The sequence below is a fragment of the Pseudonocardia adelaidensis genome, assembly GCF_039543345.1.
Taxonomy (GTDB): Bacteria; Actinomycetota; Actinomycetes; order Mycobacteriales; family Pseudonocardiaceae; genus Pseudonocardia; species Pseudonocardia adelaidensis.
The window spans coordinates 57,672-114,684 of the sequence record NZ_BAABJO010000029.1 but is presented as its reverse complement, the minus strand read 5'-3'; the positions used below and the strand labels follow the sequence as shown (position 1 = coordinate 114,684).

Here is a 57,013-nt window from a genome sequence, read left to right as displayed (position 1 = left end):
CTTCGTGTGGCAGGACCTCGACCCGGTCGGGTTCCTCTGGGACTTCAAGGACCGGATCTACCACGTCGACTGCAAGGACGCGAAGCGCCAGGTCGGCAACGGCCGCAACGGCCGGATGGGCAGCCACCTCCCGTGGGCCGACCCGCGGCGGGGCTGGGACTTCGTCTCCACCGGCCACGGTGACGTGCCGTGGGAGGCGTGCTTCCGGATGCTCAACACCATCGGCTACGACGGCCCGATCTCGGTCGAGTGGGAGGACGCCGGCATGGACCGCCTCGTCGGCGCCCCGGACGCGCTGGCCTTCGTGAAGGGCACGGCCTTCGACCCGCCGTCGGCGGCCTTCGACGCGGCGTTCAGCAGCGGCTCGTAGGACCCGCGCCCCGGCCGCTCACACACCAACCTCCGCGCCGGCACACCAACTGCAGTTCGTGTGCGAGCGCCGGTGTTGGTGTGTGAGCGGGCCTACGGGGCTCGGGTGAGGGCGGCGATCGCCTCCAGGCGCCGCTCCAGCTCGACGATCCGGCGCTCGTCCGCCACCAGCATGGCGACGACGTCGCCGAAGGCCTCCACGACGCGGACCTCGGGCACGAGCAGGTCGCGGCGGCTCACGACGAACAGGACGCCGAGTGCGCCGCCGTCGCGGTGGAGGGCGGCCGCGACCCCCTGGCCGGTCGATCGCGGCTCCGGGAAGGCCGCGGCGGCGGGGTCGAACAGGCACGGGCGCCGGGTGCCGAGGGCCTGCGCCACCGGCGCGGGTGGGGGCGCGGCGGACAGGCGCTCGGCCAGCCATCGCGGCACCCCGAACGCCGCCGTGAAGCGCGGTTCCCCGGCGTGCAGGAGGTAGAGCCCCGCGCTGTCGGCCTCGAGCGCCTGCGCCAGCGGCCGGAGCGCGGCGCGGGCCGCGGCCGCGAGCGGGACGGCGTCCGCGGGCGCCTGCGGCGGCGCGGGTGCGGCCCCGTCGTCCCAGGACGGTGCCGCTCCGGCGCGCTCCGCGTACCGCCGCAGCTCGGCCGGGTCGTAGCGGCGATGCCCTCCGGGCGTGCGCAGCGCGGTCAGCAGGCCGGCCTCCTCTGCGGCCAGGAGCGTGGTGCGGCTGAGCCCGAGCACCCGGCTCGCCTCGCTCACGGTGAGTCGCCGCCCCATTGCCATACCACCCACCGATTCGTCCGAGTCGATCGCAGACGATTTGAGTCGTCACCCGATCGAGTGGTACTCCTCACATGGCGGGCGGTCAACGGCGGCGCCCGCCTCTTTTCTGTGCAGTTCCGGACAGTTCCGCCGGTTCGTCAGGGGGTGAGCGTGCTCGATCCGCGCAGCGCGACCGTCCCCGACCTCACCGGTCAGGTGGCACTGGTCACCGGCGCGGGCCGCGGGCAGGGCCGCTCCCACTGCCTGGCGCTGGCCGGGTGCGGGGCCGACGTGGCCGCCCTCGACGTCTGCGCCGACCTCGACGTCCCGGCGTACCCGCTCGCCACCCGCGCCGAGCTCGACGACGTGGTGGCCGCGGTCGAGGGCACGGGCCGCAGGGCGCTGCCGCTCGTGGCGGACGTGCGGGACGCGGCCGCCGTCCAGGCGTCCGTCGCGGCGGTCGAGGACGCGTTCGGCCGGCTCGACGTGCTGGTCAACAACGCCGCCGTGGTGACGAGCGCGCCGTTCTGGGAGCTGTCCGAAGAGCAGTGGACGGCGGTGGTGGACACCAACCTGTCGGGGGTCTGGCGCACCACCGCGGCGGCGGCCGGGCTCCTGCGGCGCTCCCCGCGCGGCCGGATCGTGAACATCGCCTCCACCGGTGGCGTCCGGGCGGTTCCGGAGTTCGCGCACTACGTGGCCGCGAAGCACGGCGTCGTCGGGCTCACCCGGGCGATGGCGATCGAGCTTGCCGACGCGCGCGTCACGGTCAACGCGATCCTGCCCGGCGCCGTCGACTCGCCCATGCTCGCCGGGCTGGCCGACGAGCTCGGGCTCACCCGCGAGGACGTGCACAAGCGCTGGTTGCACGACCAGCTGCTGATCGAGGTGATCACGCCCGACGAGATCACCGGGGCGCTGCTGTGGCTGCTCAGCGACGCGGCCCGGCACGTCACCGGCCACTGCCTCGCGGTCGACGGAGGCGCACTGGCCCGCTAGGTGGGAAATGCTCGAGGAGGAGCGATGGGTAGGTTCGACGGGAAGGTCGTGCTGATCACCGGGGGAGCCCGCGGGCAGGGTCGGTCGCACGCGGTGCGGTTCGCCCAGGAGGGCGCCGACGTCGCGTTCTGCGACATCGCCTCGCAGCTCGAGACGGTGCCCTACCCGATGTCGACGCCCGACGACCTCGCGGAGACCGTGCGCCTCGTCGAGGACCTCGACCGGCGCTGCGTCGCCGTGGAGGCCGACGTTCGCGACCGCGGACAGGTCGACGCGTTCGCCGAGCAGGCGCGCACCGAGCTCGGCCGCATCGACTTCCTGCTCGCCAACGCCGGGATCTTCACCTTCTCCACGGTGGCGGAGATGGACGACCGCACCTGGCAGCAGACGATCGACACCAACCTCACGGGCGTGTTCAACGCCGTGCGGGCCGTCCTGCCCGCGATGATCGAGCAGGGGTACGGCCGGATCGTCGCCACCTCGTCGATGGCCGGGAAGATGGGCTTCGCCAACGTCGGCCACTACTGCGCCGCGAAGTGGGGCGTGATCGGCCTGGTCAAGTCGGTCGCGCAGGAGGTGGCCGCGAACGGGATCACGGTGAACGCCGTCTGCCCGACCGGCGTGGCCACCACCATGATCCAGAACGACGCCGCGTACCGGCTGTTCGTGCCGGACAAGGAGAACCCGACGCGCGAGGACGCCGCGCCCGCGTTCCAGGGCCTCAACGCGATCCCCGTGCCATGGGTGGAGCCGGGCGACGTCTCGAACGCGATGGCCTTCCTGTGCTCCGACGAGGCCCGCTACATCACCGGCGAGACCATCGCGGTCGCCGCCGGCCAGAACGCCCAGAACGCTGGATAGGGCACGCCGGATAGGGAGGAGACACCATGGCAGGACGCCTGGAGGGCAAGGTCGCGCTCGTGTCGGGGGCGGCGCGCGGGCAGGGCCGCTCGCACGCGGTGCGGCTGGCCCAGGAGGGCGCGGACGTCATCGCGTTCGACGTGTGCCGGCAGGTCGGCACCGTGCCGTACCCGATGGCCACGCCCGAGGATCTCGCGGAGACGGTCAAGCTCGTCGAGGACCTCGACCGGCGGATCGTCGCCCGCGAGGCCGACGTGCGCGACACCGCGGCCGTGCAGGCGGTGGTCGACGAGGGTGTGCGGGAGTTCGGGCGGCTCGACGTCGTGTGCGCCAACGCCGGCATCGTCACGTTCGGGGAGAACGCGTGGTCGCTGACCGACGAGCAGTGGGACGACATGCTCGCGGTGAACCTGACCGGGGTGTGGAAGACGGCGCGCGCCGCGGTGCCGGCGATGATCGAGGCCGGCAACGGCGGCTGCATCGTGCTCACCAGCTCGACGGCCGGTGTGAAGGGCATGGCCGGGATCGGCCACTACGTGTCGGCGAAGCACGGGGTGGTGGGGTTGATGCGCACCCTCGCCGTGGAGCTCGCCGAGCACTCGATCCGGGTCAACACCGTGCACCCGACGGGCGTCAACACGCCGATGGTGGTCAACGACTTCACGGCGCAGTTCACGTCGACCGCCAGCGGCCAGTCCAACATGGAGAACCTGCTGCCGGTCGCGATGGTCGAGGCCGTCGACATCTCGAACGCCATCGTGTGGCTCGCCTCCGACGAGGCCCGCTACGTCACCGGGGTGTCGCTGCCGGTCGACGCGGGGATGCTCCAGAAATGACGGCGCAGAAGTGACCGCTGCCGCCCGCCGGGACGAGGTCGCCGCGGGGATCGTCGGCAGGCGCCGCGAGCTCGACCTCGTGCTGGCCGCCGTGTCGGCGGGCCGGGACATCCTCCTCGAGGGCCCGCCCGGCACGTCGAAGTCGACGATCCTGCGGGCGATCACGGCGAGCTGGGGTGTGCCGTTCGTGCTCGTGGAGGGCAACGCCGAGCTGACGCCTGCCCGGCTGGTCGGCCACCACAACCCGGCCCGGGTGCTGCGGGAGGACTACTCGGAGGACAACTTCGTGCCGGGCCCGCTGGTCTCGGCGATGCGCGAGGGCGGGTTCCTCTACATCGAGGAGCTCAACCGCGCACCGGAGGACACCCTGAACGTGCTGCTCGCCGCGATGGCCGAGCGGGAGGTGGCGGTGCCGCGGGTCGGCACGATCGCGGCGCTCCCGACGTTCCGGGTGCTGGGGTCGATGAACCCGTTCGACGACGTCGGCACGGCACGGATCTCCGACTCGGTGTACGACCGGTGGTGCCGGCTCGCCGTCGGCTACCAGGACGAGGCCGACGAGCGGGACATCGTCGTGGCCCGCACCGGCAGGGCCGACGAGACGCTCGTCGCCGACGCCGTGGCGATCACGCGGGCGACCCGCGGCCACCCGGAGCTGCGGCGTGGCTCCAGCGTTCGCGGTGCCATCGACCTCGTCGCGGTCGCGACCGAGCTCGCCGCGCTGGGGAGCTACGACGGGGACCGGCCGCGCCTGGTGCTCGACGCCGCGCTGCTCGCGCTCTCCGCGCGCATCGCCGTGGACGAGACCGGCGACGCCACCCCGGAGGAGGTGATCACCCGGATCTGGGAGGACCGTTTTTTCTCGCGCCCCGGCGTGCGGCGCCGGGTGTCCACCGGATAGAGGTCGAGAACGCGGTCCGCCTGCCGGGGGCCGGGTCCCAGCGGGCCGGGCCGCCGGGCCTCGCCCCGCTGCGCCGCAGGCCCAAGGAGCTCACGGCGGCGCCCGCGCTGTTCCACTCGGGGGCCGGAACGCCGCTGGTGCGGCACGCACCAGCCGAGCGCGGCGGCGCTGCCCCCGGTCCGGCCGGCGGGCAGGGCGTGCTCGTCACCGGCCAGCCCGCCGCACTGCGCGACATCGGGGAGCTGTTCGAGAACACCTCCCCCGATCGCGAGGTCGCGGCGATGGCGCAGCGGATCGCCCGGCGGCTCGCGTTGCGCCGCAGGCCCCCGGAGCGCCGCGGCGGGCGCGGTGCCGGGCGGCTGGCCTCCGTGCCGTACCGCTACCGGTCCGACGACATCGACCTCGATCGCACCATCGAGGTGCTCACCGAGCGGCCCGTGCCGGAGGAGACCGACGTCGTGGTGCGCGAGCGCATGCACGCCCGCCGCGACGTCGTGCTCGTCGTGGACGTGTCCGGGTCGATGAAGGGCGAGAAGGTGCGGGTGGCTGCGGCCACGGTGGCGGCGCTGTCGGAGGAGGTCGCCGCGCGCGGCGACCGGCTCGCGCTCGTCGCGTTCTGGTCCGACGCGGCGCTGCTCAAGCCCCTCGACGCGCACGTCCCGGCCGGGCGGCTGCTCGACCAGCTGCTGCGGATCCCAGCCCGCGGGCTGACGAACGTCGGTTTCGCGCTCGCCGTGGCCCACGCCGAGCTCGCGCGCTCGCCCGCCCGCCACCGCACCGCCGTGCTGCTCTCCGACGCCGTGCACAACGCCGGCCCCGATCCGAGGGCCGTCGCCCGCCGGTTCCCCCGGCTGCACGTCCTGCTCGAGACGGACGGCGAGCACGACGCCCTGCTCGCCGCGGACCTCGCCCGGCTCGGGCGCGGCCGCCTCGCGCCGGTGGCGACCCACCGGCACGTCGCGCCCGCGCTCAACCGGCTCCTGGGCCAGGTCTCCTGATCTCCCATATCGATTCCGTCCCGTCCTCGCCATCGCCTGGTCCCGGTGGCCGGGGTGACCTAACGTCATCCTGTTCGACGGAGGCGGCGATGGTTGCGGCGATGGATCCAGTGGACGCGGACGCCCCGCCAGAGGAGTCCCGTCGCCGGTGGCGCCGGGGTCGGGGCGGTGCGGAGTCGATGGCCACCCTCGCAGAGGCACGGCGGATCGCGGCCGGCGTCCGGGGCGGGCTCGGCGGCCCGGACGCGGTCGTGGCGGCGCGCGGGCTGCGGCGCCTGCTCGAGGCGGACGCGGTGGGGCTCGCCGGCCTGAACGGCGCGCTCGCGTGGGCGGGGCGGCCGCCCGAGGACGCCGCCGCCCTCGCCGACTCGGTGCTGCGCAACGACGCCCGCGCCGCGGCCCGCGGGATCGTCGCGCTCCCGGTGCACGCGCGGGACGAGTTCGCCGGGGTGCTGGTGGTGGCGGGATCCGTGGCGTCCTCCGCCGTGCGCGAGGCGGCGCTCTGGGTGGGGGAGGCGCTCGAGCGGGCCCGCCTGGAGGAGTCCGCGGCGGTGGCCGAGCAGGCCGAGCTGCGGGCGCTGCGCGCGGAGATCTCCCCGCACTTCGTCTACAACAGCCTCACCGCGATCGCGTCGTTCGTGAAATCCGACCCGGAACGCGCCCGCGACCTCATGCTCGACTTCGCCGAGTACACCCGCCACAGCCTGGCCCGCCACGGCGACTACACCACGGTGGCCGGGGAGTTCCGGGCGATCGAGGCGTACCTGGCCCTGGCCAGGGCGGTGCTCGGGGAGCGGCTGAAGGTGCAGGTGCGCATCGCGCCGGAGATCCTGCCCGTCGCGCTGCCCTACCTCGCGCTCCAGCCGCTGGTGGAGAACGCCGTCCGGCACGGCGTCGAGCTGCCGGGCGGCAGCGGCCTGGTGCAGGTCAGTGGCGAGGCCGACGGCACCGAGTGCGTGATCGCGGTGGAGGACGACGGGCCGGGCATGGACCCGGAGTACGCGGCCGCGGTGCTGGCCGGCGAGGGCTCGCCGGGAAGCATGGGCCTGGTGAACGTCGATCGGAGGCTGCGGACGGTGTTCGGACCGGGCTACGGTCTGGTGATCGAGACGGAGGAGGGCGCGGGCACCCGGGTGCTGCTGCGGCTGCCGCGCTTCCAACCGGGGGTGGTGGTGTGATGACCCGCCGGATGCGGGTGCTCGCGGTCGACGACGTCGCGCCTGCCCTGGCGGAGCTGGCCCGGATGCTGCGCGAGTCGCCGGACGTCGGGGAGGTGGCCGAGGCGGGCGACCCGATCACGGCGCTGCGGCTGCTCCAGGCCGGCCCGCTCGACGCCGTGTTCCTGGACATCTCGATGCCCGGCATGAGCGGGCTCGAGCTGGGGTCGTTGCTCGCCAGGATGACCGATCCGCCGGTGGTCGTCTTCGTCACCGCGTACGAGGAGCACGCCGCGTCGGCCTACGGGATCGGGGCCGTGGACTACCTGCTCAAGCCGGTGAGCGCGGAACGCCTCGCCGCGGCGCTCGCCCGGGTGCGGCGGTTCGGCGCGCCGGAGACCAGCCCGGCTCCGGTTCCGGTCGACGCGCTCGCCGCCGTTCCGGTCGAGCTCGCCGGGCGCACCCGCTTCGTGCGCCGCGACGACGTGCGCTTCGTCGAGGCGCACGGCGACTACGTGCGCCTGCACACGCCCTCCGGCGCGCACCTCGTGCGGATCCCGATCTCGCGGCTCGAGGAGCACTGGGAGCACGCGGGCTTCAGCCGCGTGCACCGCAGCTACCTGCTCGCCGTACCGGCCGTCCGCGAGCTGCGCAGCGACCTGTCCGGCGGGCTGCTCGCCCACACCGACGTCGGCGACGTGCCGGTGAGCCGCCGGCACGCCCGCGAGCTGCGCGAGCACCTCCTCGAGGCCGCCACGCGGGGCGCGTTCGAGTCCCCCGACCAGCGGGCCCGATGAGGCCTGGGGCCATGAAGCAGCGGCGTCGCGTCGCGGTGACGAGCCCGCAGACCCGGGTGGCGCTGGCCGGCAGGCGCAGCGGGACGCCCGCCGCGCCACCGCACCTCGCCCCGGCCGACGCCGAGCGCGCCCGCCGCATCCACCATCGGCAGCTGCGCTACGCGCTCACGGTGCTGGGCCTGCTGTGGGCGCTGCTGCTGGGGCTGCCGGTGGTGCTCGCCGGTGCCCCCGTGCTCGATACGGTGCGGCTGGCGGGGATCCCGGTCTCGTGGATCGCGGTCGCGGTGCTGCCGTTCCCGCTGATGGCGCTGCTGGCCGGCTGGCAGCTGCGCAATGCCGAACGGGTGGAGCGCTCCACGAGACCGGCGGCGCAGGCCGGGCGCCGGGTGGTCCGGTGATCCTTGCGATCGTCCCGGTCCTGCTGCTCACGCTGCTGATCGGCGCGCGCGGGGTGGCGGCCATGCGCACCACGTCGGACTTCCTGGTGGCGTCGCGCCGGATCTCCCCGACGGTCAACGCGGCCGCCGTGTCCGGTGAGTACCTGTCCGCCGCGTCGTTCCTCGGCATCGCCGGGCTCGTCGTGAAGGACGGCGTCGGCTCGCTCTGGTACGCGGTCGGCTTCGCCGCGGGCTACGTCGCGATGCTCGCGCTCGTGGCCGCCCCGATGCGCCGCACGGGCGCGCTGACCGTGCCCGACTTCGCCGAGGCCCGGCTCGGGTCGCCCGCCCTGCGCAAGCTGTCGGCGGTGGTCGTGCTGGTGATCGGCTGCCTCTACCTGGTGCCGCAGTTCACGGCGGCCGGGCAGGTGCTGGGTGTGGTGAGCGGCAGCCCGTACTGGGTGGGCGTGGTGATCGCCGGCGCCGCCGTCAGCGTGACGCTGGCGCTCGGCGGGATGCGGGCGGCCACGTACGTGCAGGCGTTCCAGTTCGTGCTGAAGCTCGCGCTCTTCATCGTGCCGGCGATCTGGCTGGTGCTGCACGTCGGCCCGGACACGCGGCGCGACGCGCTGACCCCGGTCGAGTTCACCCGGTTCGACACGGCCACCCCCGTGCAGTTCCGGCTCGACACCACCCTCACCCTCACCGAGCCGACCGACGTGCGGGTGGCAGGCGGCCCCGACGAGGTGCTCGCGCCGGGTGCGTACGAGGTGAAGGCGGGGCAGACCTGGGAGTTCGCCGCCGGTGCCGCGGTGCCGCACGTCGGCACCGGGCCACCGGGCGGCGCCACCTGGGCGCGCCCGCTGCTCGACCCGAGCGGTCACCCGCTGCTCGCCACCTGGTCGGTGCTGGTGGCCACGGTGCTCGGCACGATGGGCCTGCCCCACATCCTGATCCGCTTCCACACCAGCCCGAACGGGCGCGGCGCCCGCCGCACGGCCGCGATCACCGTGGCGCTGCTGGGCGTGTTCTACCTGTTCCCCGCCGTCTACGGGCTGCTCGGGGCCGCGCTCCTGCCCGAGCTGTACCTCTCCGGGGGCACCGACACCGTGGTCGTCGCGCTCCCGGCCCGGGTGGACGGGGGGTTCGCGGGCACGCTGTTCACCGCGCTCCTGACGGCCGGGGCGTTCGCCGCGTTCCTGGCGACGTCGCTCGGCCTGCTGCTCGCCGTCTCCGGTGCGCTGTCCCACGACCTGGTGCCGAGCCCGCTGCGCAGGCTGCGGTTCACGCCCATCGTCGCGGCGCTCGTCGTGGTCCTGCTCGCCCTCCCGGCGGGCCGGCTCGACGTCGGCGTGCTGGTGACCTCGGCGTTCGCGGTGGCCGCTTCCACGTTCTGCCCGCTGCTCGTGCTGGGCATCTGGTGGCCACGGCTCACGGCCCGGGGCGCGATCGTCGGGATGGTCACCGGCCTGCTGGCGTCGGCGGGCGTGATCGGGATCGACCTGTTCCTCGGCGTGCCGTCGGGGCTCGCCGGGATCCTCCTCGGCCAGCCCGCGCTGTGGTCGGTGCCGCTCGCGTTCGCGACGATGGTGCTGGTCTCGCTGCGCGGCCGGCCGCCGGCGTGGGCGTCGGCGGCGATGCTGCGGCTGCACCTGGACGAGACCGAGACCGGCCGCTGAGGAGTCCGCCGATGACTTTCGACGCCCGCGCAGGTCTCACCGTCATGACGGCAGCGACAGACCCCATCTCCGCGGCGGTGGCCGCGGCCCAGGCGGGCGACCAGGCGGCGTTCGCGGCGCTCGCCGAGCCGCACCGGCGGGAACTGCACGTGCACTGCTACCGCATGCTGGGCTCGTTCACCGACGCCGAGGACATGGTGCAGGAGACCCTGCTGCGGGCCTGGCGCCGCCGCGAGACCTACGCGGGCCGCTCGACGTTCCGCGCGTGGCTCTACCGCATCGCCACCAACGCGTGCCTCGACCACCTGGAACGCCACCCGCGCCACCCCGGCTCCGTCGGTGAGGTGACCTGGCTGCAGCCGTTCCCGGACCGGCTGCTCGAGCAGGCGGCGCCGCCGGACGCCGAGCCGGACGCCGCCGTCGTAGCGCGGGAGACGATCGAGCTGGCGTTCCTCGTCGCGGTGCAGCACCTCCCGCCGCGGCAGCGGGCCGTGCTGATGCTGCGGGACGTGCTCGGATGGTCGGCCGCGGAGAGCGCCGCCGTGCTCGGCGCGAGCGTCGCGTCGGTGAACAGCGCGTTGCAGCGGGCCCGGGCCACGCTGCGCGAGCACCTGCCGCGGCGGCGCTCGGACTGGTCACCGGCCGGGCCCAGCGAGGAGGAGCGCTCCGTCCTGCGGCGGTTCGTCGACGCGTGCGAGCGCGCCGACATGCCCGCGCTCGCCTCCTTGCTGCGCGAGGACGCGGTCTTCTCGATGCCTCCTCAGCCCGAGGTGACGCGTGGCCGGGACGCGATCGTCGACCTCTGGGGCCCGGCGCTCGACCCGTCGGAGTTCGGCGAACTCCTCCTCGTGCCGGCGTGGCTGAACCGCCAGCCCGCCGCGGCGAACTACCTGCGCCGACCCGGCCACCAGGACTTCCGCGCCCTGGCGGTGGACGTCCTGCGCGTCGAGGACGGGATGATCACCGACGTCGTGTCGTTCGAGCACACGGCGGCGTTCCCCGTGTTCGACCTGCTCGGCCTCCCGGCTGCCCGGTAGGGGGAGTCGTGGATGCCGGAGACGTCGATGCGGGGCCGGTCACGTTCCTGGGCCGGCCGCTCGGCCCGTCGTTCCGGTCCCGCACCGTGACGATCCGCCCGGGTGGCGCCAGGCCCTACGTGGAGGAGGAGTGGCGGGACGCCCTGGTCGTCGTCGAGTGCGGGGCGGTGGTGGTGGAGTGCCACGCGGGCGGGCGCAGGTCCTTCGGCACCGGGGACGTCCTCTGGCTCACCGGCATGGGGGTGCGGGCGGTGCACAACGAGGGTGAGGAGAGCGCGGTGCTGGTCGCGGTGTCGCGCCGGAACGTGGACGAGCGCTGAGGGAGCCTGCGGCGCTACAGCCGGGTGAAAGCGGTGACGACCGACGTCAGTGCCTTGGCGACGGACTCGACGGCATGGGACAGCGCGGAGCTGTCGCCCGAGTCCTTCGAGTCGCCGGAGTCGCCCTTCTTGTGGCTATCCTTCTTGTCGCTGTCCTTTTTGTCCGACTCCTTGTCCGACTTCTTGTCCGACGAGGATTCGTCGCTGGACTTCTCCTTGTCGGACTTCTCGGCCTTCTCCGACTTCTTGGAGTCGGACTTGTCCTTGTCGGACTTGTCCTTGTCGGACTTGTCCTTGTCGGACTTGACCTTGTCGGACTTGACCTTGTCGGACTTGTCGGAGTCGGATTTGTCCTTGTCGGCCTTGGAGTCGGCCTTGGAGTCGGCCTTGGAGTCGGACTTGGAGTCGGACTTGGTCGAGTCGGACTTGGTCGAGTCGGACTTGGTCGAGTCCGACTCGGTGGCGGCGGGGCCGCTGCTGTCGGCGGCGGTGTCGCCTCGCGTGGTGCCGGCCTCGGGGCCAGGGGTGGCCGAACCGTCCGTAGCCGCGCTGGAGGCATCCTCCGCGGCATCCTCGGCCGCCTGCTCCGCGGTGTCGTCGGTGGGGGGCACGTCGATCACCGGCGGAAGCGGGGGGACCGGAACCTCCACGGCGGGGCCACCGTCCTCCGCGGGCGGTTGCGGCTCACCCGCGGCGGTGTCGCCCGGTGTGTCCCCGCCCGCGGGCGCCGGCGCGGCCGGTTCACCGCCGGCCGCCTGCGCCTCATCGCCCGTCGACCCGGCGCCGGGCTCCTCCGCGGTGTCGCCGCTCGGCTGGGACGGCGACTCGTCGGTGCTGCCGGAGTCGGTGCTGCCGGAGTCGGTGCTGCCGGAGTCGGTGCTGCCGGACTCGTCGGTGCCGGTGCCGGACTCGTCGTCGGACTGTCCGCTGGGCTCGCCCTCGGAGCCGCTGTCGGAGCCGGAGCCGGAGCCGGAGCCGGTGTCGGTGTCGGAGCCGGTGTCGGAGCCGGAATTCGGGGGAGGCTCGGACGGGCTCTGTGTCCCCGGGCTCCCCGATGGGGCAGGGCTCTCGGTGTCGCCGCCGGATGCGGTGCTCGGGGTACCGCCCCCCTGCGACGGGTTCTGATCGGCGCCGCCGGGGTTCTGCGACTCCGCGGCCTGGGGGCTGCCACTCTGCTGCCCGGCGTCGGGCCCGGTCGACCCGGCGTCGGGTTCCGAACCGGGCTCGCCGGCTGCCGACGGGCCTCGCTCGCCCGGGCGTCCGAGCGCCATTCCCTCGTCCTGGTCGGGGTCGGCGGGCGCCGCGAGGATGCGCGAGTCGGGGCCCTGGTCGGATCGACCCGGGGTGGCGGGCTCGTTCGCCTCGGAGGGACGACCCGGGCCGATCGACTCGGCGAGCTGCCGCTGCTCGCGCGCGAGGTTCTCCTGGCCCTCGGCCGGCCGGACGCGCGGCAGGTTCGCGGCGGCGGCGTCGATCTGGCGCGCGGCCTCGTCGGGCCGGCCCGCACGCAACGCCGCTCGTGCCTGCTGCAGGTGGTCGTTCACCGCGATCGCGGCCTCGACCGATCGCGCCCGCTCGGCGTAGAACACCTTCGAGACCGGCCAGAGGACGCTGCCCGGTTCGGCGTCGGAGGCGCCGACCGCCACGCCCGAGGTGGCGAGGGCGATGAGGGCGGCCGCGACCCCGAGCCGCCGCGCGTAGGGGGTGAGACTCGCCACCCGGTGCCGTCCGGATCGCAGCGGGGTGACGGTGGCCTCGGCGGGCTCGTCGGGGTGCTCGGGCGCGGAAACGCCGGCGTCGGTTCCGGCGATGGGACCGGTCGTGGGCGCGGCCGGGGAGCCGGAGGCGGGACCGGCCGCGATGGCCTCGGGCCGGACCTCGGCGACCCAGGCGGCGAGCATCGCGACGAGCTCGTCCTCGGTGCCGCGGGCCGATGGGGGCACATCGCGCGGGGCGACGAGACCTGCGGCCAGCCGTTCGACGAAGTCGTTGTCGGCACGCAGGGCCGCGACGTCGAGCGGGTGCTCCGTGTCGTGGGACGGGGAACCGTGGTTCTCGGCGCCGCCGCCGTCGGGGAGATCGTTCTCGTCTCCGAGCCGCACCCCGACCTCCGTTCTCGTGGGTGGTGCCGGCCGGCCGGGCAACCGGCGACAAGACTACCCCGGTCGCGGTTGCGGCCGGGGTGGTCCCGTGAATGAGTCGTTCGCAAGGCGCCAGGTGTTTCGCGCCCACGAACTTTCGGCCTACTTTCGGGCCCGGCGCTCAGCCGGGAAGCGCGTTGCGCCGGATCACCTCGGCGAAGAACAGGGCGCTGTCCTTCGGGGTGCGGGCGTGCGTGGCGTAGTCGACGTGGACGATCCCGAAGCGCTTGGCGTAGCCCCACGCCCACTCGAAGTTGTCCAGCAGGGACCACACGTAGTACCCGGTGACCGGCGCGCCCGCCTCGATAGCGGCGTGCACGGCAGCCAGGTGATCGCGCAGGTACTCGACGCGCTCGGTGTCGACGATCCGGCCGTCGGGCTCGACCACGTCCGGGAATGCGGCGCCGTTCTCGGTGACGAGCAGGTCCAGGCCGGGGGCCTCCCGGGCGACGCGGAGCAGCAGCTCGGTGAGCCCGCGCGGGTCGATGCTCCACCCCATGTCGGTCTTGGGCCCGTGCTGGATCGGGAACTCGACGTCGTCGCACGCGATCCACGGGGTGGCGGCGCCGTCGCCGTGGCCGTCGGCGTTCTCCTTGGGACGCTCGCGCGTCCAGTGCCGCACGTGGGTGGGGGAGTAGTAGTTGACGCCGACCGCGTCGATCCGCGAGGAGACGACGTCGAGGTCGCCGTCCTGCACGAAGGACCAGTCCGTCACGCCCGCGGTGTCGGCCTGGACGTCGGCCGGGTAGCGACCGTGCAGCACCGGGTCGAGGAACACCCGGTTCTGCAACCCGTCGACCCGGCGGGCCGCATCGGCATCCAGCGGCGTGTCGGGCCGCTCGGGGCATACCCAGGCGAGGTTCAGCGTGATCGCCACCCGGGCGGCGGGCGCCGCGCGGCGGATCGCCTCCGTCGCGAGCCCGTGGGCCAGGTTGAGGTGGTGGACGGCGGTGAGCGCGGCCGCGGGGTCGGTGCGGCCGGGAGCGTGCACCCCGCTGGCGTAACCCAGGTACGCGCTGCACCACGGCTCGTTCAGCGTGATGAAGAGCGGCACGCGGTCGCCCAGCGCCGCGGCCACCACCTCCGCGTACTCGCCGAACCGCTCGGCGGTGCGCCGCGCCGTCCAGCCGCCCGCGTCCTCGAGCGCCTGCGGGAGGTCCCAGTGGTAGAGCGTGATCGACGGGCTGATCCCGTGCGCGAGCAGCTCGTCCACCAGGTCGGAGTAGAAGCCGATCCCCTCGGCGTTGACGGGGCCGAGCTCGTCGGGGGTGACCTGGGGCGTGATCCGGGGCCACGACACGGAGAACCGGTACGAGGTGAGCCCGAGCCGGGCCATCAGCGCGACGTCGTCGCGGAAGCGGTGGTAGTGGTCGACGGCGACGTCCCCGGTGTCACCGCGGGCGACGCGCCCAGGGGTGTGGGAGAACGTGTCCCAGATCGACGGGGTGCGCCCGCCCTCCGCGGCCGCCCCTTCGATCTGGTACGCGGCGGTGGCGGAGCCCCACAGGAACCCCTGCGGGAAGCGCGTCGCGCCGGTTTTCGTGCTGGACTGCGTCGTGGTCACGTCCGTCCTTCTGTTCTCGCTGATGCCCACTCCTCGTACGACGTCCACGCCTGCAGCTCGAGTCGGGTGGTGAACCTGCGCAGCGCTCCGCTGAACGGGTCGCGGAACTCCAGGCTCGACGCCAGCAGTTGCAGGGGGCGGCTGAAGTCGTCGAGCGGCTTCTCCGTGAGCACGGGGAAGAAGTCGTCGCCGAGGATGGGGACGTCGAGCCCGTTCATGTGCACCCGGAGCTGGTGGGTCCGGCCCGTCTCGGGCAGGAGCCGGTAGCGTGCGAGCCCGTCCCGGTGCGCCAGCAGTTCGACGTGTGTGATGGCGTTGACCGGACCCGCCTCCTCGTACGCGCGGATCACGCCGCGGTCCTTGACGATCCGGCTGCGGACGGTGCGGGGCAGGGCCAGCGCCGGGTCGTACCGGGCGACCGCCTCGTAGGTCTTGCGGACGTGTCGGTCGCGGAACAGAGTCTGGTAGGCCCCGCGCCGCTCCCGGTGCACCACGAACATGAGCAGGCCCGCCGTGGGCCGGTCCAGCCGGTGGGCCGGGGAGAGCGTCGGCAGGTCGAGCTCCCGCCGTAGCCGCACGAGCGCGGTCTCCAGGATGTGGCTCCCGCGCGGGATCGTGGCGAGGAAGTGCGGCTTGTCGACGACGAGCAGGTGGTCGTCGCGGTGCACGATCCCGATCTCGAACGGCACCGGTGCCTCGTCGGGGAGGTCGCGGTGGAACCAGAGGAACTCCTCCGGCACGAACGGGGCGTCCGGCGCGAGCGGCCCGCGGCGGTCGACGATGCGCTCCTCCCGGAGCATCGCGTCGATCCGCGAGGGGTCGACCCGCGGGAGCCGCTCGACCAGGTGGTCGCGCATGGTGGCCCAGCGCGGGCCCTCGGGGGACAACGCCGGCGTCCGCAGCCGCACGGGATCGAGGCCGTGCCGCTGCGGAAGCGGCGAGGTCAACTTGCGTCTGATGCCGGTGCCCTAGATCTCCGCGCGGATCCTGGTGAGGATCTCCTCGGTGCGGTCCGGCTGCTCCACCTGCGCGCACAGGCGGTCCATCACCGCGGCGTAGTGCTCCACGTCGGAACGCTTGTCCAGGTAGAGCGCGCTGGTGAGCTGCTCCAGGTAGACGATGTCGGGGAGGTCCGGCTCGGCGAACCGCAGGATCGCGAACGGGCCGCCGGCCGCGGCGTGGCCGCCGTAGGAGAACGGCGCCACCTGCAGGGAGATGTTGGGCAGCTCGTTCATCTCGATCAGGTGCGTGAGCTGCGCGCGGCTCTGCTCGGGGCCCATCAGCGAGCGGCGCAGGGCAGCCTCGTCGACCACGGCCCACAGGGTGGGCGCGTTCGGGCCGGTGAGCAGCTTCTGACGCAGCATCCTCAGCTCGACGCGCCGCTCGACCTCCACCGGGTCGGTGTGGCCGAGCATCGTGACGGCACGGGCGTAGTCGCGGGTCTGCAACAGCCCGGGCACGAACTGGAGCTCGTAGTTCCGGATCACCGACGAGGCCTGCTCGAGCCCGAGGTAGGTCTCGAACCAGCTCGGCAGCAGGTCGGAGTACCGGTGCCACCAGCCGGGGGTGTTGGCCTGGCGGGCCAGGTCGAGGAACTGCGCCCGCTCCGCGGCGTCCCGCACGCCGTAGCAGGTGAGCAGGTCGGCGACGTCGCGTTCCTTGAACCCGACCCGCCCCAGCTCGAGCCTGCTGATCTTGGCGGGCGAGGCGCGGATCGCCTCGCCCGCGCGCTCGCGGGTGACACCCGCGGCCTCACGCTTGCGCCGCAGCGCCCCACCGAGCCCGATGCGGAGCACGGTGGGGCCCGTGGGGGCTCCCTTCGGCGCGCCGGCGCCGGCACGGTCGAGGGTGGACTGGTCGAATGACCCGGACTCCGCGTCGTCGGGCACGACGATCATCAGGTTCCCCCGGGAGTGTGGCTTGGGTGCGTTCGCGTGCGCACTGTAGTGAGCACACTCACTCTGCCGTGCATCGGCACGTACGGCAAGCGTGCGCAGATGCGCGTTCAGCAGGCGAGGTCGTCCAGCTCCCCACTCCTCGCGGCCAGCACGAAGGCCGCCACCGCGGCCCGGGTGCCGACGAGCACCGGGCCCGCCGGGAAGCGTGAGTTGCGCAGCGCGACGTTCCCACCTGCGAGTACTGCCAGTTCGACGCAGTTTCCACTGGGGTTGCTCGCCGTGCTCTTGCGCCACTGCACGGTCTCGTAGTTCTCTGTCAATGCGAGTTGCACGTGCAGATGCTCATGCACTGGCACTTGCGGATGCAAGTTAGGAGGGCCACGATCAGTGCGACAAGCGCCACCCGGCCGGGTGTGCGCGGCCGGTGGAACGGGGGAGCGCCATGAGTTACTCCTGGGGGGCGAGCCACGGCTCGGCGCGCACGGGCGGTGTCGGGCTCGATCGCGCGGGGGTCACCGTTCACGGCGCGGGTGCGCCATACCGTCCGGCCGAGGCACCGGGCCCCCTGCCCGCGGGCCGCAACAGCAGCCCCGTCGACCCCAGCGACGGCATGCCGGAGCAGCAGCGCGTCGCCGACGAGCTGGCACCGATGGTGGAGGTGTGGCAGCGGCTGCTCGCGCAGCACGTCCCCGACCGCGCCGGCCGCTGCCGCACCTGCACCAAGGGAGGCACCGGCCTGCCCACCACCCCCTGGCCGTGCGTGATCCACGGGATCGCCGACATGGCCCGCCGCTCCTACGACGCACAGCGCAGCCCGGCGGCCTCGTAGGCCGTCCGGCGTCGGGCATGCCCGCCCGCGCCCGGACCCCGCCCCGGCGATCACCACACCCCCGCCGGGTGCCGGGCGCCTCCAGCGGGCCGTCCCCCGAGCCGCGGCCGCGGACCGTCAGCGCAGCCGGTCCGCGGTCGCATGCCTCACCCGATGGGGGAGGTGTGCTCACGGAGTGCGCTCGCCGGCATCGGGTGTCGGGTGCCTTCTGGGGGCCCGGCCCCCAGACCCCCGGCCGGAGGGCTTCGCCCCCGGACCCCCATCGCTGTGGTTGGGTCGGCGCCGCTGCTGATCGTGTGGTTGTTCTCGCCGGACGGTCGGTTGCTCGTGGAGTGCGCTTGCCGGCATCGGGTGTCGGGTGCCTTCTGGGGGCCCGGCCCCCAGACCCCCGGCCGGAGGGCTTCGCCCCCGGACCCCCATCGCTGTGGTTGGGTCGGCGCCGCTGCTGATCGTGTGGTTGTTCTCGCCGGACGGTCGGTTGCTCGTGGAGTGCGTTCGCCTGCATCGGGTGTTGCACCCTGATCCGCCGTATCGGTTGTCCACGGCTGTGGCGACAGCCGCGGACAACCGCCAGTTGCGATCTTCGCCGGCGCCGGCCGGTGCGGCTTGCGGCCGCACCGCTGGCGTCAGTGGTGACGGTGGGGCTCGGCCGTCACCGCTCCGGCGCCGGGACGGGTCCACTGAACGGTGGGCCGCCCGCCGGTCCAGTTGTTCCCGGCGCCGTCTTCGTGGCTGCGCCAGAACCAGCCGGGGTTCTTGCCTTCGGGCCAGCCCTCGGGGTAGTCCTGCCAGGCCTCCATGCGGCCGCGGGCGGTCATGTCGAGGAGGGCGAGCGCGGGCATCGTCGCCTCGGCACCCCTGCCGGTGACGGTGTTCGTGAGGAACACCCGGTCGCCATCGCGCAGGAAGCACACCCACGTCCCGAAGTCGTCGCCGCTCACGATGTCGTCGTCGACGTCGGCCACGGAGTACCAGTGGTGGGGGTAGCCCATGAAGTCGACGAACGGCGCGAGCTCGGGATGAGGCGCCTTGGCGAACACGGCGAACGAGACGCCCCGCGCGTGGAGGTAGGCCGGGTTCTGCACGGCGAAGTAGGTCAGGGTGCAGCCCTCGCACTGGTTCTCGAAGGGCTCGCCCAGGTGCCACATGTGCTTGTAGACGACGAGCTCCTCGCGCCCGTCGAACAGGTCGAGGAGGGTGGTCGGCCCCTCCGGTCCGACCACCGTGATGGTTGCGTCGACCTCCGTCATCGGGAGCCGGCGGCGGGCCGCGGCGATCGCATCGCCCTCTCGGGTGTGCGCCTTCTCGCGCACCAGTAGCTCGTCGCGGGCGGCCTGCCAGGCCGCCCTGTCGACGATCGGGGGCACGGCGGACGCAGCCGGCTCCTCGTGCTGGGTCCTGCGGTTCTCGTGGGTGCTGGTCATGCTTGATCCCTTGCTCGGACGGGGCGTCGACAGTGCTGACTCGCGCGCCTGTCGAAAGTCATCGGTCGGCTGCTCGCGGGGTTCGCCCGCGGCGCTCGGGTGTGCTGTCCCTCGGTATGGCGGAGGTCGCTCATCCGTAGCGCGCGATCGCCTGCGTCACGTCGTCCCACGACCAGCCCACGTCAACCGCGAGCTGCGGCGCTTCACCGGGCCCACGCCCACGGAGTACCTCGAGCTGCGTCGCCGTTTCGCGGCCGAGCATCCCGACAACGCCCTGGACGTCGGGTTGCTGCCGCCCGAGTGATCGCAGGTGCGATCTTCTACAAGGTGGTCATGCAGACGATCGTGTCCGTCGACGGGTTCGTCGCCACCGAGGACGACCGGGTGGGGCCGCTGTTCGATCGGTCGGGCGCCGGCGACACAACGCTGTACGAGAACGGCCCGCTCGTCAGCGCGCAGTCCCGCGACTACTACCGGCCGATGCTCGACGCGATCGGCGCACTGGTCGTCGGCCGGCACGTCTTCGCCATGACCGGCGGCTCGGGAGGCAAGGCGCCCGCCGGAGACCACTGCGTGGTGGTCTCCCACCGGCCGGCACCCGAGCGCCGGGATCCCACTGCGCCGTTCCACTTCGTCGACGACGTGACCGATGCCGTGCGCCTCGCCCGGGAACTCGCCGGTGACCGCACCGTCTCGATCGCTGCGGGCGACGTCGGCGGGCAGATCTTCGCGGCCGGGCTCGTCGACGAGGTCGCGCTCGACGTGGTGCCGGTGGTGTTCGACAGGGGCAAGCGCTACTTCGGCCCGCTCCAGGGTGACCGCGTCCTCCACCCGCGATTCCGGGTCCGCAGGTGACCCCCTCTCGCGTCAGGCGCTCTCCCGTCCGGCCGCCTGCTCCCGCAGTACGAAGCGTTGCAGCTTGCCCGTGCTCGTGCGGGGGAGCTCGGCGACGAACCGCACGATGCGCGGGTACTTGTAGGGCGCGATCGTCTGCTTCACGTGGTCCTGCAGCGCCGCCGCGTCGCGCACGCCGCCCTCGCGGAGCACGACGTACGCCGTGACGAGCGCGCCGCGCTCCTCGTCGGGCGTGGCCACCACCGCGCAGTCCACGACGTCCGGATGCCCCAGCAGCGCCTGCTCCACCTCCGGCCCGGAGATGTTGTAGCCGGACGAGACGATCATGTCGTCGCTGCGTGCGAGGTAGGTGAAGTAGCCGTCGGTGTCGCGGACGTAGGTGTCGCCGGTGAAGTTCCAGCCGTGGCGCACGTAGTTGCCCTGCCGGTCGCCGTCGAGGTAGCGGCAGCCGGTCGGCCCCTTCACGGCGAGGTTGCCCGGGGTGCCGTCCGGCACCGGCCGGCCGTCGTCGTCGAGCACGGCGGCGCGGTAGCCGGGCACCGCGCGGCCCGTGGTGCCGGGGCGGATGTCGTCGTCGGCGGCGGAGATGAACACGTGCAGCATCTCGGTGGACCCGATGCCGTCGATGATCCGCAGGCCGGTGGCCTCGTGCATCGCGTGCCACACCGCGGCGGGCAGCGTCTCGCCCGCCGAGACCAGCCGCCGCATGCCGGCCAGCCGGTCGGCCTTGCCGGCCGCGAGGATCGCCCGGTACGCGGTGGGTGCGGTGAAGAGCACGGTGGCGCCGTGCTCGGCCACGGCGTCGGCGAGCTGGGGCGGGGTGACGCGCTCCAGCAGCAGCATGGAGGCCCCGGCGCGGAGCGGGAAGACCACCAGCCCGCCGAGCCCGAACGTGAACGCGATCGGCGGGGTGCCGGTCACGACGTCGGACGGCCGGATCCGCACCACGTGCCGGGAGAAGGTGTCGGCGATCGCGAGCACGTCGCGGTGGAAGTGCATGGTGGCCTTCGGGCGGCCGGTGGTGCCGGAGGTGAAGGCCAGCAGCGCCACGTCGTCGGCGGCCGTGTCCACCGGCGTGAAGCCGCCGTCGTGCGCCTCGCACCTGCCGGCGAGGTCGCCATCGCCCCCGTACGTGAGGGTGCGCAGTTCCGGTGGCACGTCGTCGACGAAACGGTGGTGGACGAGCGCGAGCGACGGCCGCGCGAGCTCGCAGATCGTGTCGAGCTCGGTGCGCCGCAACATCGGCATCGTGGCGACCGCGACGCCGCCGGCCAGCAGCACCCCGAGCCAGCAGGCCACCTGCCACGGCTCGTTCGGCCCGCGCAGGAGCACCCGGTTGCCCGGCACCAGCCCGAGGTCCTCGGTGAGCACGGCGGCCACCTGGGCGGCACGGTGGCGCACCTCGCCGTAGGTCCACGCGATGCCGGACCCCCGCACGCAGGGGCGCTCGCCGGGCGGCCCGGCGAGCAGCTCGCGCGCGGCGTTGAGCTGCTCCGGGTACTGCAGCTCCGGCAGCTCGAAGGTGAGCTCGGGCCACTGGTCTCGGGGCGGCAGGTGATCGCGGCAGAACGGGTCCGTGTGGGCGCTGGCCATGGCGGAACCTCCCGCGTCCGAGTATGGCGCTTTGCTGACGAGAGTCAACACTCCGCAATGTAGCGCGCCTGCAGGCGTATGGTGTTGACGTGACCGCCGTCACGAACCCAGCCGGCGCGACAGCCCAACCCCGGCAGCTGATCGTCACGCTCTACGGGCTGTACGCCCGCGAGGGCGGCGGCTGGCTGTCCGTGGCGGCGCTGGTGCGGCTCCTCGCTGGGCTCGGGGTGGAGGAACCGGCAGTGCGCTCGTCGATATCCCGGCTCAAGCGCCGCGGGCTGCTGGCCGCCGAACGCAGGGCGGGCAGCGCGGGCTACGCGCTCACGCCTGCCGCGCGGCAGATCCTCGACGACGGCGACGCGCGGATCTTCGGCCGGCGGCGCGCCACCGCGGCGGACGGCTGGGTGCTGGTGGTGTTCTCCGTGCCGGAGTCCGAGCGTGACAAGCGCCACCTGTTGCGCAGCAGGCTCGCCCGCCTCGGGTTCGGCACGGTGGCGCCCGGGGTGTGGATCGCGCCGGGCCACGTCGCGGGCGAGGCGGCGGACGCCCTGGGCCGGCTGGGCCTGGACGGCTACGTGCAGCTCTTCCGCTGTGATCATCTCGGTGACCGGCTCGGCGGGCGGCCTGCGCAGGTGCGCGAGTGGTGGGACCTCGACGCCCTGTGCGGCCGGTACGCGGCGTTCCTCGACCGGCACGGCCCCGTGCGGGCGCGCTGGGCGCGACGGCGCCGTCCGGACCCGGAACGGGCCTTCGCCGACTACGTCGCGCTGGTCACCGACTGGCGGGAGCTGCCGTACGCCGACCCCGGCCTCCCGCTCGCGGTGCTCCCGCGGGGGTGGAACGGGGTGGCGGCCGCCGGGCTCTTCGCGGACCTCGGGGACCGGCTGTCCGGGCCGGCCCGCGGGCACGCCCGCGCGCTGATCGCCGGCGAATGAGCTGCGATGCCGCGTCAGAGCTCCGCGAGGGGGACCCCGGGGTCGGCCAGCCGGGCCGGGTCGACCTGCGCGCCGGAGCGGACGAGTCGCTCGATGTCCTCGGTGACGTCCCAGACGTTGACGTTCATCCCGGCCAGCACGCGGCCGTCCGCGAGCCAGAAGGCGATGAACTCGCGGCCCGAGACGTCGCCGCGGAACACCACCTGGTCGTACTGCCCCGGCTCGGCGTGGCCGGTGTACTCCATGCCGAGGTCGTACTGGTCGGTGAAGAAGTAGGGCACGCGGTCGTACCCGACGTCCTGGCCGAGCATCGAGCGGGCGGCGGCCGGGCCGCCGTCGAGCGCGTTCTGCCAGTGCTCGACCCGGATCCGGCGCCCGAGCAGCGGGCTCTCGACGTTCGCCACGTCGCCCGCGGCGTAGACGTCCGGGTCGGAGGTGCGCAGTGCCGCGTCGACGAGCACCCCGTCGTCGACCGCGAGCCCGGCGGCCTGCGCCAGCTCGACGGCCGGGGTGATGCCGACACCGACGACGACCACGTCGGCGGGCACCGACGAGCCGTCGTCGAGCGTCACCGACGCCACCCGGCCACCCGAGCCGACGATCTCGCGCACGCCGGTGCCCAGGCGCAGGTCCACCCCGTGCTCGGCGTGCAGGTCGGCGAACACCTGCGCGACCTCGTCGCCGAGCACCCGGCGCAGGGGCAGCGTGTCGAGCTCGACGAGCGTGACGGCGGCGCCGTGCGTGCGGGCCGCGGCCGCGACCTCCAGGCCGATCCAGCCACCCCCGACGACGACCACGCGCGCGCCCTCGACGAGCACGCCCCGCAACGCGTCCGAGTGCTCGATGCGGCGCAGGTAGTGGACCCCCTCGAGGTCGGCGCCCGGCACCGGCAGCGTGCGGACCACCGAGCCCGTGGTGAGCAGCAGCTCGTCGTATCCCAGCTGCTCCCCGGTCGAGAGCGTGACGGTGTGCGCCACGGGGTCGAGCGACTCGGCCCGGACCCCGGTGCGCAGCTCGATGTTCTGCTTGTCGTACCACGTGCGGTCGTGCACGAACGCCGTGTCGCGCTCGTCGCTGCCCAGCAGGTAGCCCTTCGACAACGGCGGTCGCTCGTACGGGGGTTCGGGCTCCTCGCCGACGAGGACCACCCGCCCGGTGAACCCCTCCTCGCGCAGCGTCTCCGCCGCCTTCGCGCCCGCGAGGCTCGCGCCGACGACGACGAAGGTGCGGCTGTCCTGGGCGGTCGATCCGGTCATGGCTCACCTGCCGTGCCTCGGGTGCCGAGCCGTCCCATTCGAGCACGGGAACCCGCCCCCTGCCACCGGAGTGCCGGACCGGCTGGGGCCGCCGGCCGGAGCGGCTCCGCGAAGCCCCGATCGTGGCTACGATCCCGAAGGGTGAGGCGGCGCAGCATCGACCTGTGGTCGCCTGCGATCGGCTCCTCCGGCACAGTCATCGCGTACGGCCACTGGGGGCGTCCCGTGCTGGCGTTCCCCGCCGAGGCGGGCCGGGCGGGCGACCTCGAGGCGCACGGCATGGTCGACGCGGTCGCCGACCTGATCGACGCCGGCCGCGTCAAGCTCTACTGCGTGGACAGCTACGACTCCCGGTCCTGGTCGGACCGCGAGATCCCCCTCGAGGAGCGCGCCCGGCGCCACGACGCGTACGAGTCCTGGGTCGTCGACCAGGTGGCGCCCTGGATCCACGAGGACTGCGGTGGCCCGCTCCCGATCCTCACCACCGGACCCAGCATGGGTGCCTTCCACGCCGCGAACACCACGCTGCGCCGCGGCCACGTCTTCCCCCAGGCCCTCTGCCTCTCGGGCAACTACGACATGAGCGGCCTGTACGGGTGGGGTGAGCGGGGCGACGCGTTCTACTTCCACAACCCGATCGACTACGTCGGCGGGCTGCACGGCGACCGCCTGCAGTGGCTGCGGGGGCAGGTGCACCTCGTCCTGGTCGTCGGGCAGGGGATGTGGGAGGACACCACCGGCGCGGAGGCGAGCACCCGGCGGTTGGCCGGCCTGCTCGCGGAGAAGGGCATCCCGCACGAGCTGGACGTGTGGGGGCACGACGTGGCCCACGACTGGCCGTGGTGGCGCCGCCAGCTCGCGCACCACCTGCACCGTCTGACCTGAGCGAAGGGGGAGGGCCATGGACCGACATCTGATCGGGCTGCTGCTCGGCACCGAGGAGGACTGGCCCACCGCCTTCGAGACGATCGTGCGCAGGATGGGCCCGATCCGCGCCGGGGCAGGCGAGGAGCACGGCTTCGACGTCGAGCGGATCACCATCGAGCCGTTCGACCTGCGGGCCAGGCCCCGGTACGACCTCGTCATCGACCGGCTCGCCTACTGGTACTACGTCCCGCGCGAGTGGCTCAAGAAGATCGCGTTGATGGACGACGTCTACCTGCTCAACAGCCCGTTCACGTTCCAGTCCATGGAGAAGCACGCCGCGTACTGCGCGATGATGCGGCTCGGGCTCAAGGTGCCCGACACCGTGCTCGTGCCCTTCAAGGACCCGCCCGACCACGCCAAGTTCGCCTACACCGCCTCCCGGTACAACCAGCCCTTCGACCTCGAGGCCATCGCCGACCGCATGGGCTACCCGTTGTTCATGAAGCCCTACGACGGCGGGGCCTGGGTCGGCGTCACCCGCATCACCGACCGGGACACCCTGCGCGCGGCCTACGACGCCTCCGGGCAGCGGCTGATGCACCTGCAGAAGGCGGTGGAGGGCTACGACGTTTTCGCCCGGTCGCTCTCGATCGGCGCGGAGACGATGGTGATGAAGTTCCGCCCCGAGCTGCCCATGCACGACCGCTACGCGGTGGACCACGAGTTCCTCGGCCCGGAGATCGGCGACGAGGTCGTCACGATCTCGCGCTTGATCAACGCGTTCTTCCGGTGGGAGTTCAACTCCTGCGAGAACCTGGTCTCCGGCACGCAGGTGCACCCGATCGACTACGCGAACGCCTGCCCGGACGTCGCGCTGACATCGCTGCACTACTACTTCCCGTGGGCGATGACCGCTCTCGTGCGGTGGTCGGTGTTCTCCGTGGTGACCGAACGCAGACCGCGCCTCGACCTGAGCATGGCGAGCTACTTCGCGATCGCCGACCGCGAGGACCTGACCTATCGCGAGAAGCTCGCGGCCTACCGCAAGCTCGCCGACGAGTACTTCGACACCGACCGCTACTTCGACTTCTGCGAGAGCAGGATGGGCCACATCGGGGACGTCGTGCTGGAGTGGGTCGACAGCCCCGACTTCGACGCGCTGCTCGTCGAGACCGTCCGCTCCACCTACCCTCCCGAGGAGCACGAGCGGTTCGTCGCGCACTTCCGCGGGCTCGTCGGGCTGTGGGTGCGGGACACGAAGGCGGCCACGCAGCCGGCGTAGCGCCGGGGCCCGGGCTGCGGCTCAGGCCGCCACCTCGGCGGCTCCTGCTGCCCTCGGGACACCACGTCGAGCAGGAGCGTCAGGACGCGTAGATCTGCAGGTCGGAGGCGAACCGTTCGGTCATCTCGATCACCCGCTGCAGCTCGTGGTGGCGGACGACGATCCAGCCGTCGCTGATGAGCGTCGCGCGCCAGTCGCGGCGCGGGGCGCCGACGGGGAGCAGGTCGACGAGCACGATGTCCTCGCCGTAGGCGGCGCGCAGCGCGTCGAGCCCCTCGATGTGCGTGATCCGCCCGGCGCCGTGGGCGCGCTTGAAGATCGAGCCGGCGTTGTAGCGCTGGTGCAGCGGGGTGCGCAGCCTGCCGTGCAGCACTGCCTCCGCCCAGCCCGCGTAGAGGTCGCCGTCGGTGGCGTAGTTCATCAGGTCGACCACCCGGGCGCCGGGCGGGCGCGCGGCGATCTCACCGAACACCGCCTCGCCGGACGCGGTGCGGTACCACTCCATGTGCGTGAACCCGGTGCGGAAGCCGAGCGCGGCGAGCACCTGGGTGCCCATCTCGCGCCCGGGTTGCAGGTCGGATGCGGACAGGTCGCGCAGGGCGATCGACGCCGGGCTGATCCACTCGTGCATCCGCATCTGCAGCGGGCGCGGGCGGTACCACATGACGTTCTCGAAGAGGATCTTCCCGTCGGCGCAGACGGTGTCGAAGGTGAACTCCTCGCCGTCGACGAACTCCTCGACGCTCACCTCGGGCACGTGCCGCAGCAGCGGCAGCACCTCGGCGAGCTCGCCGGACGAGTCGATGCGGTACGTGTCGGCCGAGCCCGCGCCCGCGATCGGCTTGACGATGAGCGGGTAGCCGATGCGCTCTGCCGCCTCCCACACCCCGGCCACCGTCGACGTGCTGACGTGCCGCGGGGTGCGGACGCCGGCCGCGTCGAGCACCCGCTTCATCCGTTCCTTGTCGCGGAAGGGCACGGTCTGCTCCACCGTCATGCCCGGCAGCCCGAACGCGTCGCGGATCCGCGCCGCAAGGATCATGTACGGCTCCCACAGGCACTCGACCCCGTCGAACCGCACGTGCCGGGCGAGCCCGTGCAGCGCTGCGAACACCGCGGCCTCGTCGGCGAGCGAGACGTGCTCGTAGTGCGCCAGCGCGTCGCGGGCCGCGCCGGGCAGCGCCGACGGCGGCTGGTCGCCGACCCCGATCACGCGTGCCCCGGACGACGCCAGCGCCCGGGTGAAGAAGGCCATCTCGGCGGGGAAGCCGGGGGAGAGCATCACGACGGTCGTCGTCGGTCCGGTCATTGCACCTCCACCAGCTCCACCCGGACCCCGTCGACGATCCGCCGCAGGGCGTCGCGCACCACCTCCGTGTCGGGGTGGCGGACGGTCACGTACCCCTCGCCCTCGTAGCCCGACGACGCCGGTTGCCCCGGCTCGGGCAGCCGCGCCTCGACGACGAGGTGCCCGATCTGCCGTTGCAGCTCGTCGACGCCGTGCACGGCACGGACCCGCCCCCGTCCCCGGCCCCTCAGGTAGGCGGTGCCGGCGGCGAACCTGCGCTCGGGCGGGTCGAAGCGGTCCAGGATCACGAGCTCGGTCCACAGGCAGTGGAAGTCGACGTCGTGGACGTAGCCCAGCATCGACGAGAGCTGGGCACCGGGCGGCCGGGCGGCCACCTCGGACACCGCCACCGAGCCGTCGGGACGGCGGAACCACTCCATGTGGGTCAGGGCGTCGCGCACCCCGAGCGCGCGCAGCGCGGCCGGCCCGACGGCGGCGATCCCGGCGTAGCGCGGGTCGTCCAGCTCGCGGGGCAGCAGCACCGTCCACTGGATCCACGGGTTGCGCAGCACGTCCAGCGGCGGTGGCACGTAGTCGGCCACCGACGCCCAGACCGTCCGGCCCCCGAGCGTCACGCTGTCGAACGTGTGCTCGTCCCCGGCCAGGAACTCCTCGAGCAGCCCGGGCGCGTCCTCCCGGGGCGGCGTGGCGGCGAGCCAGCTGCGCAGTGCCTCGGCGTCGTCGAGCCGGTAGGTGGCCTGCGCCCCGGCGCCCGCCGGTGGCTTCGCGACGAGCGGGAACCCCACCGCGTCGGCGAACGCGAGCGCCTCGGCCGCGTCGGTGGCGAGCTGGTGGCGGGCGCACGGGACGCCCGCGGCGCGCAGCACCTGCTTCATCCGGGCCTTGTCGCGCACGTTGTACGCGGTCTCGACGTCCATCCCGGGGATCCCGAGGGCCTCCCGCGCGTACGCGAGCGGCACCTGCAGCTGCTCCAGCGCACCGACGAGCCGCTCCACCCGCCCGATCTGCCCGGACAGCCCCTTCGCGGCCTCGACGATCTGGTGCGGGTCGAGCGGGTCGTCCACCCGCCAGTGCGCCGCCAGGTGCCGGGCGAGCTCGGGCGGCACGTGTTCTGCGGGCACGGTGGTGATCACCCCGAGCCGCACGTCCGGGATCCGTGCCGCCGCGGCGACGAACCGGACGGTGGCCGGCATGAGGAACGGTGCGACGAAGGCAGCGACCGCCATCCGCCGGAAGCTACCCTCCCTGGGGTGAACGTGGTCCACGTCGAGCCGGCGTTCCCGCCGACGCAGCGCCATTTCGTGCGCGCGCTGGCCGAGGTGGGGGCCACGGTGATCGGCGTGGGGGAGCGCCGTGCCGACCAGGTGGACGACGAGCTGAAGGGCTGGATGGCGCACTACCACCAGGTGCCCACCGTGGTGGACGCCGGTGTGCTGACCGACGCGGTGCGGTGGGTCCAGGACGAGGTGTGGGTCGACCGGCTGGAGGCGACGATCGAGGCGCACACCCTCGCCGCCGCGCAGGCCCGGGCGAGCTGCACGATCCCCGGCACCTCGGTGCGCACGGCATGGCTCTGCCGGGACAAGCCGTCGATGAAGGAGGCGTTGCGCGCCGCCGGCGTACCCACGGCCGCCTCCGCCGCCGTCACGAGCGCCGACGAGGTGCACGCGTTCGTCGACGCCGTCGGCTACCCGATCATCCTCAAGCCGCGCACCGGGGCGGGCGCCCTCGACACCACGCGCGTCGACGACCGCGCCGGGCTCGACGCGGCACTCGGCCGGTTCGGCGGCCAGGGCGTCGAGTCGATCGCGGTGGAGGAGTTCGTCGAGGGCCACGAGGGCTTCTACGACACGGTGTCGGTCGATGGGACCGCCGCGCTCGACTTCGTCTCGCACTACTACCCGAACGTCCTCGAGGCGATGCGCACCCGGTGGATCTCGCCGCAGTTCGTCTCGACGAACCGGGTGGACACCGCACCCGACTACCGGGAGCTGCGGGACCTGGGCGCGCGGGTGAACGCCGCGCTCGGGATCGGTACGAGCGCCACGCACATGGAGTGGTTCTTCGGGCCCAAGGGGCTGCGGTTCTCCGAGATCGGGTGCCGGCCGCCGGGCGTCGGGGCGTGGGACCTCTACTCGGCGGGCAACGACCTCGACATCTACCGGGAGTGGGCGAACGCGGTGGTCCACGGGCACATCGCGACCCGGCCGTCGCGGCGGTTCGCCACCGGGATCGTGGCGCTGCGCCCCGACCGGGACGGGCACATCAGCGGCTACTCGGGGGTCGACGAGGCGCAGGGACGGGTGGGGGAGTGGGTGATCGACGCGCACCTGCCGCCGCCCGGCACCCCGACGCAGCCCGTCGAGGCGGGCTACTGGGCGAACGCGTACGTGCGGATGCGCCACCCCGACTACGACATCCTGCGCGGGATGCTCGACGACGTCGGGCGCACGGTGCACGTCCACGCTTCATGAAGGTGATCGTTCTCGGGCCGCAGCGCCGGCCGACGCTGGACGCCGTGGTGCGCACGCTGGACCTGCCCGGGCCGGTCGCCACCGTGACGGCGGGCTGGCGGGAGCGCGAACCCGACGACGCCGAGCTCGACGGGCTGCTCGGGGGCCGCAGCGTCAACCTGCGCCTGCACGTGCGCTGGCAGGACGTGCTGGCGAGGGACCCGGAGTACGCGGCCGCCGAGCGGGAGCACCGCGCCGCGCTTCGCGAGTTGCAGGAGCTGTACCTCGTGCAGCTCGACGGCGCGCTGCGGGGCCTGCGCGAGGTGGGGCGCTACGGCGGGAGCCGGGCCGAGATCCGGGACGCGGCGCGGACCGACATGGAGGGGGCGGTCCGGTTCCTCGACGGGCGGCACCTGGCGCGCGTGCGGAACGCGCGGGACGCGTTCGAGGCGCGGTGGCGGCCGGGGGAGCGGCTCGCGGCCGCCGAACACCGCGCCGAGGTGGGCCGGGTGCTGACCGGGGCGGGCGCACTGGTCGTCGCGGGCGGGCACGTGGGGGTCGTGTTGCACGTGCTGCGCCTGTTCCGGGTCGGCGCCCCGCCCGTGGTGATCGCGTGGTCGGCGGGGGCGATGGCGCTGACGGAGCGGGTGCTGCTGTTCCACGACCGGGTCCCGCACGGCCCGGCGCACCCGGAGTTCCTCGACGCCGGCACCGGGTGGATCCCCGGCTGCGTCCTGCTCCCGCACGCGCGCAGGCGCCTGCGCACCGACGACCCGGGGCGCCTCGCCGAGCTGGCGGCCCGGGCCGCCCCGGCCCGGTGCGTGGTGCTCGACGACGGCGTGCGGCTCGACCTCGGCGAGAGCAGGGTGCTGCCGCCCGACGCGCGGGTGATCGGGCCGGACGGCCGGATCGGGGCAACGGCATGACGCGCCTCGCGATCAACCGGCTCAAGGAGCGCAGGCCCGACGCCGCCGCGGTCGACCGGTTCCTCGCCCGGCACGAGGTGCCGATCGTCGAGGGGGACCGCTGCACGTTCCTCTGGCGCGGCGAGGCCGACGAGGTCTTCCTCGTGCAGCGGATCGTGGGGCTGCCGGAGCTGCTGCCGCTGCGCAGGCTGTGGGGCACCGACCTGTGGTACCTGGTGCTGGAGCTCCCGGTGGGGTCGCGGATCAACTACCAGGTCGAGGTCCGCCGTGGCGAGCACGTCGAGCGCGGCAACGACCCGCTCAACCCGAAGCTGTCCTACAGCCCGGTGGGCACTTCGTCGGTGTGCTTCGCGCACGGCTACGCCACCCCGGACTGGACCGAACCCGACCCCGACGCCCGGCCGGGGGAGCTGACCGAGCTGGTGGTGCAGAGCCCCGCGCTGCGCCGCGACAGCCGGGTGGCGCTGTACCTGCCGGCGCGGTTCCGGCGGACGGTCGCCTACCCGCTCCTGGTCGTGCACGACGGGGACGATTTCCTGCAGTACGCCGCGGCGAAGACCGTGCTGGACAACCTGATGCACCGCCTCGACGTCGCCGAGACCGTGGTCGCGTTCGTCCAGCCGCACGACCGGCTCTCCGAGTACGCGGACTCGGCCGCGCACGCCCGCTTCCTCACCCGGGAGCTGGTGCCCCGGCTGGAGGCCGAGCTGCCGCTCGTCGGGCAGAGCTCCGGGCGCTGCCTGCTCGGCTCCAGCTTCGGCGCGGTCGCCTCGCTCTCCGCGGCGTACCGGGCGCCGGACGTCTACGGGTCGCTCGTGCTGATGTCCGGCTCGTTCGTCTTCACCGACATCGGCGGAGCCGACCACGGCGGCGGCCCCGTCTTCGACCCGGTGGTGAAGTTCGTGAACCGCTATCGCGCCCGCCCCCGCCGCGTGGCCGATCGCGTCTTCGTCAGCTGCGGCGTGTACGAGCCGCTGATCACCTACAACAGGTCGATCGTGCACACCTTCGAGTCCACGGGCGCGGCGGTGCGCTTCGTGGAGACGCGCGACGGCCACAACTGGGAGAACTGGCGCGACGGCCTGCGCGACGCGTTGTCGTGGGTCTACCCGGGCCCGCAGAAGTTCGTCTACGAGTAGGCCCGGACGCCAGCATGGTGCCCATACTGGCGTAACACGGCAGCATGGCCACCATGCTGGCGTTCCTGGGGCGGGGCCTCGGACGGGGTCAGCCCGGTCGCCCCCAGGTGTGCACCGGCTCGTTCGCGTGCATGTTCTCGACGTAGCGCCGCAGCATCTCGTGCAGCCCCGCCACCCGGTCCCCGCCGAGCGCGCGCACGGTGTCGACCTGCCAGCCCGCCCCGTTCGTGCCGGCGACGCAGCGCGCCTCGACGATGCCGAGCAGCCGGTCCCGCACGCCCGGGTCGGCGCCCCACGCGTCCAGCCCGGCGTGCGCCAGCGGCAGCAGCCTGCGCAGCACGAGCTCGGAGGCGGGCACCGGCCCGATGTTCGGCCAGTAGAGCGTGGCGTCGAGCCCGTCGCGGGCGCCGCTGTGGAAGTTCTCCTCGGCGGCGGAGAACGACATCTGCGACCACACCGGCCGCTCGTGCTCGGCGAGCGTGCGGACCAGCCCGTAGTAGAACGCCGCGTTGGCCATCGCGTCCACGACCGTCGGCCCGGCGGGCAGCACCCGGTTCTCCACACGCAGGTGCGGCCGCCCGGCGACGACGGCGTAGACCGGCCGGTTCCAGCGGTAGATCGTGCCGTTGTGCAGGGAGAGCTCGTCGAGCGACGGCACCTCGCCGCGCCCGAGCTCCTCGAAGGGGTCGGTGCCCTCGCAGATCGGCAGCAGCGCGGGGAAGTACCGGGTGTTCTCCTCGAACAGGTCGAACACCGAGGTGATCCAGCGCTCCCCGAACCACACGCGCGGCCGGACACCCTGCTCCTTCAGCTCCTCGGGCCGGGTGTCGGTGGCCTGTTCGAAGAGCGGGATCCGGGTCTCGCGCCACAGCTCCGTGCCGAACAGGTACGGCGAGTTCGCGGCGAGCGCGAGCTGCACGCCCGCGATCGCCTGCGCCGCGTTCCAGTACTGCGCGAACTCCGCGGGGCTGACCTGCAGGTGCAGCTGGAAGCTCGTGCAGGCGGCCTCGGGGGTGATCGAGTCGGTGTAGGTGCGGAGCTGCTCGACGCCCTGGATGTCGAGGGCCATGTCCTCGCCCCGCGCGGTGAAGATCTGGTCGTTGAGCAGGGCGTAGCGGGGGTTCGCGCTCATCGACTCGATGCTCACGTGGCGGGGCATGAGCGTCGGGAGGATCCCGATCATCACCAGCTGCGCGTCGCCGGAGCGGGCGCGTTCGTCCGCGGCGTTCAGGCTCGCCCGGACGGTCTCCTCGAACGAGACGAGCCCGGTGCCGCCGATCTCGCGCGGCGGCACGTTGATCTCGATGTTGAACTGGCCCATCTCGGTCTGGAACGCCCCGTCGGCCACCAGGCCCAGCACCTTCTCGTTGACGTTCGCCGGCTCGCCGCGCCGGTCGACGATGTTGAGCTCGATCTCCATCCCGGTGAGCGGGCGGTCGAAGTCGAACTGCGACTCGCGCAGCATCTGGGCCAGCGCGTCGAGGCACCGGCGGGTCTTGTCGCGGAACCGCCGCCGGTCCTCCCGGCTGAACTCCCTGTGCTCGACCTCTCGCCCCATCGAAGCCCCCTCCATCCGCCGTGCGGGGGGTCCATCGTCGGTCCACCGGCGACGGACGTCCATCGGGGCGGTCAGGCTCCCGCGGGCCGATCCGCGAGGAGCTCCACGTTCTCCCGGGGCGCCGGGTGACCGGCCGGCCGTGCCCGCACCCCCAGCACCAGCCCCGTGACGACCAGCGCCGTGCCCGCCCACACCGCCGCACCGGGCACGCCCGCGCCGAGCAGTACGCCCACCGTGGCCGCGGCGACGGGCGCGACGCCGGTCAGCAGGCCCGCGAGCGCGGTGCCCAGCCGCCCGACCGCCGAGTACCAGAGGATGAAGGCGATCGCGGTGAGGACCACCGCCAGGTACGCGATCGCGGCGACGTGGGCCGCCCGCAGTGTCGCGGCCGCGGCCGGGCCCTCCGTGACGACGGCCAGCACGCCGAGCTGGACCGTGGCGATCCAGCAGGTGTGCACCGACACGCCCCACGGGCCGTGCCGGCGCAGCACCGGCACCGCGAGGAGCGTGAACCCGACCTCGCACGCCAGCACGGTCGCCGCCCACCCGAGCCCGGCGAGGTCGGTGCGACCGCCGCTCTGCACCAGCACCGCGCCCGCCGTGACGACCACGGCGGCGAGCACGGCGGCGCGCGCCGGTCGCCCACCCTCCAGCACCGGGCCGACGAGGGCGAGCACCACCGGCACGCACGCCACCGCGACGCCGAGCGCCGCAGGCTCGGCGTGCTCGGACCCGCGCACCAGCGCCACGTTGAACAGCACGAGCCCGGTCGCCGCCACCCCGACGAGCCACAGCCACTCGGCCCCGCGCGGCGCCCGCAGCGGCACGCGGGCGACGCGGGCCAGCGCGAGGAGCAGGAGCGAGGCCGCGGCGTAGCGGATCGCCTGGACGGTGAAGAGCGGGGCGTCGGCCAGCACGCCGGACACGGCGACGCTGCCACCGACGCTCGCCATCGCCAGCGCACCCATGGTGAGCGCGCCACCGCGGGTCTCGGTTCGGATCGTCATGGCCTACAGCCTGCGCGAGAATGGTCCTCCGAGGAGGTCCATTGCGCCGCTAGGCTGTAGGTCCAATCGGCGGTGCCGGGCGAGCCGGTCAGGGCGCGGCGGGCAGGTGGTCCACGGCGACCTTGGCGATCGCGACGGCCTGCGCACACGGGTCCGGGAGCGGTGCGGGGTGGTCGACCTTCACGAGCAACAGCTCGTCGCCCGGCTTCCCACCCGGCTCGGTGTAGGGGCGGTGCAGGATCGTGACGTCGCACCCGGCGCGGTCGTCGTCCGGCCGGGCCGCGGCATCGCGCCCCGCGATCTTGATCCGGGGGCCGGCCTCCGGCTTGATCCCCTCGTCGCGGTCGTAGGTGACCACGATGGACGCTCCGGTGGCCACGTTCTCCCAGTCGCAGTACCACCCCGCGTAACCGGGGTCGGCGTCGACGGTCTCCAGGCCGGGCACCTTCGCGACGGCGGCCCGGTCGAGCAGCCCGCACGCGTCGACCATCGCCAGCGACCGGCTGTCGAACGGCGCCGGGCGCCGGGGTACCGGGCCGCGGACGAGCACCGCGAGCGCGGCGTCGGTGGCGACGTCCGCGACCGCACAGGGGTCGGGAGCAGCGCCCAGCAGGAGCTGGCCCGAGATGCGGACGTCGTTGCCGTCGGACAGCCGCAGCGTGCGGCGGCACTCGCCGTTGACGGGGGCGCCCCGCACGACCACCAGTCCGTCGCGCTCCTCGGGCACGCCCTCCGGCGGCGCCTCGCTGGCCGCGGCGAGCTGCAGCCGCGCGACGGAACGGTCCGGCCCGGACTCGATGTACACGTCGCAGCGCTCGAAGCCGCCGCCGTCGGTCTCGAGGATGGGCTTGCCGAACCGCTCGAACGGCTCGGGACGCAGCAGCGAACACGGATCGGCGGTGGCGGGCTCGCCGAGCGTGGGGGCGGGCCCGCTCGCGACGAGCGTCGCCGGCCCGAGGCGCGGCCAGACCACCAGCCCCGCCGCCACGACCACCACCGCGGCGACCGCGGCGACCGCGACCCACAGCCATCGCCGGCCGCCCGCGCCCTCGCCCCGCGCCTCGCCGGGCGAGCTGCGCGCCACCTCCGCGAGCAGCTGGGCGGCCTCGGCCGCCGTGGGCCGCTCGCGCGGCCTGCTCTCCAGCATGCGCGCCAGCACGGGGCCGAGCGCCCCGGCCCGCCGCGGCGGGTCCACGACCCCCCGCATCGCCGCCGTGCGGGTCTGCCCTGCGTCGCCGTCACCCCAGGGCGGACGCCCTTCCACCACCGCGTAGAGCGTGGCCCCGAGCGAGAAGACGTCCGCCTGCGGGCCGGGCTCGAGCCCGTTCGCCACCTCGGGGGCCACGTACGCCTCGACGCCCGGGGAGGCGGGCCCGCCGGACCCGAAACCGGTGAGCGTGACGCGGTCGCCCCCGCCGACGAGGACGTTGCGCGGTGCCACGGCCCGGTGCACGATCCCGAGCGCAGGCGAGTGCGCGAAGGCGAGCGCCCCGGCCGCCTGCGCGCCGATCGCGGCGGCCCGGTGCGGGGACATCGGGCCGGCCGCCGTGAGCTCGGCCATGTTCGGCGCCGCGACGTACCGCGTGACGAGCCACGACTCGCCGTCGTGCTCCACCAGCCCGTGCACCGGGGCGATGTTCGGGTGGTCCAGCAGCGAGGCGATCCCGGCCTCGGCGCGCAACCGCTCGCGGGCGCGTTCCCGCTCCGCGGGCGCCGCCTGCGGCAGGCGCACCCGCCTCAGCTCCACCGTGGCGTTCGACCCCTGCTCGGTGGCACGCCACACATCGCCCGTCCCGCCGGGGCCGACCTCGGCCTCCAGGCGGTATCGCCCGGCGATCAGGTCACCACGCTCCACGGTTCCCCCCGCACTGCCCTCACTCGATCGGGTGAACGATAGTGGACGCGCTACCCCGGCCTGCGCCCGGCGTCGATCCCCGCTGCTCACACCCGGAGGAACGACCAGGGCGCACCGGACGATGCGGTCGGGCACCCGAGCGTGGCGCGCCGTCCGCCGCCGTGGCCGTCGCGGTTACGCCGTGCCGAAGGCGAAGTCCATCCGGGAGCGGTACTCCTCGCCCGGGCGCAGGACGGTGGACGGGTAGTCGGGGTGGTTCGGCGCGTCCGGGAAGCCCTGGGCCTCCAGGCAGAACGCATCGGTCTGGCGGGCCGTGGTGCCGTCGCGGAGCACGAGCGTGCCGTTCAGCATGTTGGCCGTGTAGAACTGCACGCCCGGCTGGTCGGTGCGCAGCTCCAGGGTGCGCCCGCTGCGGGGCTCGACGACCCGCGCGGCGGCCCGCAGCTCGCCGCGTGGGCCGTCGACCACGTAGTTGTGGTCGTGGCCGTGCACCGCGACGAGCTGCGGGTGACCGTCCCGGATGCGAGCACCCAGGCGGACCGGGGAGCGGAAATCCAGGGGCGTGCCGTCGACCGGGACCGGCGGGCCGGTGGGCAGCGACCCGCCGTCCACGGGCAGGACGTGGCCCGCGTGCAGCTGCACCTCGTGGTCCTCGGCGCTGCCGCCGCCCGCGAGGTTCCAGTACGTGTGGTTGGTCAGGTTCACCACGGTCGGCTTGTCCGTGGTGGCGGTGTGCTCGATGGAGAGCTCCGGGCCGGTCACGGTGTAGGTGACGGCCGCGGCGAGCGTGCCGGGGAAGCCGTTGTCGCCGTCGGGGCTGGTGTGCCGGAGCGTCACCGAGGAGCCGTCCGGCCCGTCGGTCGACCACTCGTAGGAGTCGAACCCGTCCGGCCCGCCGTGCAGGGCGTTCTCCCCCTCGTTCGGCCGGATCCGGTACTCGGTGCCGTCGAGCGTGAACCGGGCGCCCGCGATCCGGTTGGCGTAGCGGCCCACGCAGGCGCCGAGGTAGCCGGAGGCGTTGCGGTAGGCGTCGACGTCGGCGAGGGCGAGGGTGGTCTCACCCCACGTCCCGTCCCGGTCCGGCGTGCGGACCGAGACGATCCGCGCGCCGTAGGTGATCACGCCGACCTCGAGCGCGCTGCTGCGCAGCCACATGACGTCCATGGGCATCTGTCTACAGCGCCGATCTCACAGGGCGCCCGCGAGACGGTAGTACGCCTGGTTCCACCGCAGCTCCTGCCGGAACCGGCGCACCTCGGTGCCGCCGTCGATCACGACGAGCTCGGTGCGGGCGAACTCGGCGAGGTCGGCGACCTCCTCCGTGGACAGGGCCGTGGAGAGCACGGTGTGGTGCGGGCCGCCCGCCATGATCCAGGTCTCCGCCGAGGTCGCGAGGTCGGGCCGCGGCTCCCACACCGCGCGGGCGACGGGCAGTCTCGGCAGCGGCTCATCGGCCGGCACGACGTCGATCTCGTTGAGCACCAGGCGGAACCGGTCGCCCATGTCCGACATGCCGACGACGAGGCCCTCGCCCGGTGCGGCGTCGAACACCATGCGCACCGGGTCCTCGCGGTTGCCGATGCCGAGCGGGTGGATCTCGACGCGCGGCGTGGCGGCGGCGATCGTCGGGCAGACCTCCAGCATGTGGGCGCCGAGCACCTTCGGGGTGCCCGGGCCGAGGTGGTAGGTGTAGTCCTCCATGAACGAGGTGCCGCCGGGCAGGCCGTCGGCCGCAACCTTGAGGGTGCGCAGCAGCGTGGCGGTCTTCCAGTCGCCCTCGCCGGCGAACCCGTACCCCTCGGCCATCAGCCGCTGCACGGCGAGGCCCGGGAGCTGGCGCAGGGCGCCGAGGTCCTCGAAGTTGGTGGTGAAGGCCTTCGCGCCGGTCTGCTCCAGCAGCGCGCGCAGGCCCAGCTCGATGCGGGCGCCGTAGCGCAGCGACTCGTGCCGCTCGCCGCCGCGGCGCAGCTCACCGGCGACGTCGTAGCGCTCGTCGTACTCCGCGACCAGGCGGTCGACCTCGGCGTCGAGGCTCGCGTGCACGGCGTCGGCGAGGTCGGTGACCGCGTAGCCGTTGACGGTGACGCCCCAGCGCCACTGCGCCTCGGTGCGGTCGCCTTCGGTGACGGCGACGTCGCGCATGGTGTCGCCGAACCGGGCCAGCCTCAGGGAGCGGACCTCGGCCCAGCCGCGTGCCGCCCGCGTCCACGCCGCGACCTTGCGCTGGACGCCCGCGTCCGAGACGTGCCCGGCCACGATCTTGCGGACCACCCCGAGCCGGGCCTGGATGTACCCGAACTCCCGGTCGCCGTGGGCGGCCTGGTTCAGGTTCATGAAGTCCATGTCGATCGTCGACCACGGCAGCGCCTGGTTGGCCTGCGTGTGCAGGTGCAGCAGCGGCTTGCGCAGCGCGTCGAGGCCGTGGATCCACATCCGCGCGGGCGAGAACGTGTGCATCCACGCGATCACGCCGATGCAGTCGGGGTCGGCGTTGGCCGCGAGCATCGTGCGGTGGATGCCCTCGGAGTCGGTGAGCACCGGCTTCCACGTGAGGTCGACGGGCAGCGCCTCGTCCAGGACCTTGGCGATCTCCTGCGACTGCTGCGCGACCTGCTGCAGCGTCTCCTCGCCGTAGAGCCCCTGGCTCCCGGTGAGGAACCACACCTGACCGGTCACTTGGAGCCCCCCTGCTGGCCGTAGACGTTCTGGTAGCGGTCGTAGAGCGCGTCGACGTCGTCCTGCGGGATCGGTACGAGCGGGCCCATCTGGCGGGCGATGAACGTCGAGCGTGCGACGTCCTCGCACATCACGGCCGCCTTCACCGCGGCCTTCGCGTCCGGGCCGATCGAGAACACCCCGTGGTTCTTCATGATCACTGCGCGGGAGCGGTGGCCGGACAGCGTCTCGACGATGCCGCGGCCGATCGCGTCGTCGCCGATGCGGGCGAACGGCCCGAGCGGGATGGGGCCGCCGAACTCGTCGGCCATCGCCGTCAGGACGCAGGGGATCGGCTCGCCCAGCGCCGCCCACGCGCTCGCGTAGTTGGAGTGGGTGTGCACGACGCCGCCGACCTCGGGCATGTGCCGGTAGACGTGGGCGTGCGCCTCGGTGTCGCTGGAGGGGGAGTAGTCGCCCTCGACGAGGCGGCCGTGCAGGTCGCAGACGACCATCCGGTCGGCGGACAGGTCGTCGTAGGAGACGCCGCTCGGCTTGATGACCATGAGGTCGTGGCCGGGGACGCGGGCGGAGACGTTGCCGGCCGTCCAGACGACGAGCTCGTAGCGCACCAGCTCGGCGTGCAGGGCGGCGACGCGCTCGCGCAGCTCGTCGACGGCAGCCTTGGCGGGCTCGGGGATCCCGTGGGTCACTTGCCCTTCACCGCATCCCGTCGGATCGCGCGCAACCGGTGCAGTACATCGTTCTCTCCTCGTCCGAAGTAGTCGTGCAGGCGGCGGTACTCGGCGTAGAGCGCGTCGTAGGCCCGGGCGCGCTCGGGGTCCGGGGTGTAGGCGCCCCGGTTGGCGCCGCCCATCGCGGCGGCGGCGGTGCGCACGTCCGGGTACGCACCGGCCGCGACGGCGGCGTGGATCGCGGCGCCGAGGGCGGGGCCCTGCTCGGAGACGATCGTGGAGAGCGGCATGTCGCAGACGTCGGCGTAGAGCTGCATGAGGAACTTGTTCTTCAGCAACCCGCCCGCCACCACCAGCTCCCGCACCGGCACCCCGGAGGCCTCGAAGGATTCGATGATCGTCCGGGTGCCGAAGGCGGTGGCCTCGAGGAGCGCGCGGTAGGTGTGCTCGGGGCGGGTGGCGAGCGTCTGCCCGACGATCACGCCGGAGAGCTCGTGGTCGACGAGCACCGAGCGGTTGCCGGAGTGCCAGTCCAGCGCGACGAGCCCGTGCTCGCCGACCTCCTGCTCGGCGGCCAGCTCCGTGAGGAGGTCGTGCACGTCGATGCCCCGCTCGGCGGCGCGCTGGTGGTACGCGGGCGGCACCGACGTCTCGACGAACCAGCCGAAGATGTCGCCGACGCCGCTCTGGCCGGCCTCGTATCCCCACAGCCCCGTGACGACGCCGCCGTCGACGACCCCGCACATGCCGGGTACCTCGCCGAGCTGGTCGGAGACCATGACGTGGCACGTGGACGTGCCCATGATCGCGACCATCTGGCCGGGGTCGAGGGCCTGCGCCGCGGGCACCGTGGCGTGGGCGTCGAGGTTGCCGACCGCCACGGCGATGCCCTCGGGGAGCCCCGTCCAGGCCGCCGCCTCCGCGGTGAGCCCGCCCGCGCGGTCGCCGAGCTGGGCGATCGGGTGTTCCAGCTTGTCGGTGACGAAGCCGGCGAAGTCGGGGTTCAGCGCGGCGAGGTACTCCGGGCCGGGGTGGTGCCCGTCCTGGTAGATGCCCTTGTAGCCGACGACGCACGCGTTGCGGACGTAGGTGCCGGACAGGCGCCAGATGATCCAGTCGGCCGCCTCGACCCAGCGCTCGGTGCGCGCGTAGATCTCCGGGTCCTCCTCGAGCAGCTGCAGCGCCTTGGCGAACTCCCACTCGCTGGAGATCCGGCCGCCGTAGCGGGCGAGCCACGGCTCACCGCGCTCCTCGGCCACCTTGTTGATCCGGTCGGCCTGGCCCTGTGCGGCGTGGTGCTTCCACAGCTTCGGGTACGCGTGCGGGCGGTCGGCGAACTCGGGCAGCTCGCACAGCGGGGTGCCGTCGGTGAGCGTGGGCATGACGGTGGACGCGGTGAAGTCGGTGGCGATGCCGATCACGTCCCGCGGGTCGACACCCGCCGCGGCCACGGCCTTCGGGACGGCGACCTTGAGCACGTCGATCCAGTCGGCCGGGATCTGCAGGGCCCAGTCCGGCGGCAGCGCCGCGCCGGTGGCCGGCAGCGTGTGGTCGACGACGCCGTGCGGGTAGGGGTGCACGGCGCTCGCCAGCTCCGCCCCGTCCGACACGCGGACGACGACCGCCCGACCCGACAGCGTGCCGAAGTCGATGCCGACGGTGACGGCGCCCTGCGGGGTGTGCGGACTGGCCACGGTGCTCTCTCCCGTCGAACGGCGTTGTTAGCGCTCACAATCGCGGTGGGGCGGGTGGGTTGTCAAGCTCCTCAGACATGATCCGCCGGGGTGGCGAGAGCACTGTGGCTCCACAGTGCTGATTTCCGCAGGCGAGAACAGCACTACGGCTCCACACGCTCTGCAGGCGTCAGGCGGGGCCCGTGCTTCTCCGCAGCACCAGGTCCGTGGGGACCAGGTCCGAGTTCGCCTCCGGGCCGAACCTCACCGCCTCGTCGGGGCGGATGATGTCGAGCAGCAGGCGCACCGCGCGTCTCCCGGCCTCGGGGAAGTGCTGGCGCACCGTCGTCAGGGGCGGGCGGAAGAACTCCGCCTCCGGCACGTCGTCGAACCCCACCAGGCTGACGTCCTCTGGGACGCGGCGGCCGGCCTCGTCGAGGGCACGGAGTGCGCCGAGCGCCATGTGGTCGTTGGCCGCGAACACGGCCGTGAGCCCCGGGTCGCTCGCGAGGAGCCGCTGCATCGCGGCGAAGCCGGAGCGCGCGCTCCAGTCGCCCGCCTCGGGCGTGGTGACGGGCGCCGCCGCGTCGGTTAGCGCCGAGTGCCAGCCCTCGACGCGCCAGCGGGCGTCGAGCCAGTCAGCGGGCCCGGCCACGTGGTGCACGGTGCGGTGGCCCAGCTCCAGGAGGTGCCGCGTGGCGCGCGCCGCGCCGCCGCGCTGGTCGATCCCGATCGCGGGCACCGGTGCGATCTCGCCCGCGCTCCCGCCGCCGAGCAGGCCGCCGACGAAGACCGTGGGCACGGGCCGCAGCTTCGCGGTGAGGACGTCCACCGCGTCGAGCTGGGCGGCGAGCGCCACGACCCCCTCGACGGACTGGTCCTGCAGTCGGCCGAGCGCGCGCTCGACGGCCTCGTAGCTGATCCGCTCGACCACCGCGATGCTCACGCCCATGCCGACGGTGCTGGCCGCCTGCTCGATGCTGTACAGCGTGCTCACCGGCCCGTAGAGCACCGTGTCGAACGTGATCACGCCCAGGGCCCCCGAGCGGCGGGTGGCGAGCGCGCGCGCCACGGCGTTGCGCCGGTAGCCGAGCTCCTCCATCGCGGCCAGCACCCGGGCCCTGGTCGTCTCGCTCACGTGCGGGGAGCCGTTGACGACCCGCGACACGGTCTGGTGGGACACGCCCGCCAACCGCGCGACATCGGTCATCACGGGTGCTTGAGCGGGTTCCACCATGGCGCACATGCTCGCACGCGCGGCGGCGGCGCGAACTGATCCACTGGGTCACCCGGGGTCCCGCGCGGACGCGGCATAGTCAGGCGAGGTAGGGGATCGTCTGCGGGCCCTCGGGCAGCACGCACACCCGGGAGTCCGGTCCCGCGGCCGCCAGCGCCCGCTCGACGGTGCCGGCGATGTCGGCGGTCTGCTCGAGGTGGGCGGTGGCGAGGGCCTCGTCGGAGAGGTACGAGGTGTGCATCACCACCCGCGCCAGGTTCTGCACCTTGGCCTGCACCTGCACCTGCCACTGGTCGGGCACCGTCCGCGGCCGGGCCTCGATCGCGTCGAGCAGGGCACGCGGGGACGGAGCCGACGCCAGCACCTCGCGGTACGAGCCGTGGTCGGGGAACCCGTCGCGGCACTCGGCCGCGCAGACGATCGTGCCGCCGTCCCGCACGACCGTGGCGCCGGCCGTCATGCCCTTCACCGACTGGTAGAGGTTCTGGTCGAGGGGGAAGCCCGCGTTCGTCGTCACGACCACGTCGAACCGGCCGTCGACCGGCCGCATCGCGAGCCGCCTCGCCGCGTCCCGCGCGGCGGCGTGCATCGCGAACAGCTCGCCGCCGAACGCCTCGACGATCTGCTGCTCGCGGTTGAGCACGACGTCCAGCGCGAAGTCGACCCGGCCGACCGCGCCGACGACGGCCCGAATGTCGTCGTGCACCGGGTTGCCCTCGCACACCGCCCACGTCGCCTGCGGGTGCCCGATGCGGCGGGCGTCGTGCAGGGTGAGCACGGTGTCCAGCCCGGCGAGGCCCGGGGCCACCATCTTCGGCCCGCCGCTGAAGCCCGCGAAGAAGTGCGGCTCGACGAAGCCGGTGGTGATCCGCAGGTCCGCCTCCACCCAGTGCCGGTCCAGCCAGACCGGCACGCCGTCCCCGTGCGTTCCCATGTGCACGAGCGACGACGGGTCGCGCGCGTCGTGGTTGACCACCCGCACGGCGTCGACGACCTCGTCGCCGAGCATCGCGCGGATCTCGGCGTCGGTGTTGCCGCGGTGCGTACCGGTGGCGACGAGGATCACGACGTCGTCGAGGTCGACGATGCCGTCGAGCTCCTCCAGCACCGCGGGGACCATCAGGTGTCGCGGCTGCGCGCGGGTGCCGTCGCACATCGAGATCGCGACCGCCTGCCCGGGGCGGGCGATCTCGCGCAGCGGGGGACCGGCGACGGGCCGCCGCAGGGCGCTGCGCAGGACGTCCCGCTGGTCGGCGGCGCCTGCCACGTAGACCGGCTCCACCACGGTGGTGCGCTCCGCCGGCAGGTCCACCGCCAGTCCGGACTCGCCGTACGCGAGCCGCACGCGTGTGGTCCTGGTCATCCGACCGCCTCCTTCTCGAGGGCCCGCAGCAGCGGGATCGCGTCGATCTTCTCGCGCGTGAGCTCGGGCCAGCGGATGCCGTCGGCGGGCCGCTGCCCGCGCCGTTCCCGGCAGTCGATCACCCGCTCCGGCGTGACGACGAGGTCGACCGGGGCGTCGTGCGGCGCGGTCGGGATCGCGCCGGCGGGCCGGACCTGCAGCTCGTGCACGGTGGTGACCACGAGCGTCTCCGGGCCGACGAGCCCGGCCGCCGTGGCGAGCGCGAACTCCAGGTCGGCGAACCCGCCGCCCTTGCCCAGCCGCGCGCCGTCCTCGCCGACGGCGACGCAGCCGCTCACGACGAGGTCGACCGGCTCCAGGTCGGCGACGGCCACCCGGCGGGCCGAGCGCGTCGCCCCCGCGATGGAGGCGGCGCGCCGCGGCGGGTCGGCGAGGTGCTCCGGGTCCAGCAGGAAGAACGGGTCGGGCTCGGCGAGCCGCGGCACCGCCATGTAGACGGTCTTGCCGTCCTCGAGCGCCCGCTGCCGCACCGGGAGCTGCGCCGAGTCCGGGTTGGCCTTCACGGTGGCGGCGGCCGTCCACGCGTCTGTCCCCGCGAGTCTCCCAGCCGCGGCCTCGGCGCCGGTGAAGTTGGAGATGCGGTTGCGGGCGCCCGGGAACCGGGCCACCCCGGCCTCGGACAGCGCCGTCCAGACCTCGTCGCGCAGCGCCGCCTTGGCCGCGAGCAGCTCGGGGTCGCCGCCGGCGTCGTGGTCGTGGCGCTTGCTCCGCCCGCTCACGACCCCGCGACCCGCCGCCGGTCGCCCTGGGCGCGCAGGCGGGCGAGCACCGGGAGGCCCAGCCGGGGCACGGCGCCCGCGATCCGCATGGCGCCGGAGCGGTAGCCGGGGACCGACCGCACGATCCGGCGCCCGTCGAGCAGCCCGATGGCGGCCTCGGCGACCGCGGTGGGCGCGAGGAGCGAGCGCTGCGAGAACAGGAGCGCGGTGTCCGGGCTGGCCTGCTCGTCGTGCACGAGTGCGGTGTCGGCCGCGTCCGGGCAGAGGGCGTGCGCGCGCACCGGCACCCGTGCCAGGTCCAGCTCGCCCTGCAGGCTGGTGGTGAAGCTGAGCACCGCCGCCTTGGTGGCCGCGTACACGGCGAGCCCGGGTACCGGTCCGTGCGACGACATGGACGCGATGTTCAGCAGGTGCCCGCCGCGCTCCCGCATCGCCTCGACGGCCGCGCGGGAGCCGTGCACCACGCCCAGCAGGTTCACCTCGACCTGCAGCGTGACGTCCTGCTCGGGCTGCTCCCACACCCGCCCGGCCCGCAGCACCCCCGCGTTGTTGACCCACACGCCGACCGGCCCGAGCTCGGCGGCCGCCGCCGCGACCCGGGCGTGGTCGGAGGGCACGCGCGCGTCCGCCGGCACCGACGAGACGCCCAGCTCACCGGCCGTGGCGGTGACGGCGTCGGCGTCCAGATCGGTGATCAGCACCCGGTGGCCGCGGGCCACGAGCCTGCGGGCGATCTCGCGGCCGAAACCGCGCGCCGCGCCGGTGACGACGGCGACGGAGGTCTGTGCGGTGGTCACGGGGACACCCTGCCACCCCGGTCCCCCGAACACCCTCCCGGCACTCGCCGTGGGGGGAGGCACACCGGGCCGGTGGATCGGGCGCGCAGGGAATCGTTCGAATGGTTGCTCTGGGAGATCGTGTGACGACGGTTGGATCATGCGTGCGGAGATCGCCTCCGGCGGCGCCGAGCGATCCCCGCGCCGCAGCGGCCGCCGCGCCTCACGGCAACAGGACGATCTTGCCTCGGCCGTGCCGCTGCATGAGCCGCCGGTAGGCGGCGCGGACCTCGGTCAGCGGGTAGGTCGCGGCGACGGGGACGTCGAGCTCGCCCGCCGCGACGAGCGTGGCGAGGTCGTCGACGACCTCAGCGCGTGCCGAGTCGGCGTTCCCCGCGGTCCTGACCCCGGTGCGCGCGGCGGCGGCGAAGTCGATGACCGTGTCGATTCGGTCCTTCGCGACGCCAAGCTCGAGCGCGAGGTCGACGTAGCCGTTGCCGAAGGTGTCGACGAACGCGTCGACCCCGCCCGGGGTGGCCGCGCGGATGCGGTCGGCGACGCCGTCGCCGTAGGCCACCCCGGTGCCGCCGTGGTCGGCCAGCCAGGCGTGGTTGGCCTCGCTGGCCAGTCCGATCACCGTGGCCCCGGCCCTCCGGGCGAGCTGGACGGCGATCGATCCGACCCCGCCCGCCGCGCCGGCGACGACGACGGTGTCGCCGGGGCCGGCGCCGACCGCGTCGACGGCGGCGTGGGCGGTGGTCCCGGCGACGAACAGCGCGCCGGCGACCTCCCACGGCACGCCCGGGTCGCGGGCCACGAGGTGCTCGGCCGGCACCACGGCCAGCTCGGCCTGGCTCGACCTGGTGTCGACCCAGCCGATCACCTCGTCGCCGACCGCCCAGGTGGACACGTCCGCGCCGACCTCCTCGATCCGCCCGGCGAGGTCGCTGCCCTGTCCGGAGGGGAAGCTCGCGGGCCACATCTCGTGGAACGCCCCGCTGCGGATCGCGTTCTCCCCGGGGTTGATCCCGGCCGCCCGGACGCGGACCAGCACCTCGCCGGGCCCCGGCTGCGGCCGTGCAACGTCCCGGACCTCGAGTACGTCGATGTCCCCGTACTCGTCGAACTGCACTGCCAGTGGCATGTCGCCGTTCCTCCTCGTGATGTCGACACCACCCATGCAACGCCGCCTCGGTGCGGGCATCCATGCTGGATCGGCGCGAAGAGATATGCGATCGTCTCATCTCGTGGACGTTCTCACGGATCTGCTGCGCCGCTCCCGTGCGCGGGGCGCCGCGTTCTCGCACTCGACGGCGCGCGGTGGGTGGGGCGTGCGGTTCCCGGAGGCGGCCCAGCTCGCCATCCACGGGATCCTCGGCGGCGAGGCGTTCGTCTGGACCGACCGGCCGGAGGGGGCCCGCCGCGTGCTCCCCGGCGACGTCGTGTTCGTCCGGGGCCCGTCGCCGCACCACATGGGCCACTCACCCGCGGCCGACCTCGTCCCGTTCGAGTGCCAACCGGCATGGGCGCCGCCGTCCGGGGGGGCGGTCCGGATGGAGTTCGGCTCGGGCGACGGCGAGGCCACCACGTTCTTCTGCGGCGCCTACCGCTTCGAGGGCGACCTCTGTGCCGGCCTGCTCGCCGGGCTGCCCGCGCTCACCGTCGTGCGGCCGCGCGCCGGGTCCGGCCTGCGCGCCACGCTCGACGTCCTCGCGGGCGAGCTGCTGCAGGAGGGTCCCGGCCAGCAGGCGCTGCTGGACAGCCTCCTCGACGTGGTCCTGGTCCAGGCGTTGCGCGAGCAGCTCGCGTCCGACCTGGACGCGGCCCCCGGCTGGTTCCGCGGCATGGCCGACCCGGCCGTCGGAGCGGCCTTGCGCGCCATCCACGCCGACCCACAGCGGGAGTGGACGGTCGCCGGCCTGGCCGCGGAGGCCTCGTTGTCGCGGGCGACGTTCGCGCGGCGGTTCACCCACCTGCTCGGGCTCGCCCCGCTGGGGTACGTGACGGACTGGCGGATGGCGCTGGCGCGCGAGCAGCTCCGCGCGGGCGACGCGAGCCTGGCCGCCGTCGCCCGATCACTGGGCTACGCGTCGGAGTTCTCGTTCGCGGCCGCCTTCAAGCGCCACCACGGGGTGGCGCCTGGCCGGTGGCGCGCCACCGCGAGATCGGCCTGACCCCGCGTCCTCCTCACGCCAGCCGGGACGCCGCCACCGTGAGCCAGCGGTCGACGTCATCGGGGCCGTGGTGGCGGATCGCCCAGTCCACCAGGCGCAGCCCCATGTGCGCCCAGTAGGCGCGCAGGGTGGCCACGTCGAACCGGTCGTCGAGGAGGTCGTCGATGCGGTTGTCGAGCCAGCGGGCCGCGGCCGAGCGGGCCGAGCGGTCCTGGGCGTCGACGCCGGGCACGGCGAGGGCGAAGCGCAGGGTGACCAGGGCGAATCGGTGGTCCCCTCGGCCGACGCCGTCCCAGTCCACGACGCCGGTGACGGCGCCGGTGCGGTCGACGAGGACGTTGCCCGGGTGGAAGTCCAGGTGCACGAGGTCGTCGCCCGCCATCCGGTGCGGGGACGCGGCTCCGATGCGGCGCACGAGTTCGAGCAGGCGCCGGGTGCGGTCGTCGTACTGCGCGAGGGTCTCGTGCAGGCAGAAGCCGGGCCCGCTGCGCAGCAGGTACAACTCGGAGGCCGGGACGTCGGGCCGCTCGCGCAGCAGCCCGGCCCCGCGCCCGGCGATCGTGACGAGGTTCTCGACGAGCGCCAGGTCGACGCGGGAGGGCGGCTCGCCGGGGAGCCGCTCCTGCACCACGGCGATCCGGTCGTCCAGCCGCGCGACGAGCTCGTAGCGGGGTGCCGGGATCCCGGCGTCGCGGGCGATGGCGAGCAGCCCGCCCGCCCGTTCGATGCGGGCCCACGCCTCGTCGGAGCCGTCCCCCCAGTGCGTGAGCACGGCCTCCCGGCCGTCGGGCCTGCGGACGAGCGCCGCCCCGACCTGACCCCCGGGCAGCGGCCCGATCAGCTCCAGCTCCACCCCGGTCTCGGCGCGCAGCCGGGCGAGGAGGTCTGCCGGGTCGAGCCGGACGACTGGGGGAGCGACGGGGTCGGGCACAACCGCCCACCCTATCCGGGGGCGGCCGGTGCGGTGCGGATTCGGATCCCGACCCCGACGGGTACCCAGCAGCGGTGATCGCGTTCTACAGCCGCAGGCTCGGGTGCCTCGGCTCGATCGCGTTGTCGCTGCTGCTGACGGCGTGCCTCATCGTGCTGTTCCTGCTGCTGTAGATGGTTGATTCCTGGGTTCTCGATGGTCGAGGGCGATCGGGGAGCGCTCGACGGGCGGGGGTGTCGTCGCGGCGGTCGGGGCGGTCGAAGGTGATGCCCGGGCCGGCCGTGCACGTGGTGTCGTCCGAGGTGCATCACGCGCACCGGATCGCCGACCAAGGCGAAATGGGGGCCGAATGATCTCCGGGAGCGACCATCCGCCCTTGGTCACCGCTGCAGGGCAGCCATTTGCCCTTGATCGCCGCGCGCCGACCGCGCTCGGCGGGACCGCCTCCTGGCGGCGCCGCGCGCCCCATCGGGCAGGCCCCGGCCCCCCGCGGTGCTGCCCGTGGGGGCTGCCGAGGCTCGGAGGTCACGGGTCGCACCAGCGATCGCGCAGCGACGCCGGAGGCGCCCTCGAGCTGCGAGGGGCGGCCCGCAGACCGCGCGGCGCCGCCAGGAGGCCCGGAGAAGGACCCCACGGCCTTGCCCACGGGAATCAACCGTCTAGGGACCCCGTTCAGGCGCCGGGCCTGCCGCCGAGGTGCTCCTTGAGCTGCTTCATCACCTCGTTGGGCCCGTTCACGCGGCCGACCGCCTCCAGCGCCCCGGTGAGGTCGTCGCCCGCCCCGTTCTCGGACGCGAGCGCGGCGAGCGCCTTGCCGTCCATCGGGTAGTCGGCGCCCTTGAGGTACTTCTGCACCTCGTTGACCTGGAAGGCGGGCTGCTCGACGTCCTTGTACTCCCGCTGGTCCGCCTTGTTCCCGCCCGGGGTGGAACCGCCCAGGCCGCCCTTGAGCTGCTTCATCACGCCGTTGGGCCCGTCGACCTCGCCGATCCCCTTCAGGGCGTCGACGAGGTCCTCGCCTGCGCCGTTCTTGGAGGCGAGCGCGGCGAGCGCCTTGCCGTCCATGGGGTAGTCGGCGCCCTTGAGGACCCGCTGTACCTCGGTCACCTGGAAAGCCATGCGCGAGGCCTACCCCGGCGGCGGGCTCGTATGCGCGTCAGAACTCGGTGCCGTGCTGGGGAGGGCGCTCGCCGGAGAAGGCGGCCGTGAGGCGGCGCACGACCGCCGGGTCGTCGGCCGCGAGCAGGCGGGCCCGCGCGAGCGAGCCGGCGTGCGCGCCGCCGAACAGCAGGGAGGCCAGCGCCGCGGCCTCGATCCCGACGACGGGGGCGCCGCCCGCGGCGGGCGCGCACTCGGCCCCGTCCGGCCCGCCGCGGAGCCGGAAGCGCCCACCACGGTCGAGGAAGGGGTCCCGCACGTCGAGAACCACGTCGACCTCTGTGCCGTACCGGCGGGCCGACAACGCGGCCGGCGCGTCGAGCAGCCTGGCCCACATGCCGTCGTACTGGCCGACGGTGCGCACCTGCCGGGGGTCGGCGAGCAGGAACTGCAGGGGCTCGGCGGCCGTGAGCGAGCGGGCGGAGACGGTCTCCACGAGGTCGAGCGCGAGCAGGGTGCGCCACAGGGCGATGTAGGCCTCCTCGCCTGCCGTCGCCATGTCGGCGATGCGGCACGTCCGCGTGGCGCGGTCGATGCGGTAGGAGACGTAGCCGTCCGGGTGGACCAGGTGGAACAGCGCCGTGGCCCCGCCCCGGTGCCACTCGCGGTCGGCCAGGTGGATGTCCCACCACCGGTCGGTGCGCGAGAGGGCGCCCGGCGTCTGCGCCGCCCACCTGCGGTGGATCGCCGGGGCGATCCGGCGCAGGTCGGAGGTCGCCACCTGGCGGACGCCGCCCGGGTCGGGCACGTCCGCCCGGAACGCCGCGCGCCGCCGGTCGATCTCGACCTCGCGGTGCTCGGTGGCGATCCCGTAGCCGAAGCGGCCGTAGATGGCCCCCTCGCTGGCGGTGAGCAGGGAGACGGCGAGGCCGTCCGCGGCGAACCCGCGGTGCTGCTCGGCCATGAGCGCCCGCAGGATGCCGCGGCGCCGGTGGGTGACCGCCACCGACACCCACGACACGCCTGCTGCCGGCACCGCGGCGCCGCCGGGCAGCGTCACGTCGAACGGGTACGAGCCCGTGACCCCGACGATCTCGCCCCGGTCCTCGGCGAGGAGGTAGCGGTCCGGGTCGAACACGGACCGGATGTCGTCGAGCTGTTCGTGGCTGTAGTGCTCGCCGAACGAGCGCCCGTCGACGACGGCGATGGCCGGGAAGTCGGCGGCGGTGGCCCGCCGGAGGGTGATCGACGGGGGGAGGAGGGACGGCGCGTCGGTGTGCAGCACGACCCCGCAGTCTGCTGTGGTCGGGCGTGGGCGTCGAGCCGATTCAGGCGCGACCGGCCCGTCCCGCCAGCACGTCGTCGTAGACGGCGCGCAGCCGCCGCGCCCAGCCGGCCGCGTCGTACTCGGCGAGGAAGCGCGCCCGCGCCGCCGCGGCCATCCGGGCGCGGCGCTCGTGGTCCTCGGTGAGCCCCACCAGCGCGTCCACGAGCGCGGGTGCCCTCAGCGGGACGAGGACGCCTGCGGTGGGCGGGACGATCTCCGGGATGCCCCCGACGCGGGTGGCGACCACCGGCACGCCGGCCGCCATCGCACGCAGCAGCGCGGTGGGCGCTGCTCCGGACGCCGCGGTGTGCACGAGCAGGTCGGCGGCGGCGAGCAGCCCCGCCGGGTCCTGGTGGCGGTGCACGAAGCGGACCCGGCCGGACAGGTCGGCGTTGCGGTCGACGCGCGACTCCAGCCACGGCCGCAGCGGGCCGTCGCCGGCCAGCGCGACGGCGAGCGGCAGCTTGTCGGGCAGCGCCTCGACGGCGTCGAGCAGGAGCTCGTGGCCCTCGCCGCGGCGCATCGGCGCGCTGCTCACCACGAGGACCTCGTGGTCGGCGACGTCGAGGGCGATGCGGCGGGAACGGCGGGTGGCCGGGTCCGGCACCCCCGGGTCGGCCACGCCGTTCGGCACGACGACCAGGTTGCGGCCCGTGCCCGTGAGGCCGCGGTACCACTCGAGCTGGACCTGCGAGATCGCGATGGTGCGGGCCATGAAGCGCTGCCGGGCGAGGATGCGGGCGGTGCGCTTCAGGCGGTCGCCGCGGTCGGCGGGCATGTTCTCGATCCGGTGGCGCGTGGAGACCGCGGGGATCCGGTTGCGGACCGCCGCAGAGGCGCCCACCACGTCGGCGGGTGGCAGGTGGGTGTGCACCAGCTGCGCCCCGTGCGCCCGAAGCTGCGCGGCCGTGCGCGCCACGGATCGCGGATCCCAGCGGGCGAGGCCCAGCTCGACGACCGGCACGCCGAGCCTGCGCAGCGGGCTCACGTACGTGGTGTCCGAGGTGGTGGCGAGGGCGACGACCACCAGCTCGAGGCCGGCGTCGCCGGCCGCGCCCGCCAGGTCGACGAGGCCGATCTCCGGACCGTTCGGGTGCAGGGTCGGGACGAGGTGCGCGATCTTCACACTGATCTCCGCTGGGCCGGCGACCCGGCCACGTTACCGGACCGGGTCACCCGCCCCACGCGGCCCGGAAGGCCGCGAGCGCGGGTTCCATCGTCGCCGCGGGCACGTCCGACGTGCGCCGCGCGCCGGTGGGCACGCTGGTGGTGAGCAGCCCGTCCGGGAACAGGTCGATCCGGCTCACCGACGGCGAGGCCAGCCCGCGCAGCGCGGCGCCCGGGGCGAACGGGTCGAGGGTGGTGGCGATCGGTCCGCCGGTCCAGACCGGCACGCCGCCGAGCGTGCCGGCGCTGACGACGTGGGTGTGCCCGGCCAGCACGAGCCGCACATCCGTGCCGGCGACCGCGGCCGCGAGGTCCTCGCGGCGGAGCAGGGGGATGGAGGCGGCCAGCGGTGCGGCGCTCGGCAGCGGTGGGTGGTGCAGCGCCAGCACCGTGCCGCCGGGTGCCGGTTCGGCGAGCTCGGCACGCAGCCGGTCGAGCTGTTCGGCATCCAGCGCGCCGTGCCCGTGGCCGGGGACCGTGCTGTCGAGCACGGCGATCCGCACGTCGGCGCCGTTGCCGATGGCGACCCGGACGGTGTGGTCGAGCGGTTCGGTGGACGGCGGCTCGTCCAGCAGGTGCTCGCGGAGGGCGGCGCGGTCGTCGTGGTTGCCCGCCACGTACACGAGTGCGGCGCCGAGGCGGGCCGCGGCGGGCTCGACGATCGCGCGGAGGCGGCGGTACTGCGCGGGCCTGCCGTCCTCGGTGAGGTCGCCGGTGAGGACGAGCGCGGCGGGGCGGATGGCGGAGTCCTCGACGGCGCGCAGCGCGTCGGCGAGGACGGCGGCGGTGTCGACGCCACCGGGGAGCTCGTCGCCGTCGGCGACGACGTGCAGGTCGGTGATCTGGACGAGCGTGCAGGTGGGGGAGGAATGCGTCACAAGGGCCAGCCTGCCGCAGCGGATCATTAGCAACGCTATCTATACTCGGGAGTCGTGAGCGCTGAGATCAGTCCCTTCCGGCAGCCGAAGGCCGTCTGGGCCGTCGCCTTCGCCTGCGTCATCTCGTTCATGGGGATCGGACTCGTCGACCCGATCCTGCCGGCGCTCGCCACCCAGCTCGACGCGAGCCACACGCAGGTGGAGCTGCTGTTCACCAGCTACCTGGTGGTCACGGCCGTCGCGATGCTGGTCACCGGCGCGGTGTCGAGCCGGATCGGCGCCAAGCGCACGCTGATCGCGGGCCTGGTGCTCATCGTGGTGTTCGCGGCGGCGGCCGGGGCCGCGGGCAGCATCTCCGGGATCGTCGGCTTCCGCGCCGGGTGGGGCCTGGGCAACGCCCTCTTCATCGCGACCTCGCTCGCCGTGATCGTCGGATCCGCGAGCGGTGGCTTCGCCGGCGCGATCGTGCTCTACGAGACCGCACTCGGCATCGGGATCGCCACCGGGCCGCTGCTCGGCGGCCTGCTCGGCAACATCAGCTGGCGCGGGCCCTTCCTCGGCGTCTCCGTCCTCATGCTGATCGCGCTCGTGGCCACCGTGGCGTTCCTGCCGCCGACGCCCACGCCGGAGCGGCGCTCCTCCCTGCGGGAACCCATCGCCGCGCTGCGGCATCGCAGCCTGCGCACCACGAGCCTCACCGGCCTGCTCTACAACTGGGGCTTCTTCACGCTGCTGGGCTACGCGCCGTTCCTGATGGACCTCGACGCGCTGCAGCTGGGCGGGGTGTTCTTCGCATGGGGCGTGCTGGTGGCGATCTTCGCGGTGTTCGGCGCGCCGTGGCTGGACGGCCGTTTCGGGACCGCGCGCACCCTCACCGTCTCCCTCGTCCTCGTGGCCGTGATCCTCGCCGTGATCGGGACGTTCCCCGGCGCGCGCTGGGTCGTCATCGTGGCCGTCATCGCCTCCGGCGCGTTCGTCGGGCTGAACAACACGCTCGTCACCACCGCGGTCATGAGCATCTCGCCCGTCCCGCGCCCCGTGGCGTCGGCGACGTACGGGTTCGTGCGGTTCATCGGCGGCGGCCTCGCCCCGTTCGCGGCGGGCCTGCTCGCCGAGCACCTCAGCGTGCACGTCCCCTTCCTGCTCGGCGCGGTCGTCGTGCTGGCGGGCGCGCTGCTGCTGCAGACGGTCCGGGCCGACCTGAACCGTGCGCCGGACTCCTCCGAGGAGGCCGAGGAGGCCGTCACCGAGGTGCCCGCGCTGGAGGAGGAGGCGGTCATCGCCCAGGAGGCGCTCTCGCACGACGCGCTCTCCCGCGAGCGCTGAGTACCGAACGCCAGCATGGTGGCCCTGCTGGCACAACACGGCAGTAGGGCCACCATGCCGGCACTCGGTGGCCGGCCACCCGGGGCCGCTGTCACCGGCGCCGGGTGGGCGGCGCCGCCCGCGGGTCCTCCGGCCACGCGTGCTTCGGGTAGCGGCCCCGCAGCTCCGCCCGGACCTGCGGGTAGCCCGTGGTCCAGAACGACTCCAGGTCGGCCGTGACGGCGGCCGGGCGGCCGGCCGGCGACAGCAGGTGCAGCAGCACCGGGAGCTCACCGCCCGCCACCGCGGGCGCGCCGGTCCAGCCGAACACCTCCTGCACCCGCACCGCCAGCACCGGGCGCTCGCCCGAGTAGTCGAGGGCTATCCGGGAGCCGGTGGGCACCGTGATCCGCTCCGGCGCCAGCTCGTCGAGGCGGGCCGCCTCGCGCCAGCCGAGCAGGCCACGCAGGATCCCCGCCGCGTCGACGCGGGACAGGTCGGCGCGGCCGCGGGCGGACGTGAGCGGGCCGGTCCACCACCGGTCGGGATCGGCCAGCAGGGCCTCGTCCGAGACGTCCGGCCACGGCGGCCCGAGGGTGCGGTGCAGCGTGGCGAGGCGGTCGCGCAGCCTGCGCGCGCCGTCCGACCAGCGCAGCAGGCCGAGGCCCTCGGTCCGCAGGCCGTCGAGCAGCGCGGCGCGCAAGGCGTCGGGCGGGGGATCGGACATGCGGCGCTCGTCGAGGACGATCGCGCCGAGCCGCCGGACGTGTCGGGCCACGACGCCGGCGGGGTCCCCGCGCACCCAGGCCACCTCGTCGGCCTCCGCGACGAGGGCGGGTGCGGCGCGCACCGCGAGCTCCCGGTCGGCCGCGGCGGCGAGGCGGACGCGGCCGTGGTCGGCGCCCGGTGTCCGGTCGGCGATGGCGACCGCGAGCCACTCCTGGTCCTCGAGCGCCGTGGCCGGTGGCAGCTCCACCGCGGTGCCGCCGGCCATGAGGTACCGCCGGGAGCCGGGGGAGCGGCGGCGGGCGAGCCGTTCCGGATGGGCGAACGCGGTGACGAGGGCGGCGACGAGCGCGGGATCGTCGCCCTCGACGGCGCCACCGGCGCGGACGAGGCGTTGCAACCGCCGCACCTCGGCCCGCCACCGGCCGGTCCCCGGCGCCTCGCCCGCCCGCAGCCTGCGCAGCGCGGCGTCCACCTCGACGCCCGCGGCGAGCGTGTCGTCGTCGAGCAGGGCCACCACCTCGGCGGCGGCCCGGGCCCCGACCTCCGCGGCCCCGTCGAGCATGGCCCTGGCCAGCCGCGGGTGCAGGCCGAGCTCGGCCATCCGGCGGCCCCGGTCGGTGACCGCCCCGCCGGACAGCGCCCCGAGCGCGTGCAGGACGCCGCGGCCCGCCCGCAGCGGGCCCTCCGGCGGGGCGTCCCACCAGCGCAGGCCGGCACCGTCGGGGGTGCCCCAGCAGGCGAGGTCGAGCGCGAGGCGGGTGAGGTCCGCCGTGCGGATCTCCGGCTCCGGCTCGGGCGCGAGCACCTCGCCGTCGGGCCAGCAGCGCAGCACCCGCCCCGGGCCCTCGCGCCCGGCCCGGCCGGCCCGCTGCTCGGCCGCGGCCGCCGACACGCGCACGGTGACGAGGCCGGCGAGCCCGCGGCGGTGGTCGGTGCGCGGCACCCGGGCCAGCCCGGCGTCGACGACGGCGCGCACGCCCGGCACCGTGAGGCTCGACTCCGCCACCGCGGTGGCGAGCACCACCCGCCGCCGCCGGCCCGGCCGGAGCGCGCGATCCTGCTCCGCGGCCGGCAGCCGCCCGTGCAGGGGGAGCACATCGGCGTCCACCCCGTCCAGCGCCGCGGCGGTACGGCGGATCTCCGCGACGCCGGGGAGGAACGCGAGCACGTCGCCGTCACCCTCGTCGAGCGCGGTCCGCACGGCCCGGGCCGCGCAGGCCTCGATCCGCTCGCCGCGCAGTGGCGGGACGTGCCGGACCGCCACCGGGAACGTGCGCGCCGGCACGTCGAGCACGGGCGCCGGGCCGGCCGTACCGAGCAGCTCGGCGAGCCTGCGGGTGCGCACCGTCGCCGACGTCGCCAGGAGGTGCAGGTCCGGGCGCAGCCCGTCGCGGGCGTCCACCAGCAGCGCGAGGAGCAGGTCGGCGTCGAGGTGCCGCTCGTGGCACTCGTCGAGCACCACCGCGGCCGTGCCGGGGAGCTCGGGGTCGGCGACGAGCCTGCGCAGCAGCAGGCCCGACGTCACGACCTCGACGCGGGTGGCCGCGGACGTGCGGGCGTCGCCGCGGACGGCGTACCCGACCGTCCGGCCGACGTCCTCACCGAGCAGGCTCGCCATCCGCGCGGCCGCGGCCCGGGCCGCGAGCCGCCGAGGCTCGGCGACGATGATCTTTCCGGGCACCGTACCCGGGAGCCCGGGCGCGAGCGCGAGCGGCACGAGCGTGGTCTTGCCGGTGCCGGGCGGCGCGACCAGCACGGCCGCGCCGGACTCGGCGAGCGTGGCCGTGATCTCGGGGAGGGCGGCGCGGACCGGGAGATCGGGGAGGGCGGGGATCATCGCCGCCGAGTCTGCCGGTCAGGCGGGCACCGGTCGCGGGGCGTCCGGCAACGGCCGCCGCAGCGACGGCATGCCGCGGGCCCAGGAGGCCAGCAGCCGCTCGCCGAACCGGTCGGCGAGGAACCCGCTCGCCCGGATCCCGAACACGACGTCCGGGGCGAGCGCGGGCTCGGCCGCGAGGAGCGGTGCGATGACGCCGCGGCGCACCAGCTGCTCGTGCACCGCGTCCGCCTCCACGTGCTCGGCGTAGAACGCGTCCGCCTCCGCCAGGCCCAGCCGGTGCATCGCCCGCACCATGCGGTCCGAACCGGGGGAGGAGGTGAGCTCCACGGTCGCGAACTGCCCGACGAGCGCCCCGCGCAGGCTCCGGTGCAGGCCGCACAGCGACATGAAGTTCACCTCGGCGAG

52 protein-coding genes (2 of these 52 only partly in view) are annotated in these 57,013 nt (G+C 74.2%); 22 read left to right on the top strand and 30 right to left on the bottom strand.

Features of this window, described 5'->3' with window-relative positions; all coding sequences use genetic code 11:
- A protein-coding gene (locus tag ABEA81_RS31040; protein WP_345609940.1) for a sugar phosphate isomerase/epimerase family protein crosses the window boundary here: on the top strand, positions 1 to 370 show its 3' portion. 638 nt of this gene lie to the left of the window's left edge; the window shows 370 of its 1,008 coding nt (coding positions 639-1,008); the start codon falls outside the window, past its left edge; the stop codon is at positions 368 to 370.
- A 92-nt stretch (positions 371 to 462) separates the two neighbouring features.
- On the opposite strand, the gene ABEA81_RS31035 is transcribed toward ABEA81_RS31040, so the two are convergent.
- Complete coding sequence (locus ABEA81_RS31035) at positions 463 to 1,125, bottom strand: GAF domain-containing protein (RefSeq protein WP_345609938.1); 663 nt, start codon at positions 1,123 to 1,125, stop codon at positions 463 to 465.
- Positions 1,126 to 1,293: 168 nt separating this feature from the next.
- Here ABEA81_RS31035 and ABEA81_RS31030 point away from each other — a divergent pair, with 168 nt between their 5' ends.
- The 11 genes from ABEA81_RS31030 (at position 1,294) to ABEA81_RS30980 (ending at position 11,090) form a co-directional block, all read left to right on the top strand.
- A complete protein-coding gene (locus tag ABEA81_RS31030) occupies positions 1,294 to 2,127 on the top strand; it encodes an SDR family oxidoreductase (protein ID WP_345609936.1) in 834 nt (277 codons plus the stop codon).
- 24 nt (positions 2,128 to 2,151) lie between these two features.
- Positions 2,152 to 2,988, top strand: coding sequence for a mycofactocin-coupled SDR family oxidoreductase (locus ABEA81_RS31025; protein WP_345609934.1), 837 nt, complete (start codon positions 2,152 to 2,154; stop codon positions 2,986 to 2,988).
- Between the two features lie 26 nt (positions 2,989 to 3,014).
- Positions 3,015 to 3,824: a mycofactocin-coupled SDR family oxidoreductase gene (locus tag ABEA81_RS31020; protein WP_345609932.1), complete on the top strand. Its 810-nt coding sequence runs from the start codon at positions 3,015 to 3,017 to the stop codon at positions 3,822 to 3,824.
- A 10-nt stretch (positions 3,825 to 3,834) separates the two neighbouring features.
- Positions 3,835 to 4,725 (top strand): AAA family ATPase, encoded by an 891-nt coding sequence (locus ABEA81_RS31015; protein WP_345609930.1) that lies wholly within the window; start codon positions 3,835 to 3,837, stop codon positions 4,723 to 4,725.
- Between the two features lie 137 nt (positions 4,726 to 4,862).
- Positions 4,863 to 5,723, top strand: a complete 861-nt coding sequence (locus tag ABEA81_RS31010) for a vWA domain-containing protein (protein WP_345609928.1) — start codon at positions 4,863 to 4,865, stop codon at positions 5,721 to 5,723.
- A 179-nt stretch (positions 5,724 to 5,902) separates the two neighbouring features.
- Positions 5,903 to 6,901 carry a sensor histidine kinase gene (locus ABEA81_RS31005; protein WP_345609926.1) on the top strand — a complete coding sequence of 333 codons (999 nt, stop codon included), beginning with the start codon at positions 5,903 to 5,905 and terminating at the stop codon, positions 6,899 to 6,901.
- Positions 6,901 to 7,677 (top strand): LytR/AlgR family response regulator transcription factor, encoded by a 777-nt coding sequence (locus ABEA81_RS31000; protein ID WP_345609924.1) that lies wholly within the window; start codon positions 6,901 to 6,903, stop codon positions 7,675 to 7,677. The genes ABEA81_RS31005 and ABEA81_RS31000 overlap by 1 nt, the downstream gene beginning before the upstream one ends.
- Positions 7,678 to 7,688: 11 nt before the next feature.
- Positions 7,689 to 8,075, top strand: a complete 387-nt coding sequence (locus ABEA81_RS30995) for a hypothetical protein (protein WP_345609923.1) — start codon at positions 7,689 to 7,691, stop codon at positions 8,073 to 8,075.
- Positions 8,072 to 9,733: a sodium/solute symporter gene (locus tag ABEA81_RS30990; RefSeq protein WP_345609921.1), complete on the top strand. Its 1,662-nt coding sequence runs from the start codon at positions 8,072 to 8,074 to the stop codon at positions 9,731 to 9,733. The genes ABEA81_RS30995 and ABEA81_RS30990 overlap by 4 nt, the downstream gene beginning before the upstream one ends.
- Positions 9,734 to 9,744: 11 nt before the next feature.
- Complete coding sequence (locus ABEA81_RS30985; protein ID WP_345609919.1) at positions 9,745 to 10,770, top strand: RNA polymerase subunit sigma-70; 1,026 nt, start codon at positions 9,745 to 9,747, stop codon at positions 10,768 to 10,770.
- Between the two features lie 8 nt (positions 10,771 to 10,778).
- A complete protein-coding gene (locus ABEA81_RS30980) occupies positions 10,779 to 11,090 on the top strand; it encodes a hypothetical protein (RefSeq protein ID WP_345609917.1) in 312 nt (103 codons plus the stop codon).
- Positions 11,091 to 11,104: 14 nt separating this feature from the next.
- Here ABEA81_RS30980 and ABEA81_RS30975 read toward each other — a convergent pair whose 3' ends face one another.
- The 5 genes from ABEA81_RS30975 to ABEA81_RS30955 form a co-directional block, all read right to left on the bottom strand.
- Positions 11,105 to 13,192: a hypothetical protein gene (locus ABEA81_RS30975; RefSeq protein WP_345609915.1), complete on the bottom strand. Its 2,088-nt coding sequence runs from the start codon at positions 13,190 to 13,192 to the stop codon at positions 11,105 to 11,107.
- Between the two features lie 160 nt (positions 13,193 to 13,352).
- On the bottom strand, positions 13,353 to 14,795 hold the full coding sequence (locus tag ABEA81_RS30970) for a GH1 family beta-glucosidase (RefSeq protein WP_345609914.1): 1,443 nt from the start codon (positions 14,793 to 14,795) through the stop codon (positions 13,353 to 13,355).
- Positions 14,792 to 15,754, bottom strand: coding sequence for a pseudouridine synthase (locus ABEA81_RS30965; protein WP_345609956.1), 963 nt, complete (start codon positions 15,752 to 15,754; stop codon positions 14,792 to 14,794). The genes ABEA81_RS30970 and ABEA81_RS30965 overlap by 4 nt, the downstream gene beginning before the upstream one ends.
- A 9-nt stretch (positions 15,755 to 15,763) precedes the next feature.
- Positions 15,764 to 16,693: a helix-turn-helix domain-containing protein gene (locus ABEA81_RS30960; RefSeq protein WP_345609913.1), complete on the bottom strand. Its 930-nt coding sequence runs from the start codon at positions 16,691 to 16,693 to the stop codon at positions 15,764 to 15,766.
- A gap of 107 nt (positions 16,694 to 16,800) precedes the next feature.
- A complete protein-coding gene (locus tag ABEA81_RS30955) occupies positions 16,801 to 17,025 on the bottom strand; it encodes a DUF397 domain-containing protein (protein ID WP_345609911.1) in 225 nt (74 codons plus the stop codon).
- Positions 17,026 to 17,135: 110 nt separating this feature from the next.
- Here ABEA81_RS30955 and ABEA81_RS30950 point away from each other — a divergent pair, with 110 nt between their 5' ends.
- Complete coding sequence (locus ABEA81_RS30950) at positions 17,136 to 17,522, top strand: hypothetical protein (RefSeq protein WP_345609908.1); 387 nt, start codon at positions 17,136 to 17,138, stop codon at positions 17,520 to 17,522.
- 626 nt (positions 17,523 to 18,148) lie between these two features.
- Here ABEA81_RS30950 and ABEA81_RS30945 read toward each other — a convergent pair.
- Positions 18,149 to 18,946, bottom strand: coding sequence for a DUF899 family protein (locus tag ABEA81_RS30945; protein WP_345609906.1), 798 nt, complete (start codon positions 18,944 to 18,946; stop codon positions 18,149 to 18,151).
- A 333-nt stretch (positions 18,947 to 19,279) separates the two neighbouring features.
- Here ABEA81_RS30945 and ABEA81_RS30940 point away from each other — a divergent pair, with 333 nt between their 5' ends.
- Complete coding sequence (locus ABEA81_RS30940; RefSeq protein ID WP_345609954.1) at positions 19,280 to 19,801, top strand: dihydrofolate reductase family protein; 522 nt, start codon at positions 19,280 to 19,282, stop codon at positions 19,799 to 19,801.
- A 12-nt stretch (positions 19,802 to 19,813) separates the two neighbouring features.
- Here the strand turns inward: ABEA81_RS30940 and ABEA81_RS30935 are convergent, their stop codons facing one another.
- Positions 19,814 to 21,394 (bottom strand): AMP-binding protein, encoded by a 1,581-nt coding sequence (locus ABEA81_RS30935; RefSeq protein WP_345609904.1) that lies wholly within the window; start codon positions 21,392 to 21,394, stop codon positions 19,814 to 19,816.
- Between the two features lie 89 nt (positions 21,395 to 21,483).
- On the opposite strand from ABEA81_RS30935, the gene ABEA81_RS30930 reads away from it, so the two are divergent.
- On the top strand, positions 21,484 to 22,329 hold the full coding sequence (locus ABEA81_RS30930; RefSeq protein WP_345609902.1) for a PaaX family transcriptional regulator: 846 nt from the start codon (positions 21,484 to 21,486) through the stop codon (positions 22,327 to 22,329).
- 14 nt (positions 22,330 to 22,343) lie between these two features.
- On the opposite strand, the gene ABEA81_RS30925 is transcribed toward ABEA81_RS30930, so the two are convergent.
- A complete protein-coding gene (locus ABEA81_RS30925; RefSeq protein ID WP_345609900.1) occupies positions 22,344 to 23,585 on the bottom strand; it encodes an NAD(P)/FAD-dependent oxidoreductase in 1,242 nt (413 codons plus the stop codon).
- 141 nt (positions 23,586 to 23,726) lie between these two features.
- Between ABEA81_RS30925 and ABEA81_RS30920 the strand changes: the two genes are divergently transcribed.
- Complete coding sequence (locus ABEA81_RS30920; protein ID WP_345609898.1) at positions 23,727 to 24,470, top strand: esterase family protein; 744 nt, start codon at positions 23,727 to 23,729, stop codon at positions 24,468 to 24,470.
- A gap of 16 nt (positions 24,471 to 24,486) precedes the next feature.
- Positions 24,487 to 25,734 carry an ATP-grasp domain-containing protein gene (locus ABEA81_RS30915; RefSeq protein ID WP_345609897.1) on the top strand — a complete coding sequence of 416 codons (1,248 nt, stop codon included), beginning with the start codon at positions 24,487 to 24,489 and terminating at the stop codon, positions 25,732 to 25,734.
- A 79-nt stretch (positions 25,735 to 25,813) separates the two neighbouring features.
- On the opposite strand, the gene ABEA81_RS30910 is transcribed toward ABEA81_RS30915, so the two are convergent.
- Positions 25,814 to 27,043 (bottom strand): ATP-grasp domain-containing protein, encoded by a 1,230-nt coding sequence (locus ABEA81_RS30910; RefSeq protein WP_345609896.1) that lies wholly within the window; start codon positions 27,041 to 27,043, stop codon positions 25,814 to 25,816.
- On the bottom strand, positions 27,040 to 28,269 hold the full coding sequence (locus ABEA81_RS30905; protein WP_345609894.1) for an ATP-grasp domain-containing protein: 1,230 nt from the start codon (positions 28,267 to 28,269) through the stop codon (positions 27,040 to 27,042). Before ABEA81_RS30905 ends, ABEA81_RS30910 begins: the two co-directional genes overlap by 4 nt.
- Before the next feature lie 24 nt (positions 28,270 to 28,293).
- On the opposite strand from ABEA81_RS30905, the gene ABEA81_RS30900 reads away from it, so the two are divergent.
- From ABEA81_RS30900 to ABEA81_RS30890, 3 genes are read left to right on the top strand one after another with little or no spacing between them, the layout of a single operon-like run.
- The gene (locus ABEA81_RS30900; protein ID WP_345609893.1) at positions 28,294 to 29,517 is read left to right on the top strand and encodes an ATP-grasp domain-containing protein; all 1,224 of its coding nucleotides are present in this window, start codon (positions 28,294 to 28,296) and stop codon (positions 29,515 to 29,517) included.
- Positions 29,514 to 30,422, top strand: coding sequence for a hypothetical protein (locus ABEA81_RS30895; RefSeq protein WP_345609892.1), 909 nt, complete (start codon positions 29,514 to 29,516; stop codon positions 30,420 to 30,422). Before ABEA81_RS30900 ends, ABEA81_RS30895 begins: the two co-directional genes overlap by 4 nt.
- Positions 30,419 to 31,561 (top strand): alpha/beta hydrolase, encoded by a 1,143-nt coding sequence (locus ABEA81_RS30890; protein WP_345609891.1) that lies wholly within the window; start codon positions 30,419 to 30,421, stop codon positions 31,559 to 31,561. The genes ABEA81_RS30895 and ABEA81_RS30890 overlap by 4 nt, the downstream gene beginning before the upstream one ends.
- 88 nt (positions 31,562 to 31,649) lie before the next feature.
- Here ABEA81_RS30890 and ABEA81_RS30885 read toward each other — a convergent pair whose 3' ends face one another.
- The 12 genes from ABEA81_RS30885 to ABEA81_RS30830 all read right to left on the bottom strand — a co-directional run bounded on the left by ABEA81_RS30885 (position 31,650) and on the right by ABEA81_RS30830 (position 46,303).
- Positions 31,650 to 33,119: a glutamate--cysteine ligase gene (locus ABEA81_RS30885; RefSeq protein WP_345609890.1), complete on the bottom strand. Its 1,470-nt coding sequence runs from the start codon at positions 33,117 to 33,119 to the stop codon at positions 31,650 to 31,652.
- Positions 33,120 to 33,190: 71 nt separating this feature from the next.
- Positions 33,191 to 34,126: a DMT family transporter gene (locus ABEA81_RS30880; RefSeq protein ID WP_345609889.1), complete on the bottom strand. Its 936-nt coding sequence runs from the start codon at positions 34,124 to 34,126 to the stop codon at positions 33,191 to 33,193.
- A gap of 88 nt (positions 34,127 to 34,214) precedes the next feature.
- Positions 34,215 to 35,981 (bottom strand): protein kinase domain-containing protein, encoded by a 1,767-nt coding sequence (locus tag ABEA81_RS30875; RefSeq protein ID WP_345609888.1) that lies wholly within the window; start codon positions 35,979 to 35,981, stop codon positions 34,215 to 34,217.
- 174 nt (positions 35,982 to 36,155) lie between these two features.
- The gene (locus ABEA81_RS30870) at positions 36,156 to 37,145 is read right to left on the bottom strand and encodes an aldose epimerase family protein (RefSeq protein WP_345609886.1); all 990 of its coding nucleotides are present in this window, start codon (positions 37,143 to 37,145) and stop codon (positions 36,156 to 36,158) included.
- A 24-nt stretch (positions 37,146 to 37,169) separates the two neighbouring features.
- Complete coding sequence (gene araA / locus ABEA81_RS30865) at positions 37,170 to 38,657, bottom strand: L-arabinose isomerase (protein WP_345609885.1); 1,488 nt, start codon at positions 38,655 to 38,657, stop codon at positions 37,170 to 37,172.
- A complete protein-coding gene (locus ABEA81_RS30860) occupies positions 38,654 to 39,349 on the bottom strand; it encodes an L-ribulose-5-phosphate 4-epimerase (protein WP_345609884.1) in 696 nt (231 codons plus the stop codon). The genes araA and ABEA81_RS30860 overlap by 4 nt, the downstream gene beginning before the upstream one ends.
- Complete coding sequence (araB, locus tag ABEA81_RS30855) at positions 39,346 to 41,025, bottom strand: ribulokinase (protein WP_345609883.1); 1,680 nt, start codon at positions 41,023 to 41,025, stop codon at positions 39,346 to 39,348. The genes ABEA81_RS30860 and araB overlap by 4 nt, the downstream gene beginning before the upstream one ends.
- A gap of 169 nt (positions 41,026 to 41,194) precedes the next feature.
- A complete protein-coding gene (locus ABEA81_RS30850; protein WP_345609882.1) occupies positions 41,195 to 42,214 on the bottom strand; it encodes a LacI family DNA-binding transcriptional regulator in 1,020 nt (339 codons plus the stop codon).
- 106 nt (positions 42,215 to 42,320) lie between these two features.
- The gene (gene larA / locus ABEA81_RS30845; RefSeq protein WP_345609881.1) at positions 42,321 to 43,604 is read right to left on the bottom strand and encodes a nickel-dependent lactate racemase; all 1,284 of its coding nucleotides are present in this window, start codon (positions 43,602 to 43,604) and stop codon (positions 42,321 to 42,323) included.
- The gene (locus ABEA81_RS30840) at positions 43,601 to 44,383 is read right to left on the bottom strand and encodes a 5-formyltetrahydrofolate cyclo-ligase (RefSeq protein ID WP_345609879.1); all 783 of its coding nucleotides are present in this window, start codon (positions 44,381 to 44,383) and stop codon (positions 43,601 to 43,603) included. Before ABEA81_RS30840 ends, larA begins: the two co-directional genes overlap by 4 nt.
- On the bottom strand, positions 44,380 to 45,180 hold the full coding sequence (locus tag ABEA81_RS30835; protein WP_345609877.1) for an SDR family NAD(P)-dependent oxidoreductase: 801 nt from the start codon (positions 45,178 to 45,180) through the stop codon (positions 44,380 to 44,382). Before ABEA81_RS30835 ends, ABEA81_RS30840 begins: the two co-directional genes overlap by 4 nt.
- Positions 45,181 to 45,382: 202 nt before the next feature.
- Complete coding sequence (locus ABEA81_RS30830; RefSeq protein WP_345609875.1) at positions 45,383 to 46,303, bottom strand: NADP-dependent oxidoreductase; 921 nt, start codon at positions 46,301 to 46,303, stop codon at positions 45,383 to 45,385.
- 103 nt (positions 46,304 to 46,406) lie between these two features.
- Here ABEA81_RS30830 and ABEA81_RS30825 point away from each other — a divergent pair, with 103 nt between their 5' ends.
- Positions 46,407 to 47,333, top strand: a complete 927-nt coding sequence (locus tag ABEA81_RS30825) for an AraC family transcriptional regulator (protein ID WP_345609873.1) — start codon at positions 46,407 to 46,409, stop codon at positions 47,331 to 47,333.
- A gap of 13 nt (positions 47,334 to 47,346) precedes the next feature.
- Here the strand turns inward: ABEA81_RS30825 and ABEA81_RS30820 are convergent, their stop codons facing one another.
- The 5 genes from ABEA81_RS30820 to ABEA81_RS30800 form a co-directional block, all read right to left on the bottom strand.
- Complete coding sequence (locus tag ABEA81_RS30820) at positions 47,347 to 48,264, bottom strand: phosphotransferase (RefSeq protein ID WP_345609871.1); 918 nt, start codon at positions 48,262 to 48,264, stop codon at positions 47,347 to 47,349.
- 672 nt (positions 48,265 to 48,936) lie between these two features.
- Entirely contained in the window at positions 48,937 to 49,383 is a 447-nt protein-coding gene (locus ABEA81_RS30815) for a DUF2795 domain-containing protein (protein WP_345609869.1), read from the bottom strand.
- Between the two features lie 37 nt (positions 49,384 to 49,420).
- A complete protein-coding gene (locus tag ABEA81_RS30810) occupies positions 49,421 to 50,647 on the bottom strand; it encodes a GNAT family N-acetyltransferase (protein ID WP_345609867.1) in 1,227 nt (408 codons plus the stop codon).
- A 43-nt stretch (positions 50,648 to 50,690) separates the two neighbouring features.
- Positions 50,691 to 51,815 (bottom strand): glycosyltransferase, encoded by a 1,125-nt coding sequence (locus tag ABEA81_RS30805; protein ID WP_345609865.1) that lies wholly within the window; start codon positions 51,813 to 51,815, stop codon positions 50,691 to 50,693.
- A gap of 46 nt (positions 51,816 to 51,861) precedes the next feature.
- Complete coding sequence (locus tag ABEA81_RS30800; protein ID WP_345609863.1) at positions 51,862 to 52,734, bottom strand: metallophosphoesterase; 873 nt, start codon at positions 52,732 to 52,734, stop codon at positions 51,862 to 51,864.
- Positions 52,735 to 52,788: 54 nt separating this feature from the next.
- Here ABEA81_RS30800 and ABEA81_RS30795 point away from each other — a divergent pair, with 54 nt between their 5' ends.
- Positions 52,789 to 54,060, top strand: a complete 1,272-nt coding sequence (locus ABEA81_RS30795) for an MFS transporter (protein WP_345609861.1) — start codon at positions 52,789 to 52,791, stop codon at positions 54,058 to 54,060.
- 91 nt (positions 54,061 to 54,151) lie between these two features.
- On the opposite strand, the gene hrpB is transcribed toward ABEA81_RS30795, so the two are convergent.
- A complete protein-coding gene (hrpB, locus tag ABEA81_RS30790) occupies positions 54,152 to 56,605 on the bottom strand; it encodes an ATP-dependent helicase HrpB (RefSeq protein ID WP_345609859.1) in 2,454 nt (817 codons plus the stop codon).
- Positions 56,606 to 56,623: 18 nt separating this feature from the next.
- A protein-coding gene (locus ABEA81_RS30785) for an iron-containing redox enzyme family protein (protein ID WP_345609857.1) crosses the window boundary here: on the bottom strand, positions 56,624 to 57,013 show its final stretch. 633 nt of this gene lie beyond the right edge of the window; only the last 390 of its 1,023 coding nucleotides appear in the window; the start codon falls outside the window, past its right edge; the stop codon is at positions 56,624 to 56,626.

Bases quoted from the DNA above. Each gene is read 5' to 3' on its own strand.
- ABEA81_RS31025 (WP_345609934.1), top strand. From the start codon at position 2,152: ATGGGTAGGTTCGACGGGAAGGTCGTGCTGATCACCGGGGGAGCCCGC.
- ABEA81_RS30960 (WP_345609913.1), bottom strand. From the start codon at position 16,693: ATGATCGTCGTGCCCGACGACGCGGAGTCCGGGTCATTCGACCAGTCC.
- ABEA81_RS30935 (WP_345609904.1), bottom strand. From the start codon at position 21,394: ATGGCCAGCGCCCACACGGACCCGTTCTGCCGCGATCACCTGCCGCCC.
- ABEA81_RS30950 (WP_345609908.1), top strand. From the start codon at position 17,136: ATGAGTTACTCCTGGGGGGCGAGCCACGGCTCGGCGCGCACGGGCGGT.
- ABEA81_RS30925 (WP_345609900.1), bottom strand. From the start codon at position 23,585: ATGACCGGATCGACCGCCCAGGACAGCCGCACCTTCGTCGTCGTCGGC.
- ABEA81_RS30890 (WP_345609891.1), top strand. From the start codon at position 30,419: ATGACGCGCCTCGCGATCAACCGGCTCAAGGAGCGCAGGCCCGACGCC.
- larA (WP_345609881.1), bottom strand. From the start codon at position 43,604: ATGACCAGGACCACACGCGTGCGGCTCGCGTACGGCGAGTCCGGACTG.
- ABEA81_RS30850 (WP_345609882.1), bottom strand. From the start codon at position 42,214: ATGACCGATGTCGCGCGGTTGGCGGGCGTGTCCCACCAGACCGTGTCG.
- ABEA81_RS30915 (WP_345609897.1), top strand. From the start codon at position 24,487: ATGGACCGACATCTGATCGGGCTGCTGCTCGGCACCGAGGAGGACTGG.
- ABEA81_RS30880 (WP_345609889.1), bottom strand. From the start codon at position 34,126: ATGACGATCCGAACCGAGACCCGCGGTGGCGCGCTCACCATGGGTGCG.
- ABEA81_RS30910 (WP_345609896.1), bottom strand. From the start codon at position 27,043: ATGACCGGACCGACGACGACCGTCGTGATGCTCTCCCCCGGCTTCCCC.
- ABEA81_RS30815 (WP_345609869.1), bottom strand. From the start codon at position 49,383: ATGGCTTTCCAGGTGACCGAGGTACAGCGGGTCCTCAAGGGCGCCGAC.
- ABEA81_RS30995 (WP_345609923.1), top strand. From the start codon at position 7,689: ATGAAGCAGCGGCGTCGCGTCGCGGTGACGAGCCCGCAGACCCGGGTG.
- ABEA81_RS31005 (WP_345609926.1), top strand. From the start codon at position 5,903: ATGGCCACCCTCGCAGAGGCACGGCGGATCGCGGCCGGCGTCCGGGGC.
- ABEA81_RS31000 (WP_345609924.1), top strand. From the start codon at position 6,901: ATGACCCGCCGGATGCGGGTGCTCGCGGTCGACGACGTCGCGCCTGCC.
- ABEA81_RS31020 (WP_345609932.1), top strand. From the start codon at position 3,015: ATGGCAGGACGCCTGGAGGGCAAGGTCGCGCTCGTGTCGGGGGCGGCG.
- ABEA81_RS30905 (WP_345609894.1), bottom strand. From the start codon at position 28,269: ATGGCGGTCGCTGCCTTCGTCGCACCGTTCCTCATGCCGGCCACCGTC.
- ABEA81_RS30885 (WP_345609890.1), bottom strand. From the start codon at position 33,119: ATGGGGCGAGAGGTCGAGCACAGGGAGTTCAGCCGGGAGGACCGGCGG.
- hrpB (WP_345609859.1), bottom strand. From the start codon at position 56,605: ATGATCCCCGCCCTCCCCGATCTCCCGGTCCGCGCCGCCCTCCCCGAG.
- ABEA81_RS30945 (WP_345609906.1), bottom strand. From the start codon at position 18,946: ATGACCAGCACCCACGAGAACCGCAGGACCCAGCACGAGGAGCCGGCT.
- ABEA81_RS30940 (WP_345609954.1), top strand. From the start codon at position 19,280: ATGCAGACGATCGTGTCCGTCGACGGGTTCGTCGCCACCGAGGACGAC.
- ABEA81_RS30985 (WP_345609919.1), top strand. From the start codon at position 9,745: ATGACTTTCGACGCCCGCGCAGGTCTCACCGTCATGACGGCAGCGACA.
- ABEA81_RS30870 (WP_345609886.1), bottom strand. From the start codon at position 37,145: ATGGACGTCATGTGGCTGCGCAGCAGCGCGCTCGAGGTCGGCGTGATC.
- ABEA81_RS30895 (WP_345609892.1), top strand. From the start codon at position 29,514: ATGAAGGTGATCGTTCTCGGGCCGCAGCGCCGGCCGACGCTGGACGCC.
- ABEA81_RS30830 (WP_345609875.1), bottom strand. From the start codon at position 46,303: ATGCCACTGGCAGTGCAGTTCGACGAGTACGGGGACATCGACGTACTC.